We start from the raw sequence: 53,764 nt of genomic DNA, 5'->3' as shown, positions 1-53,764 counted from the left end.
AAGAGACGACTTAAGTCGTCTCAAAAAAGTCTAACTTTTTGGGGTCACTACACGCAAATGCGAGTCTCATGCTTAGCCTACTACTATAGGGAGTCTTCTTTTTTTGCATAAATTTTCTTTTCCATTCTTTTTCTGAAATTATTCTGAAGTTGTTACTCTACAATACATTTATAAATCGTATGAGGAGTGATTTTATGGAAAATAGTATTGAAATTAAGAATTTATGTAAAGTATATGGAAATACGACTATATTGGACGATATCAATTTTGTGGCAAAGGAAGGGAGAGTTACTGCTTTTTTAGGTCCAAATGGAGCAGGGAAAAGTTCTACCTTACGAATATTATTAGGATTAGATCAAGCTACTTCTGGTAGAGCAATCATTGCAGGAAAGAACTATAAGGATATCCGACAACCATTATTTGTTGTTGGAGCAACTTTTGATGGATTAGGTTCACCAAGTGATCGAACGGTTTATCAACATTTAAGAATCGTAGCTGCCAGTAATGGAATTGAGAAAAGTAGAATTAGCGAAGTACTAGCAATAACGGATATTGCCCACAAAAAGAATGAGTCTATTGGACATTTATCTCTCGGTGAAACACAAAGGGTTAGTCTTGCTACAGCATTACTTGGAAATCCACAATTTCTAATATTGGATGAACCGACCAATGGATTAGATCCAAGTGGCATTCGTTGGCTAAGAAATTTTTTAAAGGAACAATCTGAAGAAGGAAAAACGATCTTATTATCCTCACATATTTTGTCAGAAGTCGAATCAGTGACAGATGATGTAGTATTCATTCATAAAGGGAAAATTATTGCGAATGGTGAATTAAAGAACATAATGAAGAATGCTGCAAGTTTAGAAGAAGTCTTTTTCAACTTAATTCAAGAAGGGGGAAAAGAAGATGAAATTATTTTATAGTGAATTATTAAAGATTAGCTATTCAAAACTTTTTAAGATTGTTTTGTTATTAATTTTTATCGTACAACCATTTTTTGGCTATCTTGGAACAAAGGCTGTCTTAGAGTTTGGTTTACAAGCAACTCCGGAGAATACACCTATATTAGCAGAAGCGATCCCTCCAATTGAATATTTAGGATTTGATGCAGTTATGCTGGGGCTGATGCCGATGATTATTTTGGGAGCTGTTTATGGTGGTAGTGAGTTTAAAAACCATCAATTGAGAACAACTTTACTAGCCAATAGTGATAAGAAGAGTTTATACTTTTTTAAATTGATGACGTTAACCATTTTATCACTTGTCCTTTCATTTCTATCGATTATAGTCACGATTGAAGTGACTCATGTTGCATTAGGGAATTTAGGACTAAGTGTTTTATTAAGTTCGAAAGTTTGGTACTTTATTTTATTTGCAACACTAGCATGGGTAAGTCTCACGATTTTATCTTACTTTATGGCTTTTCTATTTCGAACAGCCATTGTTTCTTTATTATTTTTAATTCCTCAAGTTTATAATGTTGGAGAGTTTCTCTCTACTCATTTTGAATGGGGGAAGGTTCTTCCAGTTGCACTTGGAAATCATTTAATTGCATCATCGGATACTAGATTTTCACCTCATCCATTTTGGACGCTCACTTTATTATGTATTTGGGTGTTCATTTTTGGAGTGATAGTATATTTTCAATTTGAAAAAAGTGATGTAGGAGGGAAATATTAATGCTACGAAATCAGATAAAAAGTGAATTTTTCAAAATGATCTATCATAAAGGATTAATGCTTACTTTAGTATTTTCTATTTTATTTGTATTAGCAATGTTACTGGCATTAAATCCATCTGCTTCAATGATTAATCGAGATTTTATAGTGACACAGTTTTTACAAAGTATTTATTTAGTTCAAACGATTTTTGCAGTTTTTTCTGCGGTGTTTTGGGGAAGAGAGTTTCTAAAAAGTACGTTAAGAACTAGTTTATTAACAAATCCTAATCGTTTGAAATTCTTTTGTATTAAGGCTATTGTAACTTTGTTCTCTATTTTATGTTGTTTTTGTATAGCGATTGGAATTGGGATTGGATTAGTATCATTCTATTTTAAATTTCAATTGAATCTTGAATTTATTCGTCAATTATTGTTGAAACTAATTCCACCTATGTTAGCAACGATTCAAATTAGTATGATTACATTATGCCTAACGATACTCATGGAATCGATGGTCTCTTCTTTAACAATTGTATTATCCATGCTGTTAGGACTAGGGCAGCTATTATTACAATATTCTTCTAGGATGAATGTACTCCCTGTATTAGCTACTATGAATAGTTTTTCAATCAAAGAAATTTCTATTTATCCAAGCGTTACAGAAGGAATTTTTATTCAATCATTATGGACGATTGTTTTTATTGGATTAGCCTATTACCATTTGCATCGAAAGAGTGTAAAATGAAAGCAAAATCAGTCTAAGATAGGAGTGTATGGGTATGTCGTATAAAATACTAGTAATTGATGATGACGAAAGTGTTCTAAGATTAATCAAAAATATATTACTGTTAAATGATTATGATGTTACTACTCGAAATGGAATTGAAGATGTAAATATCTGTGATTTTGTCGATTTTGATTTAATATTACTAGATATTATGATGCCACTAGATGGAATAACGATTTGTAATGAAATTAGAGAACAGATTAAAGCACCCATTCTTTTTATCACAGCTAAAGATATGGAGGAAGATTTAATCAATGGATTATTAGCGGGAGCAGATGACTATATTACTAAACCATTTTCTGTAAATGAGTTTTTAGCAAGAATTAAAATGCATCTTAGACGTGAAGAACGAAATAGACAAAATGCCAAACGATTAGAATTTGGTCCGATTTCAATTGATATGAATTTAAAAACAGTTTTTGTTGAGGAAAATGAAATCAAACTAACGAATCGGGAATTTATGATAATACAGTTATTAGCTAGTCAAACATCCAGAATATTTACAATTGAAGAAATTTATCAACTTGTATATCCTAACAGTTCTAATACTCAATTTCGTTCCATTTCTGAATATATGTATCAAATACGTTCAAAATTTAAACCGTATCATTTAAATCCGATAGAAACAATGAGAGGAGGCGGGTATAAATGGAAAATAAAATAAGCTTTAAACAACTTATTCAAAAGACTTGTCTTAAAATTATAGTAGAATTTATGATTGCTATTTTAGTGTTATACCTGCTTCCATTATTGTCTATTTCAATTAAAGTTCCAGGTGAAGAAACAACTTATCCTGTATTTTTGAATATTTTTTCTTGGATTTATATCTGTATTGCTTTATTAGTGATTGTTAGTTTGAATATACGACAATTATTATTGAAAATTCATAAAGAGATGAATATTGTTTACCATCAATCTATGTGGCTAGAATCAACTGATTTAACAGAAGCATTAACGATTACAGAATTTATTGAGACAAATCAAAAAATCAATCATATGCAACAACAAATTGAAGGGATGCTTGAAAAGGAGCGCAAACAAAAGGAAGCGTTAGCTTTTAAAGTGTCAGCAGTTTCCCACGATTTAAAAACACCATTAACAGTCATTCAAGGAAATTCTGAACTCTTATCTCAATCCGCTATTGAAGGGAAATATCTTCCTTATATTCAAGATATTCATATAGCAAGCAATCGTATGATTGAATATATTAATCGATTACTCTTGTATTCAAAAACTTACTATGAGAATGAAAATGAATGGAAAGAGTATTCCTTACAAGATGTGATTGAGTCCATTGATCAAGAAATTCATTATTTGCTAAAAGACAAAAGCATTGTTACATTCAAATATGATGAACAGATAGATAAAAATGCCACAGTATATCTGCATTTGAATTATGTATTAAGAGCAGTGATGAATATGATGCAAAATGCACTGGAATATAGTCAGGCAGATAAAAAAGCAATCAAAGTTGATTTATATTATACTCATCAGCAGTTAGTAATTAGTGTTTGGAATAATGGTGCGTATTTAACTGATGAAACATTAAAGAATGCTGATTCATTATTTTACCGGAAAGATAAAAATCGCAATTTAAATGATGCCCATTTTGGAATAGGACTAGCTTTTGTTAAAAGGGTGTCAGAATTACATCATGGAACTTTAGAAATTAAAAATGAAGATGATGGAGTGAAAGTAACGATAAGTATTCATACAGGATTGAGTAAAAAGTAATAAGGTAAATTTTTGAGGTTAATTTAAAATTAATTTTTTCACAAATATATTGTATTTCCCTAAAATTTCCATATAATTGTAATTAGAAGGAGGGTAGCGTTTTCAAACTTAGTTTTAAGAATTACGTATCAAGAGAATGATTAGGGGGAGTTAACAATGAAATGGTGTAAAAATTTAAAATTTATTTTATTAGCATTACTTGTCTGTTCGGTTGCTCTGTTATCAAGTTGTTCAAAAGAAAGAAAATATGCTATAAATCCTTACGTTAATCTAACGGTTGATTCTGAAAATGATGAGAGCGATGAATTATTGTTTGAACGTTTAAAAGAAGTTGATGCAGATTATTTAGAAGAAGCTAAGAATGTATTTTTAACTCACTATCCTAAAGAAGAAAAGGAACAATTAGTGGATAAGACGATAACAATTCGTGAACCGTATACTCTTTTTTCTCCACGTGACGATTTTAATAAAGTAGCTCTTCACTTTACAGTTTATGTTGATGAAAAACCTTATGCTCATATTGGTATTTTAGACAAAAATAGTAGCGGTAGTTTTGCAACCTCATTTATGGAAGCTAAATCTTTCCCAAATAGATTTCCGATGAAACATGGGTGTTATCGTTTTACATCAGTTGATAATGGATTTCATATTGAATCTGTGAAGTATGATTCAACAAAGGAATATGGAAATTTGAATAACGTACTTTATACTTTTGATCCAACAGAATTATAAGATATAGTCGAATGACTTCCTGTAATAGTAGTATTTGGACGGCAGCAGCCTCGCAAAAATGCGAGTCTCATGCCTAAACTTTGAGCCTAAGGTCTCAAAGTTTCCTGTAAGATAAGCCAAATAGGCTTATCTTACTCATACTACTATAGGAAGTCTTCTGGTTTTACGTCACCTAATAAGAGTACGTATATAATCAAATGACTTCTTGTCATTATAGCATTAGGGGCTTCTTTGTTTTTGTGTCATTTTCGAGCAAAAAATCTTCCAAAGTATAGAGATATCTTGAGGGTATCTCTTTTTTTATATCGCTAAAATATGGTATACTATGAATAGTATGTTTACAGAATGGAGTGATAAAACGATGGATATGTCCAAAATTATTGAACAAATGGTGGAATCTAAAGATGTCAAAAGAATTAGGGAATTATTCAACCAGAATTATCCAATCGATATTGCTCTAGGATTGGAAGAAGTAACAGATGAAGTACTCAAAAACTTTATGTATACTATCTCCAACACACGACTAGCTTCTATTTTGGAAGTTAGTGATCCCGAACTTCAAATTCGAATGTTAGAAAAACTACCTTTCCGCCGTGTAGGATTATTATTCCAACAAATGTCTAATGATGATGTCGTGGATATTTTAGGAAATCTGCCAATTGGAATTCGTAAAAAATATTTGAATATGATGAAGGGTTCTTCTCAAGACGAAATTCAAACGATGTTAAAATATCCTCAAGATTCTGCCGGAGGAATTATGACGACAGAATTTATTTCGGTGAAGGAACATTTAACCGTTGAAGAAACATTGACGAAGTTAAGAGAAATTTCTCCAAATACAGAAGTCATTCATACGATTTTTGTCACAACATTCCAAAATCAATTAATTGGTTGGATTGATATTCGTGACTTATTTACAAATGAATTAGATGTCAGTTTACACGATTTAATGCATACCAATATTATTTCTGTAGTTCCTGAAGAAGACCAAGAAGAAGTAGCTCGTCTATCTTCAAAATATGACTTATCAGTTGTACCCGTAGTTAGTACAAAGGGCGTTTTAATTGGGATTATTACAATTGATGATATCGTCCACGTTCTTCAAGAAGAGCATCATGAAGATATGCTTTTAATTAGCGGGGTTGAAGGAACAGAAAGAATTGGTGGTCCATTTATCGAATCAATTAAAAAACGGACACCTTGGTTATTAATTAATTTAATTACAGCCTTTATGGCTTCAGCAGTTGTTGGGATGTTCCAATCAACGATTGAACAAGTGGTTGTTCTTGCGGTTGCCATGCCGATTATTACAGGAATGGGAGGAAACTCAGCTTCTCAAACTCTAGCTCTAGCAATTCAAGAAATTGCATTAGGACAATTATCATTGGAAAAAGACAAAAAGTATGTTTGGAATGAGATTGTTTTAGGCTGTATGAATGGACTTATTACCGGAGTTGTAGCTGCGATTGCGCTATATATTCCTTATCAAAACTTTTATTTATCGATTATTGTAGTTTTGGCGATGGCCATGAATTTAATGGTGGGAGCGATTTTTGGATTCTTTGTACCTTTAGTATTAAAAGCAATGAAATTAGACCCAGCCATTTCATCGACCATCTTTGTAACAACGGCAACAGACGTTCTAGGATTTTTCTTTTTCCTAGGAATTGCACAAGTCTTTTTACCGTTATTAATTTAGATATGAAGGAGATTATGAATGAATTTAGAAGAAATGAGAAAACGACAAGAGCGCATCAGAAACTTCTCGATTATTGCGCATATTGACCATGGAAAGTCAACTTTAGCTGACCGTATTTTACAAGCAACAGATACTGTAGCTGACCGTGAAATGCAAGATCAATTATTAGACTCTATGGATTTAGAACGTGAACGTGGTATTACGATTAAGTTAAATGCGGTGGAATTAACGTATGATGCTAATGATGGAACAGAGTACATTTTCCACTTAATTGATACTCCAGGGCACGTGGACTTTACGTATGAAGTGAGTCGTAGCTTGGCAGCCTGTGAAGGAGCAATTCTTGTAGTAGATGCTGCTCAAGGGATTGAAGCTCAAACATTAGCGAATGTGTATTTAGCAATTGATAATGACTTAGAAATTGTTCCAGTTATTAATAAAATTGACTTACCTGCTGCTGATCCTGAACGTGTTCGTACAGAAATTGAAGACGTTATTGGAATTGATGCTAGTGAAGCCGTTCTTGCAAGTGCTAAAGTGGGAATTGGGATTCCAGAAATTTTAGAACAAATCGTTCATAAGATTCCAGCACCTACTGGAGACTTAGAAGCGCCATTACAAGCATTAATTTTCGACTCAGTATATGATGCTTACCGTGGAGTAGTGTTAAATGTTCGAATTCAAAACGGAATTGTAAGACCTGGTGACAAGATTCAATTAATGAGTAATGGAAAAACATTTGATGTGGTAGATGTGGGTATTTTCTCTCCAAAACCAATTAGTCGTGATTACTTAATGGTTGGGGATGTAGGTTATATTACCGCTTCTATTAAAACAATCCAAGACACTCGTGTAGGGGATACTGTTACATTAGCAAACAATCCAGCAAGTGAACCTTTATCCGGTTACCGTAAAATGAATCCAATGGTATATTGTGGTTTGTATCCAATTGATTCTTCTAAATATAATGATTTGCGTGATGCATTAGAAAAATTACAATTAAATGATGCTGCGTTACAATTCGAAGCAGAAACTTCTCAAGCGTTAGGCTTTGGTTTCCGTTGTGGATTTTTAGGATTGCTTCATATGGACGTTATTCAGGAACGTTTAGAACGTGAATTTGATTTAGACTTAATAACAACAGCTCCATCGGTAATTTACCATGTTCAAAAAACAGATGGAACAGAAGTAGTGGTGTCTAATCCTGCTGAAATGCCTGATCAATCAAGTGTTCAATCGATTCAAGAACCTTATGTAAAAGCATCTATTATGGTACCGAATGAATATGTCGGAAGTGTAATGGATATTTGCCAACGTAAACGTGGAACTTTTGTCACAATGGATTACTTAGATGAATATCGTGTCAATGTCATTTACGAAATGCCTCTATCTGAAATTATTTTTGATTTCTTTGATTCATTGAAATCAAGTACTAAAGGATATGCATCATTAGATTATGATTTAATCGGCTATCGTGAAAGTAAACTAGTGAAGATGGATATTATGTTAAATGGTGAAGTAGTCGATGCCTTAAGTATTATCGTTCATAAAGATTTTGCTTATAATCGTGGTAAAGCTATTACTGAGAAATTAAGAACATTAATTCCTCGTCAACAATTTGAAGTGCCAATTCAAGCAGCAATTGGAAATAAAATTTTATCTCGTACAAACATTAAAGCATTACGTAAAAACGTATTGGCGAAATGTTATGGTGGGGACGTTTCTCGTAAACGTAAGTTGTTAGAGAAACAAAAAGAAGGTAAGAAACGTATGAAACAAGTGGGATCAGTTGAAGTACCACAAGAAGCGTTCATGTCAGTGCTTAACCTTAACGAAGAAGAGAAGTAATTTTTAATAAACTTTTCTATTGTAGCAATGGACGGCAGCAGCTTCGCAAATGCGAATCTCATGCCTAAAAATTGAGCCTAAGGTCTCAATTTTTCCAGTAAAAGAAGTTTGGAAAGACTTCTTTTACTCGTGCTACAATGGAAAGTTTTTTTATTTCCATTCATTTATGAAATTTCGTTTAAATAATATATTTTATGTTATAGTCTTGCTTTTTTCAAAAGAAGGACTTAAGCAGCTTCGCTAAAGCGAATCTCATTACTAATACTACGGTAAAAAGTCATTTGTGTTGTGTCATCATTCATTAACGTTCCTACAGATGATAAATGATTTTAAAAATGTTATACTAAGACTGTAAATGTTCTAGGGAAGGAGTTTGATGGGATGGAAATAGATCCATTTAAAGAATACTTAAAAGAATCAGAGCCAGATAAAAAGAAAAAGGTCTATGCATGGCGTACAGCTATTGGGTTACAAGATGTTGATGGATTAAAACCATCTCAGTATTTAATTGAAACTGCTACCCAGAATATTGAAGGGTACATTACGATTGAAGAAGCATTAGAACGAATTGACTCTTATTATGAAGAAAAGGAAGTTCACTTAGCTGAAAAAGAACGTACTGAAGAAGCAGATAAAGTAGCTTCTCGAATTGCACAACTTCTTTCTGAAACAGCATTTTCCTTCACTCCACAGGAGTATATTTCAATTCATCGAAAATTATTTCAAGGAATTTATACACATGCTGGAAAGATAAGAGAGTATAATATTACTAAAAAAGAATGGGTACTAGATGGAGATACCATTTTGTATGGAAGTGCATCTGAATTAGAGGCAACCCTTGAGTATGATTTTTCTAGAGAAAGAGAGTTTAGTTATAAAGGGTTGACAATGGAGGAAATCATTCATCATTTAGCGGTATTTATTTCTAGATTATGGCAAATCCATATTTTTGGAGAAGGAAATACAAGAACGACTGCTGTATTCTTTATTAAATATTTAAGAACTCTTGGATTTACTGTGACAAATGAGAGTTTTGCAGATCATTCTTGGTATTTTAGAAATGCACTTGTTCGTGCGAATTATACGAATTTACCAAAAGGAATTCATGAAACGACAGAGTATCTAGAGTTATTTCTTAAAAATTTATTGTTGAATGAGAATCATCTGTTATCTAATCGTGATCTTAGAATTCATGAATGATAGAATAATTAAACTAATAGCGATAAAGTTTTTCGGAACTTATCTAAAACACCGGACTTAAAACACCGGTGTTTTTTTATTGCTTAAAAATTGAACATCTATTTAAAAATATTTTTAAATAACTCTTGCATTTTAATTACAGTAGGAGTATTATCTATTTAAAGAAAATTTTAAATAGAAAGAGATGAGGATATGTCAGTTAATGATATTTTGTCAGCATTATCGGATGAAAACCGTCGTAAGATTTTAGAAATTTTACGACAGGGACGAATGAATACTGGGGACTTAGCACAGAGCTTACAAATCACACCACAAGCATTGTCGTATCATTTAAAGAAGTTAAAACAGGCGGATTTAATTTATGAAACAAAGGAAAAGAACTTTATATATTATGAATTAAATTTAACCGTTTTAGAAGAGGCAATTGTTTGGATGAATTCAATTATTGGAGGAAATTAATATGTTAGTAGAACAAAGAAAAATAATTTTATTAGATGTCATTTTAACTTTTTTACCGATTTTACTTGCTTTATGCGTCGTTTGGTATGCACCTGAGACCATTGCATCTCGTTTTGATTTAGAAGGAAATGTTGTTGCAACGGCTTCCCGTTGGACGATTTTAATATTACCAATTTTCATTTTATTTTTATCTGGTTTCATCAAATGGATTGATTGTAAAGGATTGGTCGGAAGTCAAAATAAGGAAATTAGCCATTATATTTTTAGAGTTACATTACTATTGTTTAATGCTATTGCTATTTTCCAATTTGTCTTAATTTTGACAGGCGTTAGTATGGGTACTCAAATGGGACGTCTGATGGCATTTCTAATTGGACTATTTATGATATTCGTTGGAAATGTTAGTCCTAAAATTAAAGAAAGAAATAAGCACTTTGGTTTCCGTATGCCATGGATTATGAACAATGATGAAGCATTTCGTAAAACACAACGATTCTTCGGATTTGCGAGTACGATTTCTGGTGTAATCTTTATTTTAATTTCATTATTTACGGTGAATCAATTAGCAATGATTCTGGTGAGTATCGTTTTATTGCTAACGACTGGGATTACTGCAGTGTATTCATATAAAATTAGCAAATAAATGATGATTGACTTTTCTCTGTTCTAGTATCAGGCATTATTCTCAAATGCTACGGAGAAAAGTCTTTTTTCTTATTGAAATAAGTAGTATACTATCTGTGAAAACGATAACATTCTGAAAGTAGGAGATAATGATGCAAAAAGATCAAAAGATATTGTTGGGAATCTTCATTTTAGTAGGTGTTATTTGTATTGAATTAAGTATGTATGTCATTCCTTTTATTGAAGAAGTTAAGGATTTTGAATTACCTATGTTTGTTGTAGGAGTTATTCTTTGTATCATCTCTATTATTTTCGGGATTAGAAATCAAAAAAGTTAAGGAGGGTAGAATGATTGTGTCACGTTCATTTATTTAACAGTAATTGGGGGAATCTTTATGTTAGGAAAATATAGAGTAATTAGTATTGTATTGTTAAGTATTTGTTTAGCTTCTTGTGGTCAGCAAAAAAATACACAAGAATCGACGGTTCAAGAAAGTGTTACAACAGTGGAACAAAATAAATCCACTAATTTTCAACTAGGAAAGGGAAGTAATCAGTTTAATACTGTTTCATTTAATGAAACGTTTAAGGACAAGAGTGTAGTCGCTCATTATGCTGAGGAGTATCCAGACTTTATTCCGCAAGTAATATCTGAGGATGGAAAATTATACGGAAGTGTGGGTCGTGTTGGAATTTTAGAAATTGATTTAAAAACAAATCAGCATCAGTTAGTTCATGAAGTGAGCGATGCAACAGTTTCTCATCAATGGGTTCGAGCAGTTGATAAGAATTGGGTATTTTTTGAAGAATTTACAGACTCAAAAGAAACTGCTAATTTCTACTTGTTGAATCGTACAACGGGTGAAGTTATAACGGTTAAAGCGGATGAAAAGATGCCAATGATTCATCACATTAATGCATTCTTTACAGAAGAATCGCAGTTAGTATTTAATATTGTTAAGGATAGTAAAGAAGATACAACTTTAAATACTCTTCATCAATTGGAAACAACAACGATGAAAGATCAAGTCATTGATCAAAATACTTTTTCACCGATTCAATTCAATGGAAAACTTTATTATATTTGCTATGATGCAAGTGCAAACCATTCAGAAGTTGTTCAATATGATAGGAAGAGTGGAGAGAAGCAAGTGACCTTGACACATCAAAGTGCAACAGAGCATTTAAATCAATTATTTACGGATAAGCACGAATTATATGTTTCAGTGGGCACAGACTTGAAGAGTGGAACTATTTACCATGTTAATCAAGAAGAGAAGAAATATGATTGGGTCTATGGATATGCAAGCACAGGATTTATTCAACAAAATCACCTTGGATTCATGAGTTATTCAGCAACTGATACTGAATCAGGACGCTACAAAACACCTTATCGTTTGATTGACTTACAGCATCATAATGAATATGACTATGATGGAAGCATGGTATTCTTATCTGAAAAAGGAATGGCATGGATTGCCTTCAAGAAAGATACAAAGGAAATTCCAAAAGGTGAAACATTCCGAAACGAAAACTCAGAAATTCATTATGTTGAATTTGAATGAGAATGAATAGTAATCTAACGACAATAAGCTCCTAGTATGTGCTAGGGGCTTGTTTGTACTATAAAGTTCATTGAGGAAATTATTAGTATTAATTCTTGACTTTTGTTCTTAACAAGATTATATTTTAAGCACAAAAAGTCGGTAATAAAGAAATATTAATTGAAAAAATAAGGAGGTAAGTATTTATGAACATCACACTTTGTGTCTACAGTTTAATGTTATGTATGTTAGCATTTTTTGCTTATAAAAATGAGTTAGGAATATCTATTACTTCAATTCTACTAGTAGTATTGTTAACATTATTTGCAGGGATTCATCTGTTGTATACACATATCATTATTAAAGTAGTAATTTCCTGTTTGTTGTTATTGATTTCGTTTATGTTTTTTGTGGATAGAAGGGAAAGCCTTAAAAAAGTACATATGTCGCATCATATTATTAGATTGCTGCTTCACTTAGTTTTAATATTTAATTTATGGGTAGTTTAGATTTAAAGAAAAGAGGAAACGAAATGAATCAAACTAACGCTATTGGTAGTAATTGGAAAGACGTTCAACAAGAACTTTTCACACAAGAAGAAATTCGTAAAACTGATGAAAGAGTTGAGAAGATTAGTAAAACAATTGAAGAACAAAAGCAAGAACAGTAAGAAAAATTTGAATATAAACCACCATGACATCTCCCACAAAGGAAGATGTCATTTTTCATTCGATGAAAAAATCTGAAAACATTTTTGAAAACACCTTGATTTTATCATTGAATATGCTATAATTCGAACAATATTTATTTTGGAGGTGTCGTATGTCTTATTTATTTGAGATATTACCAAGTTTATTGAATGGTGCAACTATGACTTTACAAGTGTTTGTACTTGTTTTATTATTTTCAATTCCTTTAGGAGTTGTGATTGCGTTTGTGTTGCAAGTCCATTGGAAGCTCCTCCATTATGTGATTCATATTTATATTTGGATTATGCGCGGGACGCCGTTATTGCTTCAGTTGATTTTCATTTACTATGTATTACCAAGTGTAGGCATTAGATTGGATCGTCTTCCTGCTGCGATTATTGCGTTTACGTTGAATTATGCAGCGTATTTTGCTGAAATTTTCCGTGGGGGAATTGATACGATTCCAAAAGGTCAGTATGAAGCGGCTAAAGTGTTAAAATTCACGCCAATTACGACAGTTCGTTATATTATTCTTCCTCAAGTGACTAAAATCGTGTTACCTAGTGTATTTAATGAAATTATGAGTTTAGTAAAAGATACATCATTAGTGTACGCATTAGGGATTTCCGATTTAATTTTGGCGAGTCGTACTGCTGCCAATCGTGATGCAAGTTTAGTGCCGATGTTTTTAGCAGGAGCAATTTACTTAATTTTAATTGGGGCTATTACACTTGCTGCAAAACGTGTTGAGAAGAAATTCAGTTATTACCGTTAGGAGGAGAACTATGTTAGAATTACGCAATATTAGTAAAGGTTTTGGCGATAAGAAAATTTTGTCAAACTTTAATGTAACCATTCGAGAAAAAGAAATTTTAGCAATCGTTGGACCTTCTGGTGGAGGAAAAACAACATTGCTAAGAATGTTAGCAGGATTAGAAACGATTGATTCCGGAGAAATTTATTACAATGGAAACTTAGTCCCATTAGATGAATTAGAAAAACGTCCTTTATTAGGATTTGTTTTCCAAGATTTTCAATTGTTTCCACATTTATCTGTATTAGACAACTTAACCTTGTCTCCAGTGAAAATGATGGGCATGTCAAAAGACGAAGCAGAAGAGAAAGCTAGAAAATTATTACTTCGACTAGGATTAGCAGAGCATGCAGATGTCTATCCTTATTCCTTATCAGGAGGACAAAAACAACGGGTCGCACTCGCAAGAGCAATGATGATTGATCCAGAAATTATCGGCTATGACGAACCAACTTCAGCACTAGATCCAGCACTACGATTAGAAGTTGAAAAATTAATACTACAAAACCGTGAATTAGGAATGACACAAATCGTTGTAACGCATGACTTGCAATTTGCAGAAAATATTGCTGACCAATTATTAAAAGTGGAACCAAAATAGGAGGGAGTTTATGATTAAAAAGAAATTCTTACTATTTTGTACATGCAGTCTTAGCATCATCTTTATGGCTTGTACACAACAAGCTAGTGACCCAAAACAAGATAATTGGGAAAAATATCAACAACAAAACAGCATTACAGTTGGATTCGATAATACATTCGTTCCAATGGGATACGAAGAGAAAAATGGACAATATGCAGGGTTCGATATCGACCTCGCAAAACTCGTTTCTGAAAAATTAGGTATCCAAGTTCATTTTCAACCGATTGATTGGGATATGAAGGAAACGGAATTACAAAACGGAACAATCGATGCAATATGGAACGGCTATTCAGCAACCGATGAACGAAGAGAAAAAGTAGCATTTACCATTCCCTATATGCAAAATACACAAGTCATTGTCAGTAAGAAAACTAGTAATATTCGTTCTGTTGAGGATATGAAAGATAAAGTATTAGGAGCTCAAACAGGTTCATCTGGATATTTGGATTTTGAAGCACAACCTGAACTATTGAAAAATCACGTAAAGAATCATGATGCAGACCAATATCAAAGCTTCAATGAAGCACTCATTGATTTGAAAAACGACCGCATTGATGCATTGTTAATCGACAGAGTTTATGCGAATTATTACCTTACTTCAGAAGGTATCATAGATGACTACGAAATCTTCCCAGCAGGATTTGAAAGTGAATCCTTTGCGGTAGGAGTACGTAAAAGTGATAAAACTTTACAAGAACAACTTAACCAAGCTTTTGTAGCCTTATACCAAGAAGGGAAATTCCAAGAAATTAGTCAAAAATGGTTTGGAGAAAATATCTCTACAACAGAAGTCAAAGGTGAAAAATAAGAAATTTAGAGGCATCTACTGAAAAGTAGGTGTCTTTTTGCATCATTCATTGAAATAGAACAGTGAATCTGTTAACGTTAAGGTACTACAAAGTTAAAGGATAAAGACATGAAAAAGAAAACAACAAGCATTATAGAAGAACAATTACAACGACTAAACCGTTCCCCATTATTTGCGATTTCATTAAGTGGAAAGGAATTATCTCATTCCAATTTTTGGGCATGGTTACTCGAACAAGAAGTTGAAGGAAAACATCCATTTATTGAAGTATTTATCCCTGATTTTTATCAAAAAGGATGTACATTCGTCTCAGTCGAACGAAAAAAGAAACATGTGGATCTAACGATTACGTATAAAAACAAAGCCAATGTTACAGAAGTACTCATCATCGAAAACAAAATCAAATCCATTCCAACAAAAGAACAATTGATGAGATATGAAGAAGAATTAAGAAAACAAGACATAGCGATCACTGGAATTTTAACAGGATTATACGCCTCGTTAGATATCCAAGAATTAGGAACATGGTCATTCTTAAGTTACCAAGAAATAGCTAAACGAATCCAAAATATCCAACAACGACACGCAACAGTGGATTTTGCAGAGTATATCAAACAATATGCAGAAGACATCGAAGTACTCTATGACTTATTCCAAAGTAAAATGGAGCAAAATAAAGGCAAATACATTATTGGAGATAAAGACTTAGAAAAAATCCGCTATTCAGATATCTATGTAAAACTAAAAGGGTCAGAATTCATGGAAGAAATTAATAAACGACTAACTTTCGAACCTTACAATGATTGGGCAAAACCAGTCTGCGGACTCAGCTTTAATCATAAGAAACCTACCCTAAGTATTGTGTTCTCTCAAAGAATCGATGGAGATCCAACAAAAGAAATTGGAATGATTGGCGTACAAATAGAAGGAGACCAATTCAGAATTTATGGAGGAGCTTCGCAAGAAGGCAATTATCATGAGAAAGTAGTGATTGAAAAACTATACGATTGTGATTACTTCAAGAGAAATTTTGCAGAAGAAATTGAAAAACAAAATCGTACTTCTAAAATGAGAAATAATTATTGCAAATATGGGAATGTTGTAGCTAAATATTGCCATTGTTACCAATATTGGAAGATTGAAGACTTTAGCTATGATGCCATTATTGATGAGTTAATCAAGCAGATGAAAATTGCAGAAGAGAAGATTAAGGGCGGCTTGACGTTTGGGGAGTAGGAAGACGGTGTGAGCCGTTTTTTGTGCAAATAGTGAATGATATAATACAAAATATAATTACCTTTCAAAACAACACTATATATTGTGTTATTTGTTGAAAATACGAGACGATATATTGTATGATACTTGTGTAAAAATATAAATTTTAAGTAGGTGACATATGGGTGAAAAGTCTATAGTAGAAACTATACGTAAATTAGCAATTACTAAACAACTTAATTTTTTAATTGGATCAGGAGCTTCATTGCCGGCTATTTCATTAATGAGTGAATATAGTGCAGAAAATAAGAATGATGAATTATTAGAGAATGTTAAAAATAAGAGTGAGATAATTTTACAAGATGAGGTAGAATTACAAAACAACAATGATGTTTTAGTAACTTTACAAAATTATGAACGCTTTATATTAAGTATTATTCAATTACTAAACTATTCAAATTCTCGTCAGACTCCAAAAAATATAAATATATTTACAACAAACTATGACTTATTTATTGAAAAAGCGATAGATATTCAACAACAAAAAAACTATTTCATATTTAATGACGGAAGTCGAGGATATTTTAACCGTATATTAGATAGTTCAAATTATAATAGCACTGCTTCATATAAAGGATTAAATGATAATTATATCAATGAAATCCCTTGTATTTCGTTAATTAAGCCCCATGGATCTGTAAATTGGGAAAAAATTGAATTTAAAAATTCAAATTTTATTAAAGTAAATAATTTTGTTTTAGATAATCCAGTTGTTGTACCCCCTACCGGATATGAACAACAAGAAACCTTTTTAAATGATCATTTTCATGAGATGTTAAGAGTATTTCAATTGGAACTTGATAAACCTCAATCTGTTTTATTTGTTATTGGATTTTCATTTCAAGATAGTCATATTGCTAAAATGATACGAAGAGCATGCTTAAATCCTGAGTTAATGATATATATTTTTGCCTATAATATCGAGGATAAAGAAAAAATTATGAAAAATTTAAAGAATGTTTCTGAAAATTTAAATTGTAAAATCTTAATTCCTGAAGATTTTGGAGAAGGTATATATACATTAAATGAAAATTCTATTCCATGTTTTACAATAAAAAATTTAACAGATTTACTAAACATCGGTGAAAATAAGGATGATTTTAATGATTGAAAATTCAAAAAAAATTGGCGTTATAGTTGCTGTTGATGGAGATTCATCACAAGTTGGTATGTATAGTTTAACCAATGATGTTGAGTATATCTGGAGAGGGGAAATTTTAACAGGACCAAGAGTTGGTGCGTATTTAACTATTAACCAAAATGATATAAAAATTATTGCTTCAGTAGCTAGTGAAAAAATAATTGATACTCAAAATAATGTTAAAAGCGAAGTTTTTGATAATAGATTTAGTAAAGGAACAGTAAAAAGAATTTTAACATTAAAGACGAAAGGGGTTATTGAAAAAAATAAATTTACAGTAACAAGTCAATATGTTCCAATGATAGGAAATGAAATTTCAATAACAACAAAAAAAGAATTAAATATTATTTATGGAGTAGAAGCAGTAGAAAATTCAATCTCAATTGGAACTTCAATTCTTGAAAATCAGCCGATTCATATCCCAATTAACAGCTTTTTTCCTTCTCATATTGGAATTTTTGGAAATACTGGTAGCGGAAAATCAAATACATTGCATAAATTATATTTAGAATTATTTAGAACAAAATATAAAAAAATGATATTACAGACTTCACAGTTTTTTATTATAGATTTTAATGGAGAATACACTTCCGAAAATATGTTTGGAATTAATCAAAATAACAAGTGCGTATTTAATATCAATACTAGAATATATGATAAAAGTGATATGTTACCTATAAAAGAGGAGTATATTTTAGATCCTGAAATTCTGTCAATTCTATTTGATGCAAGACCTGCAACACAAGTACCATTTTTAAGACAAGCTTTACGATTATATAAAGAAGTTACTACTCGTAGAGAGTTTAAATTTGGTAATTTCGTTGCAGGGACACTGAAAAAAATATTAACTTCAGGTAATTCTAGTTCACAAGATAGTTTAAATAATTGGATAGAAACAGCTAAAAAGTATTGTGATAATAATGATGATATTTTTTTAGAAATAGACAAACTTCAATTTAATTCATCTAAAAATTGCTATTATTATGAAAATACGCAAGGTAAAATTTTCTATAATACAGGTAGTGAGAATTCAATTCCAAGTTTTAATTTACAAGCAATTGGATTAGATACCATAATTGAAAAACTAAATGAAAAGTTTACTGAATCTGATAATTTAATTGATCGTTTGTTAATGTTTTTAGATTTTCAAAAGGAACATCGAACAGCTTGGGATAAAGTAAATAGAGAACACTTAATACCATTATTCAATAGGATTTATTCTTCACTTGATAGTTTAAAAAAAGTTGTTTTAGTTATACCAGAAATATCAGATTTTTTTAAGTGTGTAAATATTATAAACCTTATAAATGCTAATCAAGAAATTAAAAGATTAATACCAATGTTATTATCTAAAATGATTTATGATGAACAAAAAAAATTAGTTTCTAGTAATGTAGTAAATAATACTAAGCATCTTATTATAGATGAAGCACATAATATTTTAAATTCGGAATTAAAAAATATAGGTGATAGTTGGCAAGACTATAGATTATCTATTTTTGAAGAAATTATTAAAGAAGGAAGAAAATTTGGTTTTTATTTAACTTTATCTAGTCAGAGACCAGCAGATATTTCGCCTACTATTATGTCTCAACTTCATAACTATCTTATTCATCGGTTAGTAAATGAAAAAGATTTGAGAATGTTAGAAAGTACTATGCCCACACTAGATAAGACATCCTATAATATGATTTCAATGTTAGGAAAAGGAGAAACTATCCTTACGGGAAAGGCTATTAAAATACCAGTGTTTGTTAAAGTTGAAAAAGAAAATAAGATTAGACCAACTAGTGATGATGTTGTTTTAACAGATATTTGGGCAAATGATACTCAATTAAAAGATTGGAATATAGAATTTTAGTATTTTTTATAAATATTGGTTTAAAAAGAAATCTCTATGATATAATTTTATTACGTGAATTGACAATGTTAAATGTTACAAATAATAAAAGGTTATGTCACTTAAAATCTACTTTGATTACGTCTATTTAAGTGTATCAGATAGTTATGTTTTTATTGTACTTCATTTTACAATTCATCTTTGAATCAAATTCCCAAAATCAGTTAAAGTTATAGATTGCTTTAACTGATTTTTTTGTAAATCTATTTTGATATCCATTCCACACATAGCTTATTCCGTTAAATATGATATAATAATTATGAATAAACCTAAGAAGGAGTGGACATTTTGGATGAAAAAATAATGGATTTTATGATAGATATTTCTGAAGAAAATATTAGAAATTCTATGCCTGAAATTCTAGATATTCTATTAATTGATAGAACAACAACAACTCCTAAGAAAATCAATAATATTATATGGGCAAATGATAACTATCAAAAATACGGTGTTAAACAGTATGCACCAACAGCACAAATTACAGCTGAGTTAATTACGGGAGCTATGGATGATTTAATTAAACCTAGAGCTTTAAAATCGAATGATTTAAAAAAAGAACGTACCAAATCTAAAGCTGAAGTTTTTACTCCAAGTTGGATTGTAAAAAAACAAAATGATGCAGTAGATAAAAACTATATTGATGATTTTTTAGAAAAGTATGTTTCAAGAAAATGGTTAGAAATCACTTGTGGTGAAGCTCCATATATGGTATCTCGTTATGAAATGGAAACTGGAGAGCTAATTCCAATAGAAGATAGAGTAGGTTTTGTTGATAGAAAATTAAGAAGGATTAATAAAGAAGTTTCAGATAAAGCGGAGTGGCAAAGACTTGTCGAGTTAGCTTATCAATCTAGTTATGGGTTTGAGTGGAGTGGAGACTCTTTATTATTGGCTAGAGAAAACTTATTATACACTTATCGAGATTATTACGTAGATAAGTGGGAGGAAGAACCTTTACTAAGTCTATTTTTAAGAATCGCAAATATTATTAGTTATAACGTTTTTCAAATGGATGGATTAAAATATATTATTCCTTTATCTGAAAGAATCGAACGAATTGAGAATTATCAATTATCATTATTTGATGATGAAATAAGTGAAGAATTTGAAGTGATTCCTGGTAAACGTGTAAAAATCATGAATTGGGAAACAAATAAAATGGAATATTTTGATAAGGGGTTAAAATAATGATTGATAACACTAAAATACAGACAACCAAAGAAATTTATCCTCAAATTTATGCATATACATTACCAACTATTCCTGAAAAAGATGGTTGGATTAAAATAGGTTATACAACTAGACGAGATGTTGATGAGAGAATTAAAGAACAAGTTCATACTGCAGCTATTAACCTACAATATGAAAAATTATGGGCAGAGCCTGCTAAGTTTTCTCAAGAAAACAAATACTTTACAGATCATCAATTACATGCTTATTTAACGAAATTTAAAGAAATAAAAAGAGAACCAAATTCAGAATGGTTTTATTATAATGGTACTCCAGAAAAAGCATATATGGATTTTAATGATTTTAGAAATCGTGATTATAAACAAGAAAAAGATACAACAGATTATGCGTTACGTAAGGAACAAAAAGATGCTGTAGATAAAACAATTAATTATTTTAAAGAAAATCCAAAATCAGAGTTTTTATGGAATGCAAAACCACGTTTTGGAAAAACCTTAACCACTTATGATTTAATTAGAAAATTGGATTTTAGAAGTGTATTAATTGTAACCAATCGACCAGCTATTGCTAATTCATGGTTTGATGATTTTGAAAAATTTATTTCTGGGCGATATGATTATTTTTTTGTATCGACATCAGAATCATTAAAGAATAGAAAAACATTAAGTCGTAATGAATTTATTGATATAGCAAAAAAAGATGAGAAAGCTAAACTTATATCATTTATTTCACTTCAAGATTTAAAAGGCTCTATTCATTTTGGTGGAGGATATTCAAAATTAAAATGGGTAAAAGATACTAAGTGGGATTTACTAGTAATTGATGAAGCACATGAAGGTGTAGATACATTAAAAACAGATGTGGCGTTCAGAAATATTCAAAGAAATCATACACTTCATTTATCAGGAACACCATTCAAACAACTTGGTTCAGGACAATTTAGTGATGAACAAATTTTTAACTGGACCTATTCAGATGAACAAAAAGCAAAAACTGAATGGGATTCTAGATTAGAGCAAAACAATCCTTATATTAAGTTACCAAAATTAAATATGTTCTCTTATCAAATGAGTGCAATGATAACGGATGAAGTGAATCAAGGCGTTCAATTAGATGGAACAAATATTGATTATGCTTTTGATTTAAATGAATTTTTTGAAACGAATGAAAGTGGAAAGTTTGTTCATGAAAAAGATATTTTAAAATGGTTAGATACCCTTACTCGTAATGAAAAATATCCTTTTTCAACAAAAGATTTAAGACAAGAATTAAAACATACATTTTGGTTGTTGAATCGAGTAGATAGTGCAATAGCATTGAAGAAACTCTTAAACAATCACCCTGTATTTGAACAATATGAGGTAGTACTTGCTGCAGGGGATGGTAAATCATTTGATGATGAAGATAAAAAAAATGAGAAATCATTTATTCGTGTGAAAAAAGCGATTGAAATTCATGATAAGACTATTACATTATCTGTAGGACAATTAACAACAGGCGTTACGATTCCAGAATGGACTGCAGTATTAATGTTGTCCAATATGCAATCTTCAAGTCTTTATATGCAAGCAGCTTTTCGTGCTCAAAATCCATGGGAATATGAAGTAAATGGAGAAGTTCATAGAAAAGAGAATGCCTATGTATTTGATTTTGCTCCAGAACGTACATTAATGATTTACGATGAATTTGCGAATAATCTTGCGATTAGTACTGCAAATGGAAATGGAACGACAGAAGAACGAAGAGAGAATATTCGAGAACTTCTTAACTTCTTCCCAGTTATCGCTGAAGATACTGATGGTAAAATGATTCCATTAGATGTTGATAAAGTATTAACAATTCCAAAATCTATTAAAGCAAAAGAAGTTGTTAAGCGTGGATTTATGTCTAACTTATTATTCCAAAATATTTCTGGTATCTTTACTTCACCAGCAGCAAGAGAAATCCTTGAGCAAATGAATCCATCTGAAAAAGGCGAAAGTATGCCAAATCATAAGAAGTCTGAGATTAATCTAAAAAATGTTCAAGTAGACGAAGAGGGAAATGCAGTTGCTGATACAGAAATTGTAATTGCAAAAACAAATGCGCACTTTGGTACGAAAGTTTATACAGATATCTTTGAAACATTAGAAGACTTAACATCTACTAATGATGAAGCGACAAAAAACAAAACAACATCTGAATTATCAAAAGTAATTGAAAATACCATTCAAGAAACTACACAAGAAGCAGCAAAAACAATTGCTCAAGAAGTTGGTTTAAGTGCAAAAGTTGCAGAACAAATTGTTAAAAAACAAGCTGTTGAAATTGCCCAAGAAGTACGTGTTATTGAAGAAAATCATCGTATTAAGCAAAATGAATTAATTGCAGAAATGAATCAAGAAAAGAAAAAGTTTGCCCATCAACCAGAGAAAATTGAAGAAATTATTCAATCGTACGAAGTAAAACGTCAAGAAGCTAATGAACAGTTCAAAGAAACTGTGAAACAGACTGTGGAAGAAAAAACAAAAGAAATTCCACAGCAAACTACTCAACAAATTATTCAAAGAGCAGAGGAAAAGAAAAAAGATACAGTTGAAGATGATATTCGTGCAAGATTAAGAGGATTTACACGTACAATTCCATCGTTCTTAATGGCTTATGGAGAAGAAACGACAACATTAAGTACATTTGACATTACCATTAAGGATGATGTGTTCAAAGATGTTACAGGTATTTCATTAGAACAATTTCGTATTTTAAGAGATACGTATCAATTCTTTGATCCGATTGTATTTGATGAATCTGTACAAGAATTTTTAAGAAAACGTGAGGAATTAGCAAATTACTTCGATGAATCTCAAGAGGAAGATATTTTCGACTATATTCCACCGCAAAAAACAAATCAAATTTTTACTCCTAAAAATGTAGTAAAAATGATGGTTGATAAATTAGAGGAAGAAAATCCGTCAATTTTTAAGGATTCAAGTAAGACATTTGCTGATTTATATATGAAATCAGGATTATATATCACTGAAATTGTAAAAAGATTATTTAAAAGTCTTGAATCTGAAATTCCAAATGAAAATGATAGATTAAAACATATTTTAGAAAATCAGGTATATGGTTTTGCTCCAAGTGAAATTATATACAATGTTGCAAGAAACTTTATCTTTGGATTTGATAAAGATGCAAAACAATTTAATGATTCTCATATAGTACATTTAGATACGACACCTTATGCTAAAGGTGAAAAAGACTTAGCGGAAAAATGTGATGAATTATTTGGAGGAAAATAATAATGAAGTTTGATGTAGTTATAGGAAATCCACCTTATCAAGAAGACACAAATGATTTTTCAGTGGATCATGGGAGACAAAAAAGAGTTAGAAATATTTTTCAAGAATTTCAAATACTAGCAGATTCGATTTGTTTAGGGAATTCATGTTTAATATATCCAGGTAAAAGATGGATTCATTTTTCAGGAAAAGGAATGAAAAAGTTTGGTGTAGAGCAATTAAATAGTTCGAGTTTATCAAAATTAATTTTTATACCTTATGCAGAAAAGATATTTAATCGTATTGATGTAGCTGATGGTATTTCTATTGTAATTAAGAATTATAAAAAAGAAAAGACTGGTTTTGAGTATGAATTTATTGATGGAAATAATTTTCAAAAAAGATTTGTTAAAGAACCAGGTTCTTCCCCAATAGCTTTAATACCCTACGAAGAAAAAATTGTAAATAAATTAAAAAAATTTATGAAAGATTATTCTTTACCTGCTTTATCAGAAAGTGATTGTATTAATCAAAAATTATTTAGAATTGAAAGTGATTTTGTTGAGAAAAATCCTGATTTAGTTAAATCATTTGAAGGACAAAAAATTATGGAGAACGAAATTAAGTTGTTTACAAATGATAAAGGTGGAAAAATGGGAAGAGCAAAGTGGTATGTTACAAATAGAAATATACTTACAGTTAATCAACATTTAATTGACAAATGGAAAGTTATTGTTTCTAGCGCTAATGCTGGTGGACAAAAACGTTCAAATCAAATGGAAATTATAGATAATTATTCAGTTTTTGGTAGATCAAGAATAGCTTTAAAGATGTTTAATACAGAAGATGAAGCAAAAAATTGTTTTAAATATTTAAATTCTAAGATAATTAAATTTTGTTTTCTACTAACCGATGAAGCTTTAAGTTCATTAGCACAATTAGTTCCAGATTTAAATGATTATTCTAAAGATTCAATAATAAATTTTAAGGAAGATATTGATAATCAACTTTTTAAATTAATAGAACTTTCTGAAGAGGAATATCAATATATTATATCTAAAGTAGAAAAATAACTAGATACTTCATGGGTTCTAATTATTTATACAGTGTTGGAGATGATATTAATAGTGGAAAAATATTATATGAACTTACCAAAAGATTTATCTGGGAGTATATCTAAGAATAGATTTAGGATAGAATTGCTTTGGGGAATTAATAAAATTATCGAAGCACATAAAGAATTAGGCGATTATACTGTTATATTTGACTTTAAATGTGATATTGAACTTCACAAAAAGGATACAATAAGTTTTTTTCAAATAAAAACAAAGATACCTTCTAACTTTAATACAAATAATTTATGTAAAATTGATAAAGATAAACAGAATTCAATTTTAGGGAAATTATATTTATTATATTCTCCGGATGTGGATATTCAACTTTTTATAGTTAGTAATAAACATCTGAAAATTAATAACAGAAATATTGATTGTGAAATTCAATGTTTAGGAGAATTAGATTCTAACGTAGTGTCTAAGATACAGGAAGAACTTAGTAAAGAATTAGATTTAGATACAATAAACTTAGATAATATTTATTATATTTATGATGGTATAGATTTTGTGAATCCTGAGAATGCTATTCGAGGGAAACTTATAAAATCATTTGAAGATATAACAGGTGAAGAACCGATTAATCCTAATGCATTCTATAGATTGGTATATAATACAGTAATAGAAAAAGCTTGTTATGAATTAAATTTGACAAAATATAAAGATGTTATTACTTATAAAGGGATTACAAGGTCTTCATTTGAAAAAATGTTAAATGCTCATCGCATGGAATCTATAAACGGAGTATATGATACAAATAACTTTATTAAACAATTGCAACCTTTTAAACGACGAGAATTAAATATAGCAATGTCTAATCTTTTATCATTACCTCGTAGTATTAGGATTGAAGATCTAAAACGGAGAATTTTTAAATTTATAATTAATAATGAAAAAATAATCAAAGATGAAGATAATTATTTAAATTTAGTAAGTAAGAAATTTGATGATGAATTTGATATAGAGTTTACAAATGCAATGAAAACAGTTCAATATTTGATTGTATACTATATTTATGTAGGTGGTGGTGAACTTGATTAATATAATATTTAAAAAAATAATAATTTTCGATACTTTTGAAGAAAAGGCTGTTTCTATGAAATTTATGACTGGTATTAATATTATTACTTCAAGTGAAATAAATGGTACTGATAGAGGTAAGTCTGTTTTATTAAGAAGTTTATATCATTCACTAGGAGCAGATGCTTTTTTTGATTCAAAATGGAATGAAAAAAGTAAGATTTATATTTTATTCTTCATGGTAGATAATTTAGAATATTGTATTTATAGGTCTCAACAATTTTTCAAAATTTTTAAAAATAATGAATTATTAATTTCTACAAGCAACAGAACAGAATTAGCAGAATTTTTAGGGGATATATTTAAATATAAAATTTATTTACCTAAAAAAAATAGTGAAAGTTTAGTAATTGCTCCACCAGCATATAGTTATTTATTTAATTTTTTAGATCAAGATTATTATGTTGGGACAAAGTTTAATTCATTTAATAAATTATCTCAATTTAGTAATTTTAAGTTGGATGTTATTTATTCACATTTAGGTATTTACAATCAAGAGTATTTTAATTTGATTCGTAAAAAAGAAAGTATTGAGAGATATATAAAGGATAAAAAAAATCAAGAAAATGAAATAGAAATTATGAAAATAAGAGCTCATGATATTTTAGAGGGATTTACGTGTCCTGAAACAATAAAAGCTTTAGAAGACGATCTTAAAATTGAAGTTGAAAGATATTCTAAATTATTAAGTGAAATGAATAAAATAAGAAATAAGTTAGTTAGTTTAAGAAACGAACTTGAAGAACAAAAGATAACCGAAAATCAATTATCAACATATAGTAATAATCAAGAGAATGTACTTAAGAAAATATTAAAAACAAAAATTTGTCCTGAATGTAGTACCACATTAAGTGATAATATTAATGTAATGAGTAGAAAATATAATCTTATTGAGAATATTATTACTTTGAAAGATAATATTAAAATTCAAATCCAACAAACTGAAAAAGAAATAGATAGTAACGAGAAATTATATTTTAATTTAACTATTAAACTAAAAGAAATTGATTCAAAAATAAATACAAGGCAAAATAAAATTAAAGATTTTGCTAAGGTTAAAGGTTTAAATATACTAATTGATGAATTAAATCATGATTTGGTTAAAAATAACATAGAAATTAAAGAATTTGAGTTTACTTTAAAACCCATTATGAAAGAGATAAAAAAGATTAAGAAAAGAATAAAAAATATTGATGAGAATTATTCTATATTGATTGATCAGTTAAAAAATAGATTTCAACTTAATGAACTTGAAAAAAACTCCTATGATAGTATGAAAAGCTCTTTTTGTGCTAGCGGAAGTAACAAACCTTTATCCACAGTGATTTGGTACCTTGTTTTAAATCAATTAAAAAGAAATTATAATAAAGAGGGTACATTTTTTCCAATGGTTTTTGATAGCCCAAATAATGCAGAAATGGATAAAAATAAGAAGCACGCTTTGATAGAATATATTTTAGAAGAGTCGCCGAATTTTAAACAATTAATTATTTCAGCGATTGGTTTTAAGAGTGAGGAATATATTAAGGATAAAAATGTAAATATTAAATTATTAGAAAATAATAAATATGAATTATTAAGTAAAAAAGAATACATGTGTAATTTAGATCTTTTAAAACGACTAAATGATGCTTAATAATATTAAATTTATATATCATTTACTTAGAAGAGTTGATTAGACAAATGAAAATTGATTTTCTCTTAGAGAATTAGAATATTCAGAAATTCAGTAATACATCAATATGTATCTAAACTCGCCTAACGTAGCATCATACGATTAGGCGAGTTTTTTGTATAATCAAAACAATTATTTGCTATTTTGCACCCAAAAGTATATAATTTTGGGTGCAAGGAGGTGCTTGAGATGAGTTCAATAACGAATCAAATAGAGGAAATAATGACAGAAAATCCAGGAAAAATCTTTTCAATTCATGATTTCTATCATATTGGAACAAAAAATACGATTAAATCTGTTTTATATCGTTTAAATGAAGAGAATAAAATATTTAGATTAATGGATGGACTTTATATTAAACCTAAATATAGTGAGATTTTAAAGGAATATTCTTATCCAGATGCAAGTGAAGTTGCAGAAAAACTAGCTGAAAAATTTTCATGGACGATTTCGCCCGCAGGTGATACAGCTTTGAATTACACTGGTTTATCTACTCAAGTGCCGAATGAATATATTTATATTTCAGATGGTGCATATAGAGAATATTCATATAGAGATAAAAAAATTTCTTTTAAGAATACAACGAATAGAAACATCAGTACTTACTCAAAAGAATTATCAATTCTTATTCAAGCTATTAAAGCCCTAGGTAAAGAGAATATAACAGATGAAAATATAAAAAAATTAGCAGTTTTTACAAGAAATATTAAAGAAGATTTGAAAAAAGATACATTAAAATTACCGTTTTGGATACAACAAGTCCTTGAAAAGATACAGGAAGTTTCTTATAAATAAAACACAATAAGAAAAAAATACAAAGTAACTACAATTCAATCTTAAATAAAGAAAAATTTTCAAGGAAAAAGTATCGTAAATTTTATGCTTGAATTGACAATAAGTTTACAAAAAGTTAAAATTCACTTAGAAGTATGTATTTGAGCAAAGGCTTGTTTGTTGTACTTGTTTTTTGTTTTAGGGAGGTTTGTTATGTTTTCAGCAACTTATCAATACCTAGATGTGCTTTCTATTATTTTTGAAATAAATAAATTACATTATTTTATTTCTACGGATTTAAATAATAAATTAAAATTTAGTTTAAAAAATACTGTTTGTTCCATTGTAGAAAATAATACTATAAAATCTGATTTTCAAGAGATTATTAATTTATATAAAGAGGAATTAAATAAAAATTTTTTTAAAATCTCTAATATTCAAACGAAATATAATGCTATAAGGTTTCGAATTAAACAAGCGGAATCAATTAGTGAAAAACTTTTATATTACATGAATGATTTACATAAAAATGGAAAAATCCCAATTAATAAATGTCTGAACGACTTTTTAGGTTTTAGAATATTTGTAGATGATTTGGAATCTATATATGACTCTTTACAAAAGTCTTCTATAAAAAATCAAAAGATAAGAATGTATCTCAGAGAAGATGGTGATTATAAAGGTATTCATTTATATTTTAAGAATGGAAAAAATGTATATTTTCCTTGGGAATTACAGATATGGGATATTAAAGATTCTATCTTAAATGAAAATTCTCATAGAGAACATAAACAAAAAAGAAAATATATTTCTTTACCTCAAACTTATTACGATACTGATTTAGAAAAGGAGGAATGACCAATGTATCACCATTTTATTTTAATAGGTAGTTCATATGCTAGAGGAACAAGAGTGGGATATCACTTAGTGGTTGAAGGTGAATTGGATAGTAATAGTATTCAAGAAAAAATGAAACGCTTGAGTAAAATTAATAGAAATGATATTGGCGTTCATTCTTTTTTTACAGATCGTTCAGATTGGCAGAGTGTTATAGAGTATGATTCTTTTTTCGAAGATATCATGGTATGTCAAGATTTTGATGAATTTGAAGAAGTATTACAGATGGATTCAAAAGTTAGTGCGATTGATGTAGCTAAATTCTTTTTATCTGAAAGTTCCTTTTCACATTTGCAAATACAAAAATTAGTTTATCTTGCTTATAAATCATATTTATTTAAATATAATGAATCTTTATTTGAGGAGAAAATTCTTGCTTATCAGTATGGTCCAGTTGTAGAAGAGGTATACCAAAAATTTAAAAGATATGGTTCTGAAAATATTACAATAGATGATAATACTAAATATTATCTAAAAGATATTCGTCTTCCACAATCCATTGGTAGAATGTTACTAGTTGAAAATTCATACAGAATTATAGGAGTATTGTTTGAAACAATTAATAAATTTGGACATTTAACAGGAAGTCAATTAGTGTCTCTTACTCATTCTAAAGATAGTCCATGGAGTAAAGTATATTCAAAAAATAAAAAAGCTGTCATTACAGATAAAATTATTTTGGAATATGGAAAAAACGAAAAATTAGCATAAAACCAACTCTCGCCCAATCGTAGCATCATACGATTGGGTGAGTTTTTTGTTAGAACAAAAATTATATAAAAAAGTCCATAAATTTCGTAAAACTCACTTTCAATGCTATAATGTTTCAAGAAGTCATCTGCTAGACTATTTTCTAGTTTGAAAGAAGGTGTAAAGTGAATCAAAAATATATCAGAAAACAATGTGAACAGCTATGGGCAAGAAATAAATATTTCGTGTTGAGTAAATCCCATAAAGTTTATTTGGAAATAAGAGAATATTTAAAAGAATCCGAAGTAGAGTTAGAAGTGTTACTTCAAAAAATCAATAAAGTGAATGAGATACAAGAAAGTAAAAAAGATTTTCATAATGCAATTCTTCATGTATGGGGCTATTTTAAAAATACAGCAGAAAAAGTCGAAAAAGAAGAATTGTTTCGTTTACTGGAGGAGTATAAAACTGGAGTAAGTGATCAAAGTTCTATCATCCATTATATCCATACATTATTAGAGAAATACCCCAATAACTATTTACAACAATCAACGTTAATAACAGGAGAACAAGATGAGATTATGGCATGAACAAATGATATCAAAATTACCTAAGAATCAATTATTAGGACAGCATAGAGAATGTTGTGCGCTTAGGGGAAATGGATGGAATAAGAAACATAAAACAGTCGATTATGTATTTTTATATTCTCCTTATCACCTATTTTGCTATCATACATTGATTATGGATGAGATGAATCGAAGAGGCTACCAAGTAGCAACTGAGTGGAGAGATAAGAATTATCGTGGGAAGATTGCAGAAAGCTACGATAATATTGAGGAAATGGAAATAAACACACCGATTTATAAAGAGCATAATGAAGCATATTTACAGGAATGTATTGAGAATTTACGACTAAAAGGTATTGAAATAGATCTATAGATTAACTAAACCCTGCACCCAAAATTATAGAGTTTTGGGTGCAGGGTTCTTTCGTTTTATTGTTTCTTTTGTTTTGCACGTTGTTCTAACATACGTTTGACGAACTCCGGCATTTTAACATTTTCTCTGCCTTTTTTAGCGATTAATTTCTTAACGAATTCCGGCATTTGAATGTCAGATTCTTGTTCTAGAATATCTTTTGATGTTTCTGGTGGTAACATTTCATCCAGTGTTTCGTCTTCATGTGTTTTAAGAGTGAAGTTTTCTGTTTCGTGAGCTCGAACCGTTTCATATAAGGCTTCTACTAAGAGTGGATGATCATCCGGCATTGGTGGTCTGTGATAGTGTACACCAAACTCATCGCATAAGTCCTTACATTCGATATCATTGTCGTATAATACTTCGATATGTTCGCTAATAAAGCTAATTGGAATGAAGATATAATGTTCAGGGTGTTCCGTTTGTTCTCGTAAGTATTCTAGAACGTCGGGTTTCATCCACGGTAGTCCAATATCACTTTCGCTTTGCCATGTATGAGTGTACTGATGTTTTTCCAAGCCCAATCTTTCTGCAACGATTTGTCCATTTTTATAAATTTGGTCGATATAAGGATCTTCGAATTCCAATGCAATAACGGGTACGCTATGTGCTGAGAAGATGACTTTAAAGCTGTCTTCTTTAACGTCTTCGGTTAAAATCTTTTTGATTTCCTGTTCCCAGAATTGTAGTAAGTTTGGATTATGATACCAATCTTTTACCATGTGGAAACGAATGGTTTTGCTTTCGATGAATTTCTCATATCCATAAATGGAGTAGTAAGAGTAATGGGGTTCAAGTGCTAAGCCAAGGCATTCTTCGATTCCGTCTTGTTCCATTTGTTTAACGACTTCTGGAATGAATGGAGAGGAGAATTTATTAGCAAAATAAACGGTATATTCTCCTTGTACTCGTTCTTGTAATTTTGCTGCTTGCTGTTTTGAAATTTCTTGTAGGGGACTTCCGCCAATTTTTTGGTAGTTGTCATACAAGTGTTGAATTTCTTGATCCGTTGGACGAACACCACGTCGAATATTTGTAAAAAATCTTGCGATATCTTCAAATGTATATCCTTCAGGTGTACCAAATGTCATAAGTAAAATTGCTTTTTTTGTCATATAACCACTTTCCTATGTGAATTTTTTCTCATCATAACATTTTTAAATCAATCTGACTAGTAGAATACATTGAAATGGATTATAAAAAGTGTTTATAATAAAGAAAATCACTAAAAGGGGTGTTTTCTATGTATCAAGAAGTAGTTGATAAGTTAAATGAATTAGGCATTCCATTTCAAATTGTAGAACATGAACCTGTACTAACAACAGAACAAGCAGATCGTTTTATTGAAGGAATTGAAGGTGTTCGTACAAAGACAATGTTTTTAACAAATAAGAGAAAGAGAAATTTTTACTTAGTCATTATAGATGATGCAAAACGATTAGATATGGATGTTTTTAAAGAAATCGTAGAAGAAAATCGAATCAAAATGGCTTCAGCTGAAACGTTAAATGATAAAATGATGCTCCTACCAGGAACTGTATCTCCATTTGGCTTATTAAATAATAGAGACAAAGATATTCAAGTATATTTCGATCAAGAAATTGTATCTGAAGAACGAATGTGCTTCCATCCAAATACAAATGAGAAGACGATTTTTGTGAATACGGAAGATTTATTTACCTTCTTAAAAGCAATTGGATATGAACCACACGTAATTGAGTTATAAAATGAGGTTATTATATGAAAAAATTACAAAAAGGAATGCATATTCGAGTACTAAGTCCATCTTCGTCAATTGAACGAGTTGGCGGATTTGAAGCGAATAGGGCTGCTAAGGAAAGATTAGAAGAGTTAGGGTTTAGGGTTAGCTATTCAAAACATTATTTTGAACACGACTTACTTGATTCTGCAAGTATTCAAAGTCGAGTTGAGGATTTACATGAAGCATTTTTAGATCCTACAGTAGATGTAATTTTGGCAACTATTGGAGGATTTAATTCAAATGAGCTTCTTCCATATTTAGACTATGAATTGATTGCTAAACATCCTAAAATTATTTGCGGATATTCCGATACAACAGCTGTATTAAATGCAATTTATGCAAAAACAGGAATGCTAACTTATATGGGGCCTTCTTATACAAGTTTTAAAATGAAGGAATTACAAGAATATCAAACAGCATCATGGCTTAAAGCATTAAGTAATACCCATTATGAATTAGCACCAAGTGAGAAATGGGGGAGTAATGCCTGGTATTTATCTGATTCACCTTTGACGTTTCAACCGACAAAATGGAAAGTATATAACCACGGTAAAGCTACTGCAACTGCAATCGGTGGAAACTTATCAACCTTTTCATTATTAAGAGGAACTCCTTATGCTCCAAAACCAGAAGAGTATGCCTTTTTTATTGAAAAATCAGAAGATGGAGACTATTTTGAATTTGATCGAAATTTGGCAGCCTTACTACAAGCTTATCCGAATCCAAAAGCAGTACTAATTGGAAGATTCCCAAAGGAATGTCGTATGACGGAAGAGTTATTATTGTATATATTAGACAAATATCCAGTCTTAAAACAAATCCCAGTGATGTACGACTTAGACTTTGCACATACACAACCATTATTTACCATTACTATTGGAGCAAAAGTAACGGTGGATACAGAGAAAATGTCTATTATTATGGATGAAGAAGGATTATGAAATATACTGTAAACTTAACGAAGAAAAGTACAAATTTTACAAAATTTTCAAAAAGCCTTTTCATTATTGTTATAATTTAGTACAATAGCAATGTAGATCAATGAAGGGAGAGAACTTACATGAGTACAAGTGTATGGATTTTAATCGTCGTTGTAGCTGCTATCTTAGGAGCAATCGGTGGATTCTTTATTGCACGTAAAACAATGATGAATTACTTTCTAGAAAATCCTCCATTTGATGAAAGTATGATTCGTAGTATGATGACTCAAATGGGTCAAAAACCATCCGAACAAAAAGTTCGTCAAATTGCTGCTTCAATGAAAGCACAAGCAAAGAAAAATGCTAAAAAATAATTCAGTAGAAGAGTAGACCATGTCTGCTCTTTTTTTACGTCAAAAAAAGCAAGAATTACCATTGCTACAGTGAGGACGGCAGCAGCCCTACGGTCTCATGCCTAAAATTCGAGCCTTGGTCTCGATTTTTCCTTTGTGATAATCATATTTGATTATCACTGGCACTGTAGAATGGTAATTGTTGTTCTACTGCAGTAGGTAATTTACCATGTGAAGCACAATAGTCAAAGAACATATTAATAGCAGTATTTAAATCAAGACCTTGTTTAGAAAGTACTTTAGTTGCTTCTTCTTTTAAAGTTGAATCAATCTCAATTTCAAATTCAACAAAATTATTTTGCATTTAAACCATCTCCTTTTAGTTTTCTTTATTATAATGAAACTACGAATTAATTTAAAATGAAAAGATTATTTCACGTACAATTAAAAACAAGAATTACCATTGCCACAGTGAGGACGGCAGCAGCCCTACGGTCTCATGCCTAAAATTTGAGCCTAGGTCTCAAATTTTCCTTAGTGATAACCATACTTGATTATCACAGCCACTGTAGAATGGTAATTCTTGTTTTTATATAGTTGATTGTGTCGTCAGATATCTAAATATAAACTCATTCTTACACTTTGTGATATAATGAGTTTAGATGATAAAAGTTTAGAGAAGAGGCGGAACAATGTTTCAGTTAACACAGACAGATAAACAAGCACTTTATAATGATGATGCAGAATATTTTACAGATAAAGGAGCTAGAGCTTATTCGAGAGAAGAATACCAAGAAGCGGTGGAATATTATCGAATTGCAGCCACACTGGGTGAAACACAAGCAATTGCTAATCTAGGATATTGTTATCTTTATGGACGAGCAATTGAACGAAATATCAATTTAGCTATTACGTATTTTGAAATTGCCGCTTCAATGGGAAATATTGATGCACTTTATAAACTAGGGAGCATTTTTCAAAGTGATAAATTGGGATATAAAGATGACGAAAGAGCAATTTTTTATTTCAAAAATGCTGTATTTGAATTAATAGGTAGTAAAGAATATGATGTATACGATATTAAAAATCATGAGTTTCTACTACACTATCCAAGTTTATGCTTAACATTAGGACAAGCACATATGAAAGATGGTATTTTACAAACGAATCTAAAAATAGCATACGCATTCCTCGAAATAGCAAAAGAAGGATACGAAGAAGCTTTAGCTAACCATATGCAAATGTATGAAAAAGCGTATCATAGAACTTTAGAATTATTAAATGATCCAGATTTTTTAGGTTAATTTTTAAAGAATAAAATTAAAGGAAGTATATTATCATGGCGACAAATAGTTTTGTAACAACAAAAATGTTTAATAAAGAATCAATAGACAGTCTTGTGCATGCCCTTGAAAATAATGGAAAATTTCATTTAGAAGATATATCTAATGTAAGAGTAGTCAGAGATGCGAAAGAAATAGAAGAATTATTTAAGAAGCATCACATTAAAGATGAACGTTAAGAAACGCATTATACGCCCTAAAAAAAGCAAGAATTCCACTCTACAGTGGCAGTAATAATCAGACATGATTATTACAAAGGAAAAATTGAGACCGAGGCTCGATTTTTAGGCATGAGACCCGCAGGGGCTGCTGCCGTCCTCACTGTAAGAGTGGAAGTTCTTGCTTTTATTTTATTAGAAGTCAATTCCTATTTACGTTTCTTCTCAGGAATCACGTATACAAAATTAGGATTAATCTCTTTATCCAATTCATCGAATTTTTGAATTAACAATTCATCATATTGCGCTAATTCTTCCTTAGATAAACGTCCCTCTGGTAAATGAATTGGTTCCCCAATTTTTACAAACATCTTTTGACGTTTCAAAATGTTCATAAAAGTAAAAGGACCTTGATAAACGATTGGTACAATCGGAGCTTTTGCCATACGAGCAATCGTTACAGCCCCACCTTTCATTTCATTAGAGTAGCGAGTACCCGTTGGGAAAATCACTAGAGCTTTCTGATGTTCCTTAATCTGAGTAACCGGATGCTTAATCGCACTCGGACCAGGCTTCTCACGATTCACAGGAAACGCTCCTAACTGACGGATAAACCAACCAAATGGCTTAGGCTTAAATAACTCTTGCTTTGCCATCAACACTAAAGACTTCGGATAAACCGCAATGGCTATTAGAACAGGATCTAACCAAGAACGATGCGGAGCAACAATCACATAACCCGTATCTACAGGCAAATTCTCACGCCCCATTACCTTTGAAAACCCATTTAATAATATCAGTAATATACGTACAATAAATATCGTAACTTTATAAATCATATGAAACTCCTTAAAAAATAGATTACTCAAACAGTATGAAGTAGAAAGTTGTATTTTGCAAGATTTTCGATAAATATTTTACAAATAATCTTAAAGAAATCTTATAAATAAAGGATTTTATCAAAAAAATCATAAAAATGAAAACGTTCATAAAACTTAATAAAAGATTAGTTAACTGAGAAACATTGTTGTAGAAAACGTTTTATATTATAATATTTACATGAATAATTACTAGTAGTTATGAAATAATCATTATTTAAGAGACGTCTTAAAGTTTATGATTGTTTCAAATTTTTGTGTGGCAAAAGCCCTGAGAGAGAAAAGGAGAATGACAAAATGGCAATTCCAAATTTACAAGTTGCATTAGACCATTTACGTATCGAAGATGCGTTAAAAGATGCACTTGCTGTTGGTAATGAAGTAGACATTATCGAAGCTGGTACAATTTTAATCTTGAATGAAGGGGACAAAGCAATTAAATGCTTACGTAATGTATTCCCTGATAAAGTTGTCATTGCAGATACAAAATGTGCCGATGCTGGATCAACAGTTGCTAAAAACTGTAAAGATGCTGGTGCCGACTGGATGACTGTCATTTGCTGTGCTACCATTCCTACAATGAAAGCTGCTCAAAAAGAAATTGGCACTTTACAAGTAGAATTATATGGTGATTGGACATTTGAACAAGCAGAGCAATGGCGTGAAGCTGGTATCGACCAAGTCATCTATCACCAAAGTCGTGATGCTCTATTCGCTGGAGCAACTTGGACAGAAAGTGACTTGAACAAAATCAAACGTTTAATTGAGATGGGATTCAAAGTTTCTGCAACTGGTGGATTAACAAAAGATACATTGAAAGTATTCGAAGGTATCGATATTTATACATTCATTGCTGGACGTGGAATTTATGCTACAGAAAATCCTGCACAATCAGCTCGTGAATTTAAAGAAGAAATTAGAAGAATTTGGGGCTAATCTCAAGGAAGGAAAGAAAGAATAATGGCAAACATTAAAGATGTAACAAAAGAATCATGGATTCTATCAACATTCCCAGAATGGGGTACATGGTTAAACGAAGAAATCGAACGTGAGGAAGTTAAACCAGGAACATTTGCTATGTGGTGGTTAGGATGTACAGGTATCTGGTTAAAATCAGAAAAAAACACTAATATCCTATGTGACTTATGGTGTGGAACTGGTAAACGTAGCCACGGAAACGGAAAAATGAAAACTGGACACCAAATGCAACGTATGAGCGGTTGCCAAAACTTACAACCAAACTTACGTACACAACCATTTGTTATCGATCCATTTGAAGTGAAAAATGTAGATGCTTTAGTAGTAACTCATATTCACTCAGACCACTTAGATATCAATACAGCAGCAGCAGTTGCGAACAACTGTCCAGAAGCTAAATTCGTTGGACCACAAGAAGTAGTAAACACTTGGTTAGGTTGGGGAGTTCCAGCTGAACGTACAATCGTTGTACATCCAGGAGACTCAGTGAAAATTAAAGATATCGAAATCGTAGCTTTAGAAGCATTTGACCGTACAGCTTTAGTAACTGCTAAAGATGGCGAAGTATTAAAAGGTAAAATGCCTCAAGATATGGACGAAATCGCAGTTAACTACTTATTCAAAACAAGTGGTGGTAACTTATACCATGCTGGTGACTCTCACTACTCAAACATGTTTGCTAAACATGGTAACGAACATGAAATCGATGTGTGCTTAGGAGCGTACGGTGAAAACCCTCGTGGTATCACAGATAAAGTAACTTCAGTTGATATGTTACGTATGGCTGAATCATTAAACGCTAAAGTTGTTATTCCAGTTCACTATGATATCTGGGCTAACTTCCAAGCAGATCCTAAAGAAATTACAGAAATCTGGAAATTCAAAAAAGATCGCTTAGAATATAAATTCAAACCATTCATTTGGCAAGTAGGTGGTAAATACACTTATCCAACAGATAAAGATAAATTAGAATTTAACTTCTACCGTGGATTTGACGACGTATTCTCAGTAGAAAACGACGTACCATTCCCATCATTCTTATAATATCAACATCCGATTGACCGTTACTACGGTAACGGTCAAATCTTAAACTATGGATGAATACGATTTCTTAACTAAAATCGTCAAAAAGGAGTTTTATCAGTGTTAAAAGAAATTATTCAAAACAATCGTTTTAGTTTCCAAAAAGGTTTTTCTTCTTGGGAAGATGCGATTCGCACAGCGTGTCAACCATTGTTAGACCAAAACATTATTACAGCTGACTATTCAGGTTACATTATTAATAATGTTCATGAATTTGGTCCATACATTGTAATCGCACCAGAAATTTGCATTCCACATGCACAAGAAGGAAAAGGTGTTAACGAAACAGCGGTTGCCTTCATGAACGTTGAAGAGGCAGTTGACTTCGGACCTAGTTCTGAATATAAACCTCGTTTATTCTTTGTTTTAGCTTCAACTGACAATGAAAAACATTTAGGCAATTTATCAGAACTTGTAACATTAGTTGAAGATGAAAATATCATCAATGCTTTTGTTAATGCACGTTCAAAAGAAGATCTAGAAAATATTTTACAAGGAATAGGTGAATAATATGGAATTCTTATTTGGTTTTTGGCAATTTTTCTATACAAACATTTTTACTAAACCTCAATACTTTGTAGGTTTAATTGTATTAGTAGGTTACTTATTATTAGGTCGTAAATGGTATGACGCATTAGCTGGTTTTATTAAAGCAGTTGTTGGTTATATGATCTTAAACGTAGCGGCTGGTGGATTAGTTTCAAACTTCCGTCCAGTATTAGCAGCATTAGGTGACCGTTTCGGTTTACAAGCAGCAGTTATTGACCCATATTTTGGTCAAGCAGCAGCAGAAGCAGCTTTAAAACAAGCTGGTCATGCAACTGGTTTAACAGTACAAGTACTTTTAGTAGCATTCTTAACTAACTTAGCACTTGTAATTTTCCGTAAATTAACTAAAGTACGTACTGTTTTCATCACTGGTCATATCATGGTACAACAATCAGCTACAGCTACTTGGTTAATGGCATTAGCTTTAGGTGACAATGTACAACAATTACAATTTGTTGTTTTATTAGGTATCGTATTAGGGGTTTATTGGGCAGTAGCAGCTAACTTAACTGTAGAAGCAACTCAAGAATTAACAGAAGGTGGCGGATTCGCAATTGGTCACCAACAAATGTTTGGGGTTTGGTTAGTAGACAAATTTGCACACAAATTCTCTGGTAAAAACGACAAGAAAATTGAAGATTTAGAATTACCAGGATTCTTATCAATCTTTAAAGAATCAATCGTAGCAACTTCTATCTTAATGGTAGTATTCTTCGGAGCTATCTTATTAGTATTAGGTAAAGATTACTTAGTAGGCGTAAACGGTCAAGAAATCGTAGTGATGGCTTCTAAATTCAAAATGGCTACATTAAAAGAAGGCGACAACTTCTTCTTCTATATTTTACAAATTGCTTTAACATTTACAGTATATGTACAAATTTTACAATTAGGGGTTCGTTTATTCGTTGCTGAGTTATCAGAAGCGTTCCAAGGTATCTCTAACAAATTATTACCAGGTTCTATGCCAGCCGTTGACTGTGCTGCTGTATACGGATTTGGTTCACCAAACGCTGTAACAGTTGGTTTCTTATTCGGGGTTTTAGGACAAGTAGTAGCAATCTTAGGATTAATCGTGTTTAAATCTCCAGTATTAATCATTACAGGTTTCGTTCCTGTATTCTTCGACAACGCAACATTTGCAGTATATGCTAACCACAAAGGTGGTTTACGTGCTGCTTCAGTTATGTCATTCTTATCAGGTGTGATTCAAGTTCTTGGTGGTGCTATTGCTGCTGGAGCATTCGGTTTAGCAGCATTTGGTGGATGGCATGGTAACTTCGACTGGGATACAGTATGGGTAGGATTTGGATTCTTAATGCAACACTTCCAATACATTGGATTAGGTATCGTATTAATTATTCTTTTAGCAATCCCTCAATTACAATACAGTCGTAACAAAGAACATTACTTTACAATTGCAGAAGATTACGAAACATATTTAGAAAATAAACAAGCTTAATTAGTTTTAATTAGAAAAAATTTATTATAAAATAGGTAACGGGTAAGAATGACTTACCCGTTATCAAATTCTAAAGGAGAGATATCAATGAAAGTATTAGCAGCATGTGGAAGTGGAATGGGATCAAGCCAAATTATTAAAATGAAATTAACAAACGTATTCCGTAAATTAAATATTCCATTGGAAGTACATCACTGTGCAGTATCAGAAGCAAAATCATCAGCTAAAAGCTATGACATGGTAGTTGTTTCTCAAGCATTATTAGAAATCTTCGACGGATTAGATTTACCAAACACTAAAATTGTTGGTTTACAAAACTTATTATCAGAAAAAGAAATGACTGAAAAAATTTCAGCAGCTTTAGAGCTTTAATAAAAAGGAGTCTTTTTAGCATGGCATATGAAGCGTTAAAACAACGTGTTCTTGAAGCAAACTTATTATTACCTAAACATAATTTAGTATTATTTACTTGGGGTAATGTTTCAGAATACGACCGTGAAGCTGGCGTGATCGCTATTAAACCTTCAGGGGTAGATTATGATGTAATGAAAGCAGAAGATATCGTTATTGTAGATATCGATGGAAATAAAATTGAAGGAGCTTTAAAACCATCTTCTGATTTAGATACTCACTTAGAAATTTACCGTAATTTCCCAGATGTTAAAGGGGTAGTTCATACTCACTCAACTTGGGCAACTACAATGGCTCAAAATGGTCAAGAAATTCCTGCATTTGGTACAACACAAGGGGACTACTTCTATGGAACAATCCCATGTACTCGTGCAATGACTGATGCAGAAATCAAAGGAGCTTACGAGTTAGAAACAGGTAAAGTTATTGTTGAAACATTTAAAGACAAAGATCCAAATGCAATTCCTGGTGTATTAGTATTCAACCATGGACCATTTGCTTGGGGTAAAGATGCTTTTGATGCAGTTCATAACATTACTGTTTTAGAACAAGTTGCTAATATGGCTTGGCATAACTTAGTATTAAATCCAAACTTACAACCAATGTCTCAAACAATTTTAGACAAGCACTATTTACGTAAACATGGTGCCAATGCATACTATGGACAAGGGTAGGAGTTAAGCATGTACGAATTAGGACTATATGAAAAATCAATGCCAAACACATTATCATTCAAAGAAAAGTTAGAAACAGTTAAAGCTACAGGATTCGATTTCTTAGAAATGAGTGTGGATGAAACTGATGAAAAATTAGCTCGTTTAGAGTGGACGAAAGAAGAACGTCTTGAACTTGTTCAAACAATGTACGAAACAGGCGTATCTATTCGTTCAATGTGTTTAAGTGGACATCGTAAATATCCATTTGGATCACATGACGCATCTATACGTGAACGTAGTATGGAAATCATGGAAAAAGCGATTGAATTAGCAGATGACTTAGGAATTCGTGTCATTCAATTAGCTGGTTATGATGTATACTATGAAGAAGGAGATGCGGATACATTAGAATTCTTTATCGATAATTTGAAAAAAGCTACTTTATTAGCAGCTCAAAAAGGTATCGTTTTAGGATTCGAAACAATGGAAACTCCATTTATGAATACAGTGGAAAAATCAATGCGTTTTGTAAACTTAGTAGATTCACCTTATCTACAAGTTTATCCAGATTCAGGAAACTTAAAAAATGCTTCTTTAGAACCTGGTGCAAAAAATGTTTATGAAGATATCGAATTAGGGAAAGGTCATATTGTGGCTGCTCACTTAAAAGAAACAATTCCTGGACATTATCGTGAAATTCCTTTTGGAACAGGACAAATTGACTTTAAGAGAATGGTGGACACTTTCTTATCAATTGGTGTTCGTCGTTTCACTGGTGAATTCTGGTATGTTGGACAAGAAAATTGGTTAGAGGATATTCATTTCGCTAACAAATTCTTACGTTCATATTTCCCAGAAAAATAATTGAAGAATTTAATGTAACATCCTTAGAGTAATCTAGGGATGTTTTTTACGTACGGATTCAGTATACATTGAAAATACTGTTGATATAGTAGCAAGATCGCCAGCAGCCTTGCTTTGCAAGTCTCATGGCTAAAGTTCGAGCCTGTAGTCTCGAACTTTCCCTGCAATAAAAGTAACTATCGCTACTTTTATTGCTTTTGCTACTATGGAGTATTTTCTATGTATTCTGAATCCTATTTATTTTTAGTTTCTAACAGTTTAAAATAAGGATAACGATACGTAAAAGGGAGAGTGAGATAGTTGTATTCTTATATGCAAAAGTCTATTGATAAAAATTTTACGCCAATTACGAAAGAGGTTTTAATACATAAGTTTTCTCAGTTAGGAATTAAAAGTGGAGATACTTTATTAGTTCATGCTTCTTTATCTTCATTAGGGTATGTGGTTGGTGGAGCGGAAGCTTTGTATTTGGCGTTAAAGGAAGTTATCGGTGAGAAGGGAACGATTGTTGTGCCTTCTCAAACGGTTGAAATTTCTGATCCAGCTAGTTGGCAATATCCACCAGTTCCAGAAGAGTGGCATGATGTAATTCGTGATGCTATGCCTGTTTATTCAAAGGATTTATCGTATAGTAAGGCTATGGGCGCTTTTAGTCATTTTATTGGTATTTTGCCTAATTCTATTCGGAGTAATCATCCTATGTATTCTTTTACTGCAATAGTAGAGAAGGCTAATGAAATTATTGGACACGATTCAATTGATTTTCCATTTGGAGACGAATCACCATTAGGAAGACTGTATTCCACTGGAGCTAAAGTATTAATGATTGGAACTGATTTTGAAACCAATACGTCACTTCATTTAGCTGAAAATCGATTGAATCGTGAAGTCATTCAAGAAAAGAGTAAAATATTAACAGAAGACGGAGAGAAATGGATTTCGTTTAAAAATATTGAATTGGATATATATGATGACTACTTAGAAATTCAAAAAAACTTTATGGAACAGTATACTGTTAATCACATTAAAATCAACGAAGGCAATGTATATTTATTCGATATGAAAGAATGTGTAGATTTTGCGCATCGCTATTATGACTCAAAATAAGAGAATAGATATTTTACGTACAGATTCAGAATCTATTAAAAATACTCAATAGCAGCAAAAGCAATACAAGTAGCATTAGCTACTTGTATTGCAGGGAAACATCGAGACCTAGGCTCGATGTTTAGCCATGAGACTCGCATAGCGAGGCTGCTGGCGACCTTGCAACTATATCTGCAGTATTTTTAATAGATTCTGAAGAACTAAAGGGTCAAAATAGATTTTCAAATTAGAACGAAAATAACCGAACGTTAATATTAAAAACGTTCGGTTATTATTATTGTTTTCGAATAATTATTTGATTCATTATTTAGCAATTATTTGATTTTTCTGCTTTCATCAGTATAACGTTCGTGTTTTACACGTTTTCATAATTAGAAAATGAATTTATTTTATGAAAATTCGTTAAAAAATGTATTTTTCAATAGAAATCTCTTGTAATTATCGTTCGTATTTTGTATGATTGTAATTGAGGTTGAGAGTTTCAATCTTGTAGAAAACATATCTTAGGGGGATATATTTTATGAAGAAATCTTTTTGGTCAAAATTAGCACTTGGAGTATCAGCAGCAGCTTTACTTGCAGCTTGTTCTAGTCAATCAAGTGATTCTAGCTCATCTAAAGGAAAAGGCTCAAAAACAATTGATACTTTGAAAGTGGCTTTTGTACCTTCACGTGATCCAGAAGCAATTGTGACAGCTACTGAACCATTGAAAGAATTATTGAAAAAGGAATTAGCAGCAGAAGGATATACTGTAAACAATGTTGATATCAATGTTGGTACAAGCTTCGATGCTGTTGGGGAAGCATTAGCATCTGGAACTGCAGATGTTGGTTTCATTCCTGGTGGTACTTATGTGTTATTCGATAAAGAAGTTGATGTTTTATTAACAGCAACACGTTCTGGATTAGAAAAAAATTCTTCTAATGCAAAAGATTGGAACGATGGTAAAGAATCAAAACGTTCTAGTGAGCAAGTTACTTCATATAAAGGATTAATTATTGCTGGTCCTACTGAAAAAGGGAAAGCAATTGCTGAAAAAGTAAACAGTGGACAAGATATCTCTTGGGAAGACTTAAATTCAGCAAACTGGGGAGTTTTAGGAACTTCATCATCTTCAGGATATATCTATCCTACATTATGGCTACAAGATAAATTCGGTAAGAATATCTCAGATTTACAAAATGTTGTTCAATCTGATTCTTACGCTTCATCAGCAGCTCGTTTAGCTTCTGGACAAATTGATATTATGGTTGGTTATGCTGACTTACGTAATGACTATGCTAAGAAATGGACTAGTGAGTATGGTCGTTCTGAAGAAATTTGGAAAGAAACAAATGTTGTTGGTGTAACTCCAGATATTTATAATGACACAATTTCAGTAAGTAAATCTTCACCAATTGTAGACGATGCGTTTAAAGAAGCTTTCGCAAATGCGATGATTAAATTAGCTGGTACAGATGAAGGTAAAGAAGTCATTAAAATTTACTCTCATTCAGGATACAAGAAAGCTAATTCAGCTGACTATGATAAAGAACGTGAAGCACAAAAAGTTCTAAAAAAATTAAAAGCAGCTAAGTAAGACAAGAAATGATGATCAAATGAGGGTTAGGAGCAAATCCTGACCCTTTTTTTGAGAAAGAGGACAGATTATGATTAAATTTGAAAATGTTTCAAAAACCTATCCAAATGGTGTTAAAGGGTTAAAAAATATTAATTTAGAAATTGAACAAGGAGAATTTGTTTCAATCATTGGTTTATCAGGAGCTGGTAAATCTACATTAATTCGTACGATTAACCGTATGATTGAAATTACAGAAGGAACATTAACAGTAGATGGTACGAATGTATCTTCATTAAAAGGTAAATCTCTTCGTAAATTCCGTAGAAATAAAGTAGGGATGATTTTCCAATCATTTAACTTAGTAACAAGAACAACAGTTATTAAAAACGTATTAACTTCAATTGTTCCAGATATTCCATTTGTTCGTTCATTATTTGGAATTTATACAAAAGAAGAAAAATTACACGCTTTAGAAGCTTTAGATAAAGTGGGGATTGTTGATAAAGCATTTATCCGTGCAGACCAATTATCAGGGGGACAACAACAACGTGTTGCATTAGCAAGAACTTTAGCCCAAAATCCTGAAATTATTTTAGCAGATGAACCAGTTGCAGCATTAGACCCAATTACAGCTAAACGTGTAATGGAAGACTTTAGAAAAATTAATCAAGAATTAAATATTTCTATTTTACTAAATATCCACCATGTAGAATTAGCTTTAGAATATGCAGATCGTATTATCGGTATTCGTGATGGAGAAATTGTTTATGATGGTCCAAGTAGCCAAGTAACGAAAGAAGTATTAGATTTAATCTATAAAGGAAAGGCGGAGGAGTTACATGAAGGATAATAAACTCTTCGCTTCAAAAGAATTTACTTTAAAAAATGGTACAACTGTAAAAGAACCAAAATCAAAAACGATTTTTGTTATCATCGGGTTATTAATTGCCATGTACTATTCTGGTAAAGTAACAGGTTTTAATTTACACACTATTTTACAACGTGGTGTTCAATTCTTTGTTATTATCGGTCGTATGTTTCCACCAGCTTGGGAATATTCAAGTAATATTTGGCAACCATTAATTGATACGATTAAAATGTCATTATTAGGATCATTATTAGGCTCTATTTTAGTTATTCCGTTTGCGATTGTTGCATCAAGTAATATTGTAAAAAGTAAATGGATTATTAGTTTAAGTCGTTTATTTTTAAGTGTGGTTCGTACATTACCAACTCTTGTAACTGCCTTAATTGCAACTTATATCTTTGGATTAGGAACAATGGCAGGTACATTTGCTATTGCGACTTATACTTTTGCATACTGTGGTAAACAATTATACGAACAAATTGAAACAGTAGATATGGGAGCTTTTGAAGCAGCTGAAGCTTTAGGCGCAACAAAAGGTCAAGCATTTACAAGTGCGATTATTCCTCAAATTTTACCAACTTACTTAGCTAGCTCATTATACTGCTTTGAAGGAAATGTTCGTTATGCGTCAATTTTAGGTTATGTTGGTGCCGGTGGTATCGGGATTATTTTAAATGAAAATCTTGGTTGGCGTGAATATGGTAATGTAGGAATGATTTTAGTGACATTATTCTTTACCGTAGTTATTATTGAATCGGTAAGTTACTACTTACGTACGAAATTAACATAGAAGGGGAGTTAAACACATGAATGAAGCAGTATTAAAACAATATGAAAAAGCTCCTCGTACATGGATTGTTCAATTAGGCGTTTTATTCTTATTTATTATTATTTTTGCGTGGTCTGGATCTACGATTGAATTAAGTAAAATTCCAGAAAATGGATTACAAATTTCTCAAAGTATTTTACAAGGAATTGTAACTCCTGAAACATCGTTATTATTAAACTTTACAACAAAAGGTGTTCCATATTTATTATTAGAAACAATTTCGATTGCATTTCTAGGAACATTAGTGGGTGCTATTTTAGCTATTCCATTTTCATTTATTTCAGCAACTAATATCGTACCAAAACCGGTAGCAGTAATTGGACGTACAGCCATTATGGCAATTCGTACTGTTCCAACATTAATTTATGGGTTAATGTTTATTCGTGTAACAGGCCCAGGTGCTTTTACAGGATTACTTACAATGTCAGTAGCATCCATTGGGATGATTTCTAAATTGTATATTGAAGCAATTGAAGACTTAGATTATAAGATTTTGGAATCATTAGATGCTAGTGGATGTAATTTCTATCAAAAAATTCGTTTTGGGATTTTACCACAACTAATTCCTGCATTCATTTCTACAGTCATTTATCGTTTTGATATGAACTTAAGAGATGCAACTGTTTTAGGGATGGTAGGTGCCGGTGGTATCGGTGCTCCATTAATCTTTGCGATGACAGCCTATAAATGGCATGAAGTAGGGGCTATCCTATGCGGATTAATTGTATTAGTATTAGTGATTGAATATTTGTCAACGAAAATTCGTACTCACTTAGCACGAGGATAAAACAAAAAGCATGAAGGATTAAACTTCATGCTTTTTTTCTACTTTTGAAAACATTTTATGAAACAATGGTGCTAAAGCATATCCCATTAATGAAATTCCGATAATTCCCATGAAATATAAAACCGTTTCTTGAAAAATACTAAAGCCAATTAAAAGAACTGGAATTGCTAAAATAGCAACAGCTTCTTTTAAAGAAATAAAAATAAATAAATATCCATCACGAATATAATTCTTAATCGTACCAAAATACTGAGTTCTTGCTAATGAAATCAACATGGCTGTGATCGTCATACATAAGAATAAAAAGAAAATTATGGCTAACATCATACCAAAAATATTTTGGAAACTATACCAAAATTGAATTACATATACAGTTGCTGCAATGATTGCTGTATAAATTAAAGAAACAGCAACTCGTACAAAGAAAAGATGTTTCAATTCATTCCAGAACGTTTTCACTAAATAACCATATTCATTTTCAGAAAACTTCATCATTGTATAAAACAAAGCCGCTAACACAGGCCCAATCGTAACAATAGGAATACTAATTACAATCACTAATAAGTTCAACAAAATAAAGTCCGCCAACATCGTAGCAAAACGCCAAAAAGGACTTTCCTCATTAAATTTCATCCAAAACCATCCTTTAACAAATAAAATACAAAACACATTATACGATTAACCCCAAAATTAAGCAAGCTATCGTACATATAAGGTAAATATTTGGCACAGTATCAGAAGTTCTTAACTGATTACGTAAAAAGTGAGAAATAATGGATACCGTAGCTAAAGTTATAATGGATAACGTTAAAAGTGAGAAATATTTTTTGTAGTATCAAAAGTAAAAGAATCCAGAGGATTCTTTTACAGCAAAATTTGAGACCAAGGCTCAAATTTTAGCCATGAGACAGCTTTAGCTGGCTGCTGGCGTACTTGATACAACAAAGGAATATTTTGAACGATATCTAGGTTTACATAATATATATTAAAAAAAGTTACCTATATAAAATTATTCCAATCCTCCACCACCATCCAAACTAACATAAAAGGACGCTCCTCACGAACGTCCTTTTACCATGGCATTAAACATTAGAAATATCAATGGATTGACCAATCGATAATAAACATAACATACGTTTTGTAACTTTCTTTTGATAACTGGTTTCTAATGCTTCAGCATATAAATTCAATTGCTGTTTATACTTATCAACGACTTTCTGGATTCCTTTTTGTGTCGGAACCACATGATCTGTCTTATAATCAAATAAAATAATCTCATCATCTAATTCCACAAATCCGTCTATAATCCCGTGAATCAACATCGAATCTTCATTATCTGGTAAATGTTTAAAGATTCGTTTTGCTGTTACAACATGCGAAAATGCTTGTTCACGGTTTAATAATGTTTGATGTTCCTGTATCCATTGTCCAAATTCACTTTGGAAGAAATGATAAACTTGGTCAACTGGAATCACTGCAGCAACTTCTTTTTCTAAGAATTGTGTCTCAACTAATTGTTGAATTGTTTCCTGAATGAATTCAGGTGTAATTTCCTTGGTTAAGTCCAATTTTTGCATTAATAAATGTAAACCGCTTCCACGTTCTGCAGCTGAAACTTTTTGTTTAGACTCTATAAAGCTTGGTTTCGTTAATTCAGACGTTAAATAAACATATTGTTGAACAGGTTTATCTGTTTGTTGAGTTTGTTCTTCTAAATGAGGTAATTGGTTCACATCTGGTTCTTCATTCATCCGTTTAATTTCAGATACACTTTGATAACTTGCAGTTGTTGATGCTAATATATAAGGATATGTTTGTTTTAATTCTTCTAGTAGTTTTGGAAGATTTTTAACTGTATTCTCTACTGGTTTCTTTTGTAACCACTCTTCTTCATTCATAGAAACTGTTTCAGTTTCTTGTATCCAATTGAGAGCATTCTTTTTAATTTGTTCAAATTCAATCACTTCTTGATGAAATGGAACTTTCTCTTGTTTTCTCATTGTAGCCATTAAAATCCAAGTTAAATAATTATCAACATGATAACGAAGCGCAAATGGTAATACTTCTTCATTCAATTCATCTATCATAGAATGTTCTTCTTTAAATTTTTCAAAATCCTTTAAAGAACCGACAATAATGAGTTTTTCACGTGCACGAGTCATTGCTACGTATAATTTTCTCATTTCTTCAGATAGTAATTTATTTTTCTCTGCTTTATAAGCCATTACATATGGAATAGTTGTCCATTGAATTCTTTCAGGAAGTTGTAAATATTTAACGCCTACTCCTAATTCATCACTACGAATGGCTTGTTGACGAATATCTTGTTGGTTAAATTTCTTTCCAGCATTCATTAAAAATACAACTGGATATTCTAATCCCTTACTAGCATGGATCGTCATGACACGTACTGCATCTTCTTCATCAGAAATTTGAGTAGGTTCTTCTAAATCTTGTTTTTTATACTGCATTTGTTGAATAAATCGAACAAAATTACGCAAACCTTTAAAGCTAGAATCTTCGAAATCTTTTGCATACTTATACAAGGCATGTAAATTCAAGACACGTTGTTGTCCAACAGATTGACCATGTACATATGTTAAATAGTTCGTATCCATATAAATTTGCCAAATAAGCGTACTAATGGATTGATGGTTCGCAATATCTCGCCAAGATTCTAACTGTTCTAAGAATAATTTTATACGTTCTTTTAATTGCTGTTGTTGAGTACTATCGTAATAAGTTACTTCTTCTAATTTAAAATGCTCCACAAATTGTACGCAAGCTTCGTAAAACGAACAAGATTTATTGTTTTTACGAATATGAGCCAATGCTATTTCATCTAATCCAACGATTCCTGAACGTAATACTGCAACAAATGGAATATCTTGAGTAGGATTATCAATAATTTTTAGAGCAGACATCATAATGGCAATTTCTGTTCGTTTAAAATATTGAAGATTTTTTTGCACTAAAACAGGAATTTGATATTGAGTAAAAATTTCTTCAATTAATCCATTATTAGCCTTTGTTGGAGCTAAAATAACAATATCTTTATATTGTATTGGTCGTTTTTTCGGGTTTTCCTTTGTACTTTCTTCATGCATTATTTCAAATTGATTAGCCATCAATTCTTTAATTTTACCCGCAATAAAATGAACTTCTGCAGTAGCTGAACTATCAATCATACTTTCTGTCTCTAATTCAGATGTTTCTTCTTCCTCATCGTTCAAATTAGAATTTTGAATAATATAGCATTCGCTAAATTTATCCGTGTCTTTTGAATAATTTATGTTTCCAGTTTTTAGAGCGGCATCATCGTCATAGTCAATTTGACCTAATTCATGGTCCATAATTTGTCTAAAAATTAAGTTGGTAAACGACAATACTTGATCTCTAGAACGGAAGTTTTCAGCTAAAATAATTCGTTTACCACCATTTTCATCTGCATAGGCTTCATATTTATCTCTAAATAAAGATGGATCTGCTAAACGAAAGGCATAAATCGATTGTTTCACGTCTCCTACCATGAAGAGATTATTCTCTTTAGCCACACTTGTTAAAATGGCTTCTTGAACACGGTTTACGTCTTGATATTCATCAATTAAAACTTCGGTAAATAAATCTTGATAATATTTTTTAGCAATTAGAACTCCATTTTTCTCAGTAGAAAGAATGGATAATGTATCATGTTCTAAGTCAGAGAAGTCAATTTTATTAGAGGTTTTCTTTTCTAATTGGAAAGCTTCATAGAATTTCAAGACAACTTGAGATAAATGCAACATCATCGGATATATTTCTCTTAAATGCTTCATTTGAACTTCAGGTGACTCGAAAAATGCAGTTGCTAATACTTGATCTTCCCAATGTTTCTTTAAGCTATCTCTTTTACGTTTAATGGCCTGTACTGCTTCTCTATCTGTAATTTCATCTTTTTTAGGAACAGTTGGGAAACGGTCAAACTTCACCTCTTGAGCTAATGTATTGGCTGCAGTGTAATTACCACTTGCAAATGCTGCATACACTTCTTGGATTTTTTGAGCATCAGCTTCAACCACATCTTTACACTTTTCAAATCCAGTTACTTCAGCTAATTTAATTAATTCATCATAGGCAGAAACTAAATACTTTAATTCTTCGATAATATAAGGTGCAAATTGATCCTTTATAATAGGAATTTCACCATATTCATCCTTTGTTTCATATAAATCTGCTAAAGAAGAAATCCATTGTTTTGGATTTGGTTTTGAACGTGAAAAATCATATAGTTGATAAACTAATGTTGTAAATCCATCATCATTACGATCGCTAGAAAAATAGCGCATTAAACCATCCATCCAAGAATGTTCTTCTAATAATTCATCTTGTATGTTTCGCCATACTTTTTCTTTTAATAAAGTCCCCTCTACTTCATTTAATAGTGAAAATACAGGGTCTAACTGACTTAAATAGAAATAACGACGAATAACTTTCATACAGAAACTATGAATGGTAGAAATTGTAGCATTTGGTAATAAACTTAGTTGTTTGATATACATATGCTTCTTAGTAATATCTATTTCTTTTGTAATTGCTTTTTCTAAATTAGTACGCAGACGTTCTTTCATTTCTTTTGCAGCAGCTTCAGTAAAAGTCACAATTAATAATGAATCAATATTAACTCCATCTTCGATATATCCCATAATTCGGTCGACTAATACTTTAGTTTTTCCTGATCCGGCAGAAGCAGAAACTAATAAATGATCGCCTCTTTGCCAAATTGCTTGCCATTGTTCAGGTGTTGCTTGTACACCCTCTGGTTTTACTGGTATCACCCACTATTCCTCCTTTCCGTCAATTTTATTTCTCATCCAAGTTAAGTTCTCTTGAAGAGGCATTTTCGTTAAAAATTGATAGTTATTTTCTGGATTTGTTGCATCAAACATTGAAATTGCACTGAATTTTCCATTCACTGAATCTGCATATTCTTTTAATTCATCAAATGGGGCAATTTGATTTTCTCCATTTAAAATTCTTTCTCCAGCAGTTTTCAATTGATAGAAAGCAAAGTCCATTAATAAATTGATATCATCAGGAGCATAGACTTGGCTAGTTGCCTTGTATTCTCCATCTTTCTTAACGCCAAATGGTAATACAATAGAGTCTCCTGCTTCAAAATCAGGTTGAACTTGTTGCAGAACTCCTAAATCATTCGTTAATAATCCAGATAATTTATATTTCTTCAGACGAGTTTCTTCAAAATCTGGATCTGATTTCAGCTCTTTAGCATTAAAGATTGGTTGAAAAACATGCATATATAATCCACCATAAGGCGTCACAGTTTTCTTAAATTGGTCAGAAACAATGTTTCTAGCGACTGATAAGTAGGTTAATAGCTGTAATTGAATCCCATAACGTAATCGATTGATATCAAATTTTTGTGCTGAAGATTTATAATCGACAATTCCTAAGTGATATCCCTTTTCGGTTTCTAAAAGGTCAATACGGTCAATTTTCCCACGAATAAATAAAGACTGTGTATCGTTCAATGGAATTTCAATTTTCTTATCAGATTTTGCACCAAAAACAACTTCTGTTTTCCATGGTGTTACTTGTAATTGTTGCAATTGCATTAATGCTGCAGCTAATGTTTGTCGAATTGTGTCTTGTAGTAAAACTTTTGTCCAATTCATTCTAGGAGATGCATTTAAAATTTGGAATCTTGCATCTTTATTCATAGAATCAAAGATTTCTTTTAATAATGTTTCTGTTGTTGTTTTATCAATAGAACGAATATCTAACTGTAATTCATGAACTTTACGAATAAACTGGTCAAATGTCTCATGGAAGTATTCCCCAGATCCAGCAGCTGTTAACTCGAACTCTCTACGTTCTCTTAGATTTAAACCATATTGTAAGAAATGACTAAATGGATCTTTATAAAATGTTTCCACTTGAGAAGTCGATAAGTATAAATGATTTCCATATAGTTCAGCAGCTAA

53 protein-coding genes (1 of these 53 running past the window's edge) are annotated in these 53,764 nt (G+C 31.2%); 47 read left to right on the top strand and 6 right to left on the bottom strand.

Going from position 1 to position 53,764, the window contains the following annotated elements:
- Window positions 1–194 precede the first annotated feature (194 nt).
- The 30 genes from RWM24_RS02495 to RWM24_RS02350 all read left to right on the top strand — a co-directional run bounded on the left by RWM24_RS02495 (window position 195) and on the right by RWM24_RS02350 (window position 31,178).
- Complete coding sequence (locus RWM24_RS02495; RefSeq protein WP_314111195.1) at window positions 195–926, top strand: ABC transporter ATP-binding protein; 732 nt, start codon at window positions 195–197, stop codon at window positions 924–926.
- A complete protein-coding gene (locus RWM24_RS02490) occupies window positions 910–1,683 on the top strand; it encodes a hypothetical protein (RefSeq protein WP_314111193.1) in 774 nt (257 codons plus the stop codon). The genes RWM24_RS02495 and RWM24_RS02490 overlap by 17 nt, the downstream gene beginning before the upstream one ends.
- On the top strand, window positions 1,683–2,408 hold the full coding sequence (locus RWM24_RS02485; protein ID WP_314111191.1) for a hypothetical protein: 726 nt from the start codon (window positions 1,683–1,685) through the stop codon (window positions 2,406–2,408). Before RWM24_RS02490 ends, RWM24_RS02485 begins: the two co-directional genes overlap by 1 nt.
- Before the next feature lie 34 nt (window positions 2,409–2,442).
- A complete protein-coding gene (locus tag RWM24_RS02480; RefSeq protein ID WP_314111189.1) occupies window positions 2,443–3,114 on the top strand; it encodes a response regulator transcription factor in 672 nt (223 codons plus the stop codon).
- Window positions 3,099–4,184 (top strand): HAMP domain-containing sensor histidine kinase, encoded by a 1,086-nt coding sequence (locus RWM24_RS02475; protein ID WP_314111187.1) that lies wholly within the window; start codon window positions 3,099–3,101, stop codon window positions 4,182–4,184. Before RWM24_RS02480 ends, RWM24_RS02475 begins: the two co-directional genes overlap by 16 nt.
- Before the next feature lie 156 nt (window positions 4,185–4,340).
- Window positions 4,341–4,916: a hypothetical protein gene (locus tag RWM24_RS02470; RefSeq protein ID WP_314111185.1), complete on the top strand. Its 576-nt coding sequence runs from the start codon at window positions 4,341–4,343 to the stop codon at window positions 4,914–4,916.
- A gap of 367 nt (window positions 4,917–5,283) precedes the next feature.
- On the top strand, window positions 5,284–6,615 hold the full coding sequence (mgtE, locus tag RWM24_RS02465) for a magnesium transporter (protein WP_314111202.1): 1,332 nt from the start codon (window positions 5,284–5,286) through the stop codon (window positions 6,613–6,615).
- An 18-nt stretch (window positions 6,616–6,633) separates the two neighbouring features.
- Entirely contained in the window at window positions 6,634–8,463 is a 1,830-nt protein-coding gene (lepA, locus tag RWM24_RS02460; protein WP_006702614.1) for a translation elongation factor 4, read from the top strand.
- A gap of 381 nt (window positions 8,464–8,844) precedes the next feature.
- Window positions 8,845–9,663 (top strand): Fic family protein, encoded by an 819-nt coding sequence (locus tag RWM24_RS02455; RefSeq protein WP_314111183.1) that lies wholly within the window; start codon window positions 8,845–8,847, stop codon window positions 9,661–9,663.
- Between the two features lie 192 nt (window positions 9,664–9,855).
- Window positions 9,856–10,122, top strand: a complete 267-nt coding sequence (locus tag RWM24_RS02450) for an autorepressor SdpR family transcription factor (RefSeq protein ID WP_314111181.1) — start codon at window positions 9,856–9,858, stop codon at window positions 10,120–10,122.
- 1 nt (window position 10,123) lies between these two features.
- Window positions 10,124–10,765 (top strand): SdpI family protein, encoded by a 642-nt coding sequence (locus RWM24_RS02445; protein WP_314111179.1) that lies wholly within the window; start codon window positions 10,124–10,126, stop codon window positions 10,763–10,765.
- A gap of 133 nt (window positions 10,766–10,898) precedes the next feature.
- Entirely contained in the window at window positions 10,899–11,084 is a 186-nt protein-coding gene (locus tag RWM24_RS02440; protein WP_314111177.1) for a hypothetical protein, read from the top strand.
- A 57-nt stretch (window positions 11,085–11,141) separates the two neighbouring features.
- On the top strand, window positions 11,142–12,311 hold the full coding sequence (locus tag RWM24_RS02435) for a hypothetical protein (RefSeq protein ID WP_314111175.1): 1,170 nt from the start codon (window positions 11,142–11,144) through the stop codon (window positions 12,309–12,311).
- A 511-nt stretch (window positions 12,312–12,822) separates the two neighbouring features.
- Entirely contained in the window at window positions 12,823–12,960 is a 138-nt protein-coding gene (locus RWM24_RS02430) for a hypothetical protein (RefSeq protein ID WP_314111173.1), read from the top strand.
- Window positions 12,961–13,112: 152 nt separating this feature from the next.
- Window positions 13,113–13,754 carry an amino acid ABC transporter permease gene (locus RWM24_RS02425; protein WP_314111171.1) on the top strand — a complete coding sequence of 214 codons (642 nt, stop codon included), beginning with the start codon at window positions 13,113–13,115 and terminating at the stop codon, window positions 13,752–13,754.
- Between the two features lie 10 nt (window positions 13,755–13,764).
- Window positions 13,765–14,394: an amino acid ABC transporter ATP-binding protein gene (locus RWM24_RS02420; RefSeq protein WP_314111169.1), complete on the top strand. Its 630-nt coding sequence runs from the start codon at window positions 13,765–13,767 to the stop codon at window positions 14,392–14,394.
- Between the two features lie 10 nt (window positions 14,395–14,404).
- Entirely contained in the window at window positions 14,405–15,244 is an 840-nt protein-coding gene (locus tag RWM24_RS02415; RefSeq protein WP_314111167.1) for an amino acid ABC transporter substrate-binding protein, read from the top strand.
- 108 nt (window positions 15,245–15,352) lie between these two features.
- A complete protein-coding gene (locus RWM24_RS02410) occupies window positions 15,353–16,480 on the top strand; it encodes a PD-(D/E)XK nuclease family protein (protein ID WP_314111166.1) in 1,128 nt (375 codons plus the stop codon).
- A gap of 160 nt (window positions 16,481–16,640) precedes the next feature.
- Window positions 16,641–17,630 carry an SIR2 family protein gene (locus tag RWM24_RS02405; RefSeq protein WP_314111164.1) on the top strand — a complete coding sequence of 330 codons (990 nt, stop codon included), beginning with the start codon at window positions 16,641–16,643 and terminating at the stop codon, window positions 17,628–17,630.
- Window positions 17,623–19,521: an ATP-binding protein gene (locus tag RWM24_RS02400; RefSeq protein ID WP_314111162.1), complete on the top strand. Its 1,899-nt coding sequence runs from the start codon at window positions 17,623–17,625 to the stop codon at window positions 19,519–19,521. Before RWM24_RS02405 ends, RWM24_RS02400 begins: the two co-directional genes overlap by 8 nt.
- A 327-nt stretch (window positions 19,522–19,848) precedes the next feature.
- Window positions 19,849–20,748, top strand: a complete 900-nt coding sequence (locus tag RWM24_RS02395) for a restriction endonuclease (RefSeq protein WP_314111161.1) — start codon at window positions 19,849–19,851, stop codon at window positions 20,746–20,748.
- Window positions 20,748–24,029 carry a DEAD/DEAH box helicase family protein gene (locus RWM24_RS02390; protein WP_314111159.1) on the top strand — a complete coding sequence of 1,094 codons (3,282 nt, stop codon included), beginning with the start codon at window positions 20,748–20,750 and terminating at the stop codon, window positions 24,027–24,029. The genes RWM24_RS02395 and RWM24_RS02390 overlap by 1 nt, the downstream gene beginning before the upstream one ends.
- 2 nt (window positions 24,030–24,031) lie before the next feature.
- Window positions 24,032–25,081, top strand: coding sequence for an Eco57I restriction-modification methylase domain-containing protein (locus tag RWM24_RS02385; RefSeq protein ID WP_314111158.1), 1,050 nt, complete (start codon window positions 24,032–24,034; stop codon window positions 25,079–25,081).
- A 54-nt stretch (window positions 25,082–25,135) separates the two neighbouring features.
- A complete protein-coding gene (locus tag RWM24_RS02380) occupies window positions 25,136–26,161 on the top strand; it encodes a DUF4297 domain-containing protein (protein ID WP_314111156.1) in 1,026 nt (341 codons plus the stop codon).
- Window positions 26,154–27,836, top strand: a complete 1,683-nt coding sequence (locus tag RWM24_RS02375) for a cytoplasmic protein (RefSeq protein ID WP_314111154.1) — start codon at window positions 26,154–26,156, stop codon at window positions 27,834–27,836. The genes RWM24_RS02380 and RWM24_RS02375 overlap by 8 nt, the downstream gene beginning before the upstream one ends.
- Before the next feature lie 228 nt (window positions 27,837–28,064).
- Window positions 28,065–28,670, top strand: a complete 606-nt coding sequence (locus RWM24_RS02370) for a DUF6088 family protein (protein ID WP_314111152.1) — start codon at window positions 28,065–28,067, stop codon at window positions 28,668–28,670.
- A gap of 192 nt (window positions 28,671–28,862) precedes the next feature.
- Window positions 28,863–29,507, top strand: a complete 645-nt coding sequence (locus RWM24_RS02365) for a hypothetical protein (protein WP_314111150.1) — start codon at window positions 28,863–28,865, stop codon at window positions 29,505–29,507.
- 3 nt (window positions 29,508–29,510) lie between these two features.
- Window positions 29,511–30,257 (top strand): type II toxin-antitoxin system antitoxin SocA domain-containing protein, encoded by a 747-nt coding sequence (locus RWM24_RS02360; RefSeq protein ID WP_314111148.1) that lies wholly within the window; start codon window positions 29,511–29,513, stop codon window positions 30,255–30,257.
- Window positions 30,258–30,421: 164 nt separating this feature from the next.
- Entirely contained in the window at window positions 30,422–30,826 is a 405-nt protein-coding gene (locus tag RWM24_RS02355; RefSeq protein WP_314111146.1) for a YbgA family protein, read from the top strand.
- On the top strand, window positions 30,810–31,178 hold the full coding sequence (locus RWM24_RS02350; protein WP_314111145.1) for a TIGR02328 family protein: 369 nt from the start codon (window positions 30,810–30,812) through the stop codon (window positions 31,176–31,178). Before RWM24_RS02355 ends, RWM24_RS02350 begins: the two co-directional genes overlap by 17 nt.
- Window positions 31,179–31,234: 56 nt before the next feature.
- On the opposite strand, the gene hemH is transcribed toward RWM24_RS02350, so the two are convergent.
- Window positions 31,235–32,332 (bottom strand): ferrochelatase, encoded by a 1,098-nt coding sequence (gene hemH, locus RWM24_RS02345; RefSeq protein ID WP_314111144.1) that lies wholly within the window; start codon window positions 32,330–32,332, stop codon window positions 31,235–31,237.
- A 128-nt stretch (window positions 32,333–32,460) separates the two neighbouring features.
- Here hemH and RWM24_RS02340 point away from each other — a divergent pair, with 128 nt between their 5' ends.
- From RWM24_RS02340 to RWM24_RS02330, 3 genes are all read left to right on the top strand, one after another.
- Window positions 32,461–32,943: a prolyl-tRNA synthetase associated domain-containing protein gene (locus tag RWM24_RS02340; protein ID WP_314111143.1), complete on the top strand. Its 483-nt coding sequence runs from the start codon at window positions 32,461–32,463 to the stop codon at window positions 32,941–32,943.
- 14 nt (window positions 32,944–32,957) lie between these two features.
- Window positions 32,958–33,920 carry an LD-carboxypeptidase gene (locus RWM24_RS02335; protein WP_314111141.1) on the top strand — a complete coding sequence of 321 codons (963 nt, stop codon included), beginning with the start codon at window positions 32,958–32,960 and terminating at the stop codon, window positions 33,918–33,920.
- A gap of 119 nt (window positions 33,921–34,039) precedes the next feature.
- Window positions 34,040–34,273, top strand: coding sequence for a YneF family protein (locus RWM24_RS02330; protein WP_314111140.1), 234 nt, complete (start codon window positions 34,040–34,042; stop codon window positions 34,271–34,273).
- A gap of 142 nt (window positions 34,274–34,415) precedes the next feature.
- On the opposite strand, the gene RWM24_RS02325 is transcribed toward RWM24_RS02330, so the two are convergent.
- Window positions 34,416–34,616: a type II toxin-antitoxin system RelB/DinJ family antitoxin gene (locus RWM24_RS02325; protein WP_314111139.1), complete on the bottom strand. Its 201-nt coding sequence runs from the start codon at window positions 34,614–34,616 to the stop codon at window positions 34,416–34,418.
- Window positions 34,617–34,944: 328 nt separating this feature from the next.
- Here RWM24_RS02325 and RWM24_RS02320 point away from each other — a divergent pair, with 328 nt between their 5' ends.
- Both RWM24_RS02320 and RWM24_RS02315 read left to right on the top strand, forming a co-directional pair.
- The gene (locus tag RWM24_RS02320) at window positions 34,945–35,556 is read left to right on the top strand and encodes a sel1 repeat family protein (protein ID WP_314111138.1); all 612 of its coding nucleotides are present in this window, start codon (window positions 34,945–34,947) and stop codon (window positions 35,554–35,556) included.
- 35 nt (window positions 35,557–35,591) lie between these two features.
- Entirely contained in the window at window positions 35,592–35,774 is a 183-nt protein-coding gene (locus RWM24_RS02315) for a hypothetical protein (RefSeq protein ID WP_314111137.1), read from the top strand.
- 188 nt (window positions 35,775–35,962) lie between these two features.
- Here the strand turns inward: RWM24_RS02315 and RWM24_RS02310 are convergent, their stop codons facing one another.
- Window positions 35,963–36,592, bottom strand: coding sequence for a 1-acyl-sn-glycerol-3-phosphate acyltransferase (locus RWM24_RS02310; protein WP_314111136.1), 630 nt, complete (start codon window positions 36,590–36,592; stop codon window positions 35,963–35,965).
- A gap of 336 nt (window positions 36,593–36,928) precedes the next feature.
- On the opposite strand from RWM24_RS02310, the gene RWM24_RS02305 reads away from it, so the two are divergent.
- The 12 genes from RWM24_RS02305 (at window position 36,929) to phnE (RWM24_RS02250) (ending at window position 47,783) form a co-directional block, all read left to right on the top strand.
- Complete coding sequence (locus RWM24_RS02305) at window positions 36,929–37,567, top strand: 3-keto-L-gulonate-6-phosphate decarboxylase UlaD (RefSeq protein WP_314077657.1); 639 nt, start codon at window positions 36,929–36,931, stop codon at window positions 37,565–37,567.
- A 24-nt stretch (window positions 37,568–37,591) separates the two neighbouring features.
- A complete protein-coding gene (gene ulaG / locus RWM24_RS02300; RefSeq protein WP_006702638.1) occupies window positions 37,592–38,653 on the top strand; it encodes an L-ascorbate 6-phosphate lactonase in 1,062 nt (353 codons plus the stop codon).
- Between the two features lie 99 nt (window positions 38,654–38,752).
- Window positions 38,753–39,202, top strand: a complete 450-nt coding sequence (locus RWM24_RS02295) for a PTS sugar transporter subunit IIA (protein WP_314111135.1) — start codon at window positions 38,753–38,755, stop codon at window positions 39,200–39,202.
- A gap of 1 nt (window position 39,203) precedes the next feature.
- The gene (locus tag RWM24_RS02290; protein WP_314111134.1) at window positions 39,204–40,700 is read left to right on the top strand and encodes a PTS ascorbate transporter subunit IIC; all 1,497 of its coding nucleotides are present in this window, start codon (window positions 39,204–39,206) and stop codon (window positions 40,698–40,700) included.
- 87 nt (window positions 40,701–40,787) lie between these two features.
- Window positions 40,788–41,072, top strand: coding sequence for a PTS sugar transporter subunit IIB (locus RWM24_RS02285; RefSeq protein WP_314111133.1), 285 nt, complete (start codon window positions 40,788–40,790; stop codon window positions 41,070–41,072).
- 20 nt (window positions 41,073–41,092) lie between these two features.
- Complete coding sequence (locus RWM24_RS02280) at window positions 41,093–41,785, top strand: L-ribulose-5-phosphate 4-epimerase (protein ID WP_314111131.1); 693 nt, start codon at window positions 41,093–41,095, stop codon at window positions 41,783–41,785.
- A 9-nt stretch (window positions 41,786–41,794) separates the two neighbouring features.
- The gene (locus RWM24_RS02275) at window positions 41,795–42,631 is read left to right on the top strand and encodes an L-ribulose-5-phosphate 3-epimerase (RefSeq protein WP_314111129.1); all 837 of its coding nucleotides are present in this window, start codon (window positions 41,795–41,797) and stop codon (window positions 42,629–42,631) included.
- A gap of 300 nt (window positions 42,632–42,931) precedes the next feature.
- The gene (locus RWM24_RS02270) at window positions 42,932–43,738 is read left to right on the top strand and encodes an AAC(3) family N-acetyltransferase (protein ID WP_314111128.1); all 807 of its coding nucleotides are present in this window, start codon (window positions 42,932–42,934) and stop codon (window positions 43,736–43,738) included.
- 520 nt (window positions 43,739–44,258) lie between these two features.
- On the top strand, window positions 44,259–45,317 hold the full coding sequence (locus tag RWM24_RS02265; protein WP_314111126.1) for a PhnD/SsuA/transferrin family substrate-binding protein: 1,059 nt from the start codon (window positions 44,259–44,261) through the stop codon (window positions 45,315–45,317).
- 70 nt (window positions 45,318–45,387) lie between these two features.
- On the top strand, window positions 45,388–46,149 hold the full coding sequence (gene phnC / locus RWM24_RS02260; protein ID WP_314111124.1) for a phosphonate ABC transporter ATP-binding protein: 762 nt from the start codon (window positions 45,388–45,390) through the stop codon (window positions 46,147–46,149).
- On the top strand, window positions 46,139–46,957 hold the full coding sequence (phnE, locus tag RWM24_RS02255; RefSeq protein WP_314111122.1) for a phosphonate ABC transporter, permease protein PhnE: 819 nt from the start codon (window positions 46,139–46,141) through the stop codon (window positions 46,955–46,957). Before phnC ends, phnE (RWM24_RS02255) begins: the two co-directional genes overlap by 11 nt.
- Before the next feature lie 16 nt (window positions 46,958–46,973).
- Complete coding sequence (gene phnE, locus RWM24_RS02250) at window positions 46,974–47,783, top strand: phosphonate ABC transporter, permease protein PhnE (RefSeq protein WP_314111120.1); 810 nt, start codon at window positions 46,974–46,976, stop codon at window positions 47,781–47,783.
- An 18-nt stretch (window positions 47,784–47,801) separates the two neighbouring features.
- Here the strand turns inward: phnE (RWM24_RS02250) and RWM24_RS02245 are convergent, their stop codons facing one another.
- The 3 genes from RWM24_RS02245 to RWM24_RS02235 all read right to left on the bottom strand — a co-directional run.
- The gene (locus tag RWM24_RS02245; protein ID WP_314111118.1) at window positions 47,802–48,416 is read right to left on the bottom strand and encodes a DUF624 domain-containing protein; all 615 of its coding nucleotides are present in this window, start codon (window positions 48,414–48,416) and stop codon (window positions 47,802–47,804) included.
- A 449-nt stretch (window positions 48,417–48,865) separates the two neighbouring features.
- The gene (addA, locus tag RWM24_RS02240; protein WP_314111117.1) at window positions 48,866–52,597 is read right to left on the bottom strand and encodes a helicase-exonuclease AddAB subunit AddA; all 3,732 of its coding nucleotides are present in this window, start codon (window positions 52,595–52,597) and stop codon (window positions 48,866–48,868) included.
- Window positions 52,598–52,600: 3 nt separating this feature from the next.
- A protein-coding gene (locus tag RWM24_RS02235) for a PD-(D/E)XK nuclease family protein (protein ID WP_314111116.1) crosses the window boundary here: on the bottom strand, window positions 52,601–53,764 show its 3' end. The gene runs 2,406 nt beyond the window's last position; only the last 1,164 of its 3,570 coding nucleotides appear in the window; its start codon lies beyond the right edge, outside the window; the stop codon is at window positions 52,601–52,603.

This window comes from uncultured Granulicatella sp., assembly GCF_963516875.1.
Classification (GTDB): domain Bacteria; phylum Bacillota; class Bacilli; order Lactobacillales; family Aerococcaceae; genus Granulicatella.
This window is presented reverse-complemented; position numbering and strand designations above follow the sequence as displayed.

Coding starts and splice junctions, on each gene's coding strand:
- RWM24_RS02495 (WP_314111195.1), top strand. CDS start 195: ATGGAAAATAGTATTGAAATTAAGAATTTATGTAAAGTATATGGAAAT.
- RWM24_RS02490 (WP_314111193.1), top strand. CDS start 910: ATGAAATTATTTTATAGTGAATTATTAAAGATTAGCTATTCAAAACTT.
- RWM24_RS02485 (WP_314111191.1), top strand. CDS start 1,683: ATGCTACGAAATCAGATAAAAAGTGAATTTTTCAAAATGATCTATCAT.
- RWM24_RS02480 (WP_314111189.1), top strand. CDS start 2,443: ATGTCGTATAAAATACTAGTAATTGATGATGACGAAAGTGTTCTAAGA.
- RWM24_RS02475 (WP_314111187.1), top strand. CDS start 3,099: ATGGAAAATAAAATAAGCTTTAAACAACTTATTCAAAAGACTTGTCTT.
- RWM24_RS02470 (WP_314111185.1), top strand. CDS start 4,341: ATGAAATGGTGTAAAAATTTAAAATTTATTTTATTAGCATTACTTGTC.
- mgtE (WP_314111202.1), top strand. CDS start 5,284: ATGTCCAAAATTATTGAACAAATGGTGGAATCTAAAGATGTCAAAAGA.
- lepA (WP_006702614.1), top strand. CDS start 6,634: ATGAATTTAGAAGAAATGAGAAAACGACAAGAGCGCATCAGAAACTTC.
- RWM24_RS02455 (WP_314111183.1), top strand. CDS start 8,845: ATGGAAATAGATCCATTTAAAGAATACTTAAAAGAATCAGAGCCAGAT.
- RWM24_RS02450 (WP_314111181.1), top strand. CDS start 9,856: ATGTCAGTTAATGATATTTTGTCAGCATTATCGGATGAAAACCGTCGT.
- RWM24_RS02445 (WP_314111179.1), top strand. CDS start 10,124: ATGTTAGTAGAACAAAGAAAAATAATTTTATTAGATGTCATTTTAACT.
- RWM24_RS02440 (WP_314111177.1), top strand. CDS start 10,899: ATGCAAAAAGATCAAAAGATATTGTTGGGAATCTTCATTTTAGTAGGT.
- RWM24_RS02435 (WP_314111175.1), top strand. CDS start 11,142: ATGTTAGGAAAATATAGAGTAATTAGTATTGTATTGTTAAGTATTTGT.
- RWM24_RS02430 (WP_314111173.1), top strand. CDS start 12,823: ATGAATCAAACTAACGCTATTGGTAGTAATTGGAAAGACGTTCAACAA.
- RWM24_RS02425 (WP_314111171.1), top strand. CDS start 13,113: ATGTCTTATTTATTTGAGATATTACCAAGTTTATTGAATGGTGCAACT.
- RWM24_RS02420 (WP_314111169.1), top strand. CDS start 13,765: ATGTTAGAATTACGCAATATTAGTAAAGGTTTTGGCGATAAGAAAATT.
- RWM24_RS02415 (WP_314111167.1), top strand. CDS start 14,405: ATGATTAAAAAGAAATTCTTACTATTTTGTACATGCAGTCTTAGCATC.
- RWM24_RS02410 (WP_314111166.1), top strand. CDS start 15,353: ATGAAAAAGAAAACAACAAGCATTATAGAAGAACAATTACAACGACTA.
- RWM24_RS02405 (WP_314111164.1), top strand. CDS start 16,641: ATGGGTGAAAAGTCTATAGTAGAAACTATACGTAAATTAGCAATTACT.
- RWM24_RS02400 (WP_314111162.1), top strand. CDS start 17,623: ATGATTGAAAATTCAAAAAAAATTGGCGTTATAGTTGCTGTTGATGGA.
- RWM24_RS02390 (WP_314111159.1), top strand. CDS start 20,748: ATGATTGATAACACTAAAATACAGACAACCAAAGAAATTTATCCTCAA.
- RWM24_RS02385 (WP_314111158.1), top strand. CDS start 24,032: ATGAAGTTTGATGTAGTTATAGGAAATCCACCTTATCAAGAAGACACA.
- RWM24_RS02370 (WP_314111152.1), top strand. CDS start 28,065: ATGAGTTCAATAACGAATCAAATAGAGGAAATAATGACAGAAAATCCA.
- RWM24_RS02365 (WP_314111150.1), top strand. CDS start 28,863: ATGTTTTCAGCAACTTATCAATACCTAGATGTGCTTTCTATTATTTTT.
- RWM24_RS02360 (WP_314111148.1), top strand. CDS start 29,511: ATGTATCACCATTTTATTTTAATAGGTAGTTCATATGCTAGAGGAACA.
- RWM24_RS02350 (WP_314111145.1), top strand. CDS start 30,810: ATGAGATTATGGCATGAACAAATGATATCAAAATTACCTAAGAATCAA.
- hemH (WP_314111144.1), bottom strand. CDS start 32,332: ATGACAAAAAAAGCAATTTTACTTATGACATTTGGTACACCTGAAGGA.
- RWM24_RS02340 (WP_314111143.1), top strand. CDS start 32,461: ATGTATCAAGAAGTAGTTGATAAGTTAAATGAATTAGGCATTCCATTT.
- RWM24_RS02335 (WP_314111141.1), top strand. CDS start 32,958: ATGAAAAAATTACAAAAAGGAATGCATATTCGAGTACTAAGTCCATCT.
- RWM24_RS02330 (WP_314111140.1), top strand. CDS start 34,040: ATGAGTACAAGTGTATGGATTTTAATCGTCGTTGTAGCTGCTATCTTA.
- RWM24_RS02325 (WP_314111139.1), bottom strand. CDS start 34,616: ATGCAAAATAATTTTGTTGAATTTGAAATTGAGATTGATTCAACTTTA.
- RWM24_RS02320 (WP_314111138.1), top strand. CDS start 34,945: ATGTTTCAGTTAACACAGACAGATAAACAAGCACTTTATAATGATGAT.
- RWM24_RS02315 (WP_314111137.1), top strand. CDS start 35,592: ATGGCGACAAATAGTTTTGTAACAACAAAAATGTTTAATAAAGAATCA.
- RWM24_RS02310 (WP_314111136.1), bottom strand. CDS start 36,592: ATGATTTATAAAGTTACGATATTTATTGTACGTATATTACTGATATTA.
- RWM24_RS02305 (WP_314077657.1), top strand. CDS start 36,929: ATGGCAATTCCAAATTTACAAGTTGCATTAGACCATTTACGTATCGAA.
- ulaG (WP_006702638.1), top strand. CDS start 37,592: ATGGCAAACATTAAAGATGTAACAAAAGAATCATGGATTCTATCAACA.
- RWM24_RS02290 (WP_314111134.1), top strand. CDS start 39,204: ATGGAATTCTTATTTGGTTTTTGGCAATTTTTCTATACAAACATTTTT.
- RWM24_RS02285 (WP_314111133.1), top strand. CDS start 40,788: ATGAAAGTATTAGCAGCATGTGGAAGTGGAATGGGATCAAGCCAAATT.
- RWM24_RS02280 (WP_314111131.1), top strand. CDS start 41,093: ATGGCATATGAAGCGTTAAAACAACGTGTTCTTGAAGCAAACTTATTA.
- RWM24_RS02275 (WP_314111129.1), top strand. CDS start 41,795: ATGTACGAATTAGGACTATATGAAAAATCAATGCCAAACACATTATCA.
- RWM24_RS02265 (WP_314111126.1), top strand. CDS start 44,259: ATGAAGAAATCTTTTTGGTCAAAATTAGCACTTGGAGTATCAGCAGCA.
- phnC (WP_314111124.1), top strand. CDS start 45,388: ATGATTAAATTTGAAAATGTTTCAAAAACCTATCCAAATGGTGTTAAA.
- phnE (WP_314111122.1), top strand. CDS start 46,139: ATGAAGGATAATAAACTCTTCGCTTCAAAAGAATTTACTTTAAAAAAT.
- phnE (WP_314111120.1), top strand. CDS start 46,974: ATGAATGAAGCAGTATTAAAACAATATGAAAAAGCTCCTCGTACATGG.
- RWM24_RS02245 (WP_314111118.1), bottom strand. CDS start 48,416: ATGAAATTTAATGAGGAAAGTCCTTTTTGGCGTTTTGCTACGATGTTG.